Source organism: bacterium SCSIO 12643 (assembly GCA_024398135.1).
Taxonomy (GTDB): domain Bacteria; phylum Bacteroidota; class Bacteroidia; order Flavobacteriales_G; family Salibacteraceae; genus CAJXZP01.
In genome coordinates, this window is sequence record CP073750.1 from 1,845,485 (window position 1) to 1,903,155 (window position 57,671).

Sequence of the window (57,671 nt, forward strand, 5' to 3'; positions counted from 1 at the left end):
TCCATCATAAATTATGGAGTCCTGACCATTTACCTGAAATTCTCTTTGAACCATAGCATCCACTAAAAACGAATAAAAACCGGATAATTCAAACTTGTACTGTTTATCTGATCCAAAGGTCTTAGCTAACAAACCATCTACAGAATACAAATATTCGGGTTTTAAATCCGGATTTGGAACAATAACATTTCCAGGTTGTGAATCAAACACTTTAGCTATATCATCAATATTCGGAGCTTTAAATCCAGAGGAAAAATTCATATTCATCTGCCAGGATTCACCTGGTCGATGTGCCACACCTAAACTACCTGTTACCGCACCTGTATTCTGATCAATCTCATAATTACCCTGACTTTTATAAAAAGTAGTATCTAAAGTAGCATCTATCAATATTTGATTATAACGAAGTCCAAAAACAAACGTAGTTTTTCGGCTATGATTTACTTGAAAATTTACATACGCAGCGTTACTCATATATCTGGAATCATCAGGATATCTGGTCATAATTGGAATTTCTTCACCATTATCTTTGGATATAGCTTTTGATTTTACCTTGTTATAAATGAATTCCACCCCATAATAAAGCGTTGACCTTCCACTAATGGCATTATCAAAATCAAAATTGGCGGAATACATATCTACCTGCTCCGTTTGATTTTTCTCAGATGTTGAACCAAACCTTCTACTAATTCTACTTTCTTCAAAATTTTGAAATGCCAGGGTTACTTTTAAATTATCAAATGCTCCATTAGGTGCATTTAAATTCATAGATAGATTATTCATCATCCACTTTTGAGGACCATAATCCCACCTGGCAAATTTTAAAGTGTCTTCATTTTTACGTTGAATCAATCGATCATATCTAGGAATATCGGAAGTATTAGAATAAAGAAAACTATAATCGAAATTAATTCTATCGTTTAATTTATAACCGATTTTTTGCATTAATGCATATGAAGAATATCCTGTAAACTTTTGCTCTAACCCATCTCCATTCAATATCATTTTATCTGCTCCGTCTATCGTTTCTACGTAGTCTTTTCTGAGATATTCATCACGTCCATTGGTTCCCATTTTTAAATCTGAAAATTGACTATATGAAATCGATGTTACTGAGCTCCATTTTGATGAGCCTATTGAAAAATCAATATGAGGACTTAACTCATTATTCGCACTACTATATCGGACCATTGCATTTCCTTTGAAAAAGTTTCCCGAATCAGAATATGATGTGGATAAAGTTTGAAAATCCATCACACCTCCTAAGGCATCACTGCCATAAATCACTGACCCCGGGCCAAAAACTACTTCACTTTTCTCTACAATATTTGGATCAATAGATATCACATTTTGTAAATTTCCTCCTCTAAAAATCGCATTGTTCATTCTAACACCATCCACAACAATCAACACTTTATTTGCCGAAAACCCCCTAATCATTGGACTTCCTCCACCCATTTGGCTTTTCTGTACAAATACTTCTCCTGAAGATGCTATTAAATCAGCTGACGTTTGAGGATCGTTAAGCTTAATATCTTTTGCGGTAATTGAAACCAGTTTATTTGGAACTTCCTCACGCGCCTGAATTCTCTTATTTGCCGAAATCACAAACTCTTCGAGATTTAATATGGTTGGATGTAATTCTAACTTGTATCTGGAAGTATATAAATCTTGTTTTTTGAATAATACCTGTGTGTAAGATGTATGAGAAAAAACCATAAAGTCATTATTCTCAAATTCTGAAATATCACAAGTTCCCAGGGAATCCGTAGTCGTAGATTTTTTTTCATCGATCGTATAGATATGCACTCCTGAAATAGGTTCTTTTGTAGCATAATCTATAACCTCCAATTTTTGTGCAAATACATTTTGCATAAAAACTATCAATCCAAAAACCAATATAAAAAATGAAATTTTCATTAAACAAACAGCGTTTCCAAAACTCCTTGAGATTTCAGGTTTGTTAATCCGGGAATATGAATCTGATAATATCTTATCAGCGCATCCAGGATCACTTTTCTTTCAGAACTATTAAAATTCAGTGTATTACATGTATCAATTTTCGTGCCCAGCAACGATGCAAACATATCTTTTTTTTCTCCTTCCAGATATGCACTGCTACTCGGTAAAATATCAGTAAAAACACCTTCTTGCATATCGAAATAATAACCAGATTTTAAATGAGGTTGGAAGCCTAAATATCTACTCAACTCTTTTAAAAAAACCAGATGAAAATTTGCTATGCTGTCTTTTGTAATTTCCAAATACTTTAAAGCATTTTCAACAAATAAGAACATTTCTTTTTCTGGATGAGGTTCTTTGATACATCTATTCAACAATTCCGATAGAAATAAAACAATCATACGTTTTCCCATATTTGAACGAATATCAATATACGGAGTGTTTAACTTTATCTCTTTAGGACGGATTAACTTCTCAACATCTTTAAAGTTAGCTACAATATCCAGAATACTTAAGGGTTCAAATAGAGCAATACCAACTTTTGATTTTTTTCCTTTTACTCCGGAAACCAGAAAACTTATTTTTCCATAGTCCAGAGCTAAAGCCTGAACCACTATACTATTTTCAGAGTAATTGGTTTTGTGTAAAACAATAATTCGCGTTTTACTATACATAGCAATGTTTCATTCAGCTATTTGGTAAACAGAATTTTAGCAACCTGAGAATCATTACCTTGTGTATCTATTCCAAAAACCAAATACACCCCGGTAGCCACTCTATTTCCATTCATATCATTTCCATTCCAAACCGCCTGTGTTCCTTCAGCAATTGTTTCAAACACCATATTTCCAGCAACATCGGTAATTCTAACCGCAGAATTTGCCGTTAACCCTTTAATCGCAATTAATCCATAATAGTCTTCAGGTACGGGATTAGGGTATGCATACGTATCTTTCAATCTTGCCTCTGCATCTGTTGCTGTACCTTTAAAAGCTATGATGCCTTCATTGGTTCCAAATAAAACCTCTCCAGTTGATTCATTAATTTCTATTGTTCTAATAAAATTAGAGATTAAAGGACTATTCTCTGCGGTAAAGTGATGAATCTCTTCGGTTCCATCAGCTGACATTAAAAATACACCTGAGCCTCTCGTTCCAAACCATTTTCGATTCGCACCATCAACTGCAATTGCGGTAACCGTTTCTGTACCCAATAAATACTGGAAATAACCATCAACTGATACAATGATTTGCTGCGCATCTACATTTGCATTTTCGACAAAAACACTACTCGGTGAATGAAATACAGCAACACCCTCTGCAGTTCCAACCCAAATTTCACCATCTTTATCTTCAGCTATACTGTAGATGTCTCTAGAAGGTAATCCTCCGGTACCAGAATTATTATTAAGAATTCGTGATTGATCATCCGAAACATCATCCAGCGTTCCTCCATCATCAAAAACTAAAATTCCTTTCCCAGCATGAGGTAAAATCGTCCATTTATATCCGCTCTCAGCAACAATCATTGGTCCGGTAAGATCTTCCGAAATAAGCGAACCAAAACTATACGAATACCATTTTTTATCATATGTATATACTGCTACCGGAAATTCATTTCTTGAATTAGCCATCCATAAATTCCCTTGCGAATCAAAATCAAATCCAGTCACTCCGACCCAACCTTCAAGTCCTCCTGCTTCCTTCAAAGTACTGTTTTGTTCGTCAAAAATATTAGACGTTTTATAGTTTTTAAATTCAATTAATCCACCACCTAAAGATGCTCCATAAGCCAAATTTGGATCGTTAGGATGTGAAATCACATCGATGATATCATACACACTATCTAAAACAGGATCCTTGAATTTATTGATATTATCCCAGTTTAATGACTTATCGCGCCAATAAACACCATCATTACTAAATACATTGTTCCAATTATTTTCACGTCCTCCGGCAGCCACCCAAATTCTATTTTCTCTAATATCAATTGCATCCACCTTAGCATTATTCGGACTCTCTGGATGTACTACGGTATACCAAAACGGTCTTGGATTCTCAATTAAACCCAGTTCATTATCTCCAATCCAAATCACACTATCCTTGCCTAAAATAGCATCATTAGCGGAAGCGAATGTACCCTCTCCATAATTCACAATTCTATTCATTTCATTCCAATCATTATCATATGAAGAGATATATTGATAATGAGAAATTAATAAGTAATTATCATATGCAGAAACTGATTTATTTGATTTGCCAAATAATTCAATAATTGGAGTCCACAACTGTGAGGAATTCATTTCGTAAAGCGTATCCGAATCTGCAGTATCTCCTGGTAAATTTGCAAATACTCTATCACCAAAAGACTCCACAATATCATACGATTTATTCGGATATGGCAAATTCATATCCTTTTTCCAGGTTTCATAAAAGGTAATTTGCGGATCATTCATATAAGCTTTTCGGATTCCATCTACAGTAGCTGCATAAATGGTATCCGCATAAATGGTAATATCATTTACAAATATGTAACCTCCATTTTCATCAATCAGATAAGTCTCTGAAAATTCCTTACGCTCTACATCAAACTTAATAATCCCAAATCCGGTTGCAATAAAAGCATACTGCTTATACATATGGATTTTATTCAGCGATTTATTTCCGGCAATCGTTTTTCTATTTAGATCGGTAAGTGTGATAATTTCAAAAGGAGTAATTAAATCAATTTTACCATTCACATATCCAACTACAAATGTTTTTTCTTGCTGATTATAGCCAACACAAGTGACACCAATATCTGATAGTCCTTCAACTTTTGAAAATCTTAAAAAACTATTATCGTCTTTTATAAATTCAATTAAACCAGAATACGTTGCTCCATAAACTCGATCTTCACCTTCAGCTACCGAAAAAACTTTATGGTAAGGTAGATAATCTACCCACTCATTAACTTGCCCTCCTTGTCCATAAATTGATAAAGTTGTAAAGAGTGCAGTAAATATTGAAATATAAATTTCCTTTAGTTTCATGCTTTTAAATCTATACTGACAAACTTTCAAATCATTGAAATATTGCTAATTGTATAAAAAATCAGGTTATTCTTAATTATACATCTGATTATCAATTAAATATATTAAACCTTCTAAAATCTCACAACTCAAATAAACTTAATACTAGTATCATATTCTAACATTACTATTCAAAATAAGCCTTATTTCAAGTTTAAATTAAAAAATCTGTGTTTCACGTGAAACTATCTACCCAAATGAACTAGAATAACAGAAATATCTGCAGGTGAAACTCCACTTACCCTGGAAGCTTGTCCCAAATTCGTTGGTTTGATTTTACTCAATTTTTCTCTTGCCTCAAAAGAAAGTGATTTTAATTGATAATAATCCAGATCATGCTTCAACTTTATATGATCCAAATTTTTTAATCTATCAGCAAGTTTCTTTTCTCTTTCAATATAACCAGAATATTTTACAGAAATTTCTATTTGCTCTAATAACTCTCTTTCATCTGGTACACCATTACTCAGCTTTGACAATTCAGGAGAAAACTCTTGTAAATCCATAATACCAACCTGAGGTCGGGATAACACACTGACCATTTTAACCTTTTGCCTAATTGGGGTAGTTCCAAGTTTTTCTAAACTACTATTTATCGTATTAGGAACAGCGCTAAACTCTTTTAAATGCTTTACCAGAGCATCCGTTTTGGACAACTTTTCTTCAAGTTTATTTAATCTTCTTTCATCCGCTAAACCAATATCAAAAGACTTTTGAGTTAATCTTATATCAGCATTATCCTGTCTCAATAATATTCTATGTTCCGCTCTAGAAGTAAACATTCTATATGGTTCCTCGGTTCCCTTTGTTATCAAATCATCAATTAACACTCCAATATAAGCTTCATCACGGGACAAAATAAACGGATCATTTCCCTTTACACTCAATGCGGCATTCACCCCCGCAATTAAACCTTGACCAGCTGCCTCTTCATATCCAGTAGTTCCGTTAATCTGCCCAGCAAAATATAAAGAATCTATAACCTTAGTTTCCAATGTGTTCTTTAACTGAGTTGGTGGAAAATAGTCATATTCTATCGCATAGCCAGGCTTCATGATCTTTGCTTTTTCGAAACCCGGAATCAGCTTCATAGCTGATAACTGTACTTCTTTTGGAAGAGAAGTCGAAAAACCATTTACATATACTTCACTAGTATCCCAACCTTCTGGTTCAACAAAGATTTGATGTCTATCTTTATCAGCGAATCTATCAATTTTATCTTCTATTGAAGGACAATATCTCGGTCCCAATCCTTTGATTCTACCCGCATACATCGGAGAATCATCAAAACCAACCCTCAACTCATTATGCACATCATCGTTTGTATATGTAATCCAACAAGATCTCTGTTTACTCAAAATTTTTGAATCCAAATAAGAAAATTTCCACGCATCCTGATCACCAAACTGCTCTTCCATTTTAGAATAATCCAGAGATCTACCATCTACTCTTGGTGGTGTACCAGTTTTCATTCTTCCAGTTTCAAAACCAAGATTCATCAAATTCTCGGTTATTCCCAACGAAGATCTTTCTCCCATTCTACCTCCAGAAAATTGTTGCTTTCCCAAATGCAATACACCATTTAAAAAAGTTCCAGATGTCAAAATAACTTTCCTTCCCTCAATCTGAACACCCATCTGTGTATTAACACCAGTTACCCTTCCGTTCTTTACAATTAGAGACATTACAGTATCCTGCCAAAAATCCAAATTCTCAAGATTCTCTAATCTTTTCCTCCATTCGATAGAAAACAAAACACGATCATTCTGTGTACGTGGACTCCACATTGCAGGACCCTTCGATCTATTTAACATTCTAAACTGAATTGCACTTGCATCAGAAACCAATCCCGAATAACCTCCTAATGCATCAATCTCTCTTACAATTTGTCCTTTTGCTACACCACCCATAGCAGGATTACAAGACATTTGTCCAATCCGCGATAAATCCATGGTCACTAATAATACAGACACCCCAAGATTTGCAGCAGCTGCCGCTGCCTCAGCACCTGCATGACCTGCACCAACAACTATTACATCATAACTCTTTAACATCACCCAAATGTTTCACGTGAAACAATAGAATCTTCATCTATCCTATCAAGATAAAAACTCTCTTTTTTACGCATAATTTTAATATCCTCTTCCAACTTATCCTTATATCCACATAAATGCAACACACCATGAATAACAACTCTCAAAAATTCATTTAAATAGCCAACATTCATCGTTTTAGCATTATCATTTATACGATCCCAACTTATCAAAACATCACCACTAATTTCCTTACCATTGGAATCATCAAAAGTAATCACATCTGTATAGTAATCATGAGAAAGAAACTTCCTGTTATAATCTAATAAATCCTCATCACTCATAATCACAAACGTAAGAGTACCAACAGAAAATCCCTCATTCACAATACTCTCATCCAACCATTTTTTAATACAGCTATAATCGAATATATTTAAACTTTCAATATTTTCAATAAATTCTATACTCATTAATATTTCACTTCACCGTTATATATTTGAACTTGACCTTTATAATAGTTAGAAAGACCAGGATTAAATATTCTTAATAATTCCAATTCATATTTCTTCTCCAATTGGTATTTCTCCAATTCATCTTCATTTTTATAATCTATATCTCTTGACTCTTCAGATTCTCTTTTATGATCTAAATCTCTTTTCCTCTTCGCATTCTCAGCCTCTAACATACGAATCTCAATCTCCTTTTGTCGCATAAAAAATTCATTATCCAAATCAAAATTGATCATATCCTCTTCATTTTTTTCAAGCAATTCTTCCAATTTCTTTAACTCACCTGCACCACTCATATTTCCTTCTTTCTTTAGCTCATCAGCCATCTTTTGTATTTCTCTGCGAATCATCTCTTGTTGTGCAGCCATTTCTGCAATCTCTTTGCTCATACCCATACCCATCTTCCCCGGGTTCTTTTGACCAGGTTTGTTACCTTTCTCCAACTCTTTCTTCAACTGCTCCATCCTCTTTGCTAAATCTTGCTGCTTCATTTTAGATTTTTTCATAGATGGTTTTGGCTTACCCTGCCCCGGTTTAGAACAACTACCATTACTTTGATTTTGCTGGCTCTGTTGTTCTTGCATTTGCTGAATTATCTCATCAAGTAATACCGCCAAATTATTGATAGCAGTCAGAGATTTTTGCTGGTGCATTAAAGTTTCAGAAAACTTCCGTTCTTGTAACTCTTTCACGCTTAAATTCATTTCCCTGGATATTGTACTTACATCCTCCGTTATTACCTCATTTAATTGATAAACACGTGTAGCTAATGCCATTAAAGAATCTTTAACCATATTAGAATTTTCAATCATATTCTTTTGATCCTGATTAATACCCACCACCCTAGGGTCATTCTGATCAATAGCACGCAACTCCATCATCAAACCTTCCTGATCAAAAGATAATACCAATAAATTTTCAAGTATCTTTCTTAAAGACTCCAAATCCTCACCCTGCTGAGAATTCATTTGCATTTGCATATTCATTTGCATACGCTCAGCCATTTCTTTCATCTTTTTACCCGCTTTCTTCTGATCATTTGAAGACTTTTCAAACTCACTTTTTTCTAAATTATCTTTAGCACTTTCCTGATCAGAACTAATTTCATCAACAGAATTAGAATCAATATTCATTTCATTAGGATCATCCAACTCGTTATTCAATGAATCTAATTTCCGAAGGCTTTCTTCAATATTTTCAAATTCTTTATTCAAGCTATCTTGTTTGTCTAATAAGTCAGGATCATCACTTTTTTCCAATGTTTCCTCAGCCAATTTCAATTGCTCCTCAGCCAACTTCTCAAGATCATTCATCACTTCACTAAACTCTTGTTCAAACTCCATCTGTTTAAAGATTTCCAAATTCATATCCAACTCATCTTTAAGTTCTTCATTATTCATTTGCATCTTATCCAAATGTTCTTGAATCTTCTTCTTATCTAACTCATCTAATAATTTCTGTAATTCATCTAACAACTTTTTGGATTCTTCATCCATCAATTTATTAAACAAATCATTTAATTGCTTTTGTTTATCTAATAATTCCTCATCAATAACATTATTATCATTCTTATATGAATGATTATGTTTTTCCAAACGCTCACTCAATTCTTTAAGTTGCTCTTGATGCTTCGTACTCTTATCCAATAAGCTTTCTAACTCCTTTTTACTATCCCAATCCAACTGTTTTTTATCTAGTAGATCCTTTCTAAGTTTATCCATGTCACGATCCAGTAAGCTTTTATCTCTAACCAGATTATCCATATCGCTAATCAAATCATCTCTCTCCTGATCCAACTCATTCCTTTTTTCTTTGTCATTCAAAATTTTAATATCGAATAACTCAGATTCTCTCATCTTATAATTATGCAAAACATCATTATCTCGAACTTCAAAACTCAGCTTAATAGACTCATCATATTGATCCACATCCAATTGATAAGAAAACACATCCAATAAAACACCATCCCTAACATTGATTCGATCCCTGACCAGGCTATCACCTATTATAAGTTTAACAACTAAATCCTTAAACCCATAATCGTCTTCAATACTTCCCGTATATGAATAGATACCATTTTCGTAAACCTCCTTTACAACAATATCTGGATATTTATCCGCGATTACATTTACCTCACCACTAAACCCAATTACATTATCACTTAATACATTGTTTAATACAACATCATAATCAAAATCACTAAAAACTTCTTTTACAAACTCTGTCTCTAACTTCTTAGAAATATCCAATCGATTCGTATCATTATTAATAGCTAAATATGCGTTAGTTGAATTATTTAAATTTAAGTTCCAATGAACTCTCGATCCATATGGTACTTGAAGCAATGAAGGATGATCTATCAACTTATTCGGTAATTTCATATAATCCGGAAAAATAATTTCAGCCTTTATTCCTGTTATTTCAACATCTTTAAAAACCATAATATCATACGATCTACTCTCATATTTGCCAGCTAGAAAAATTAATCTGGTATCTTCATGAATATCTTCCAAATGATAATTAAATCTATTTCCAGACAAATGATTCATCCTAAAAACATTACCATTCACATCAATATTCACACTTTGAGGTAATTCATCTCCATTTAATTCCAATAATACCTCTACATTATCACCGGAAATTACACGATCTTCAAAACCCAATATTTTAAACTCAAAAGGAGCTATTCGCGCATAATTAACTTCATAGTTGATTAAACGATTAGAACCTTCCGTAATCACTTTGGAATTAAATACCAACAATCCAATAAAAAAACTCACTGGTATTAAAATGTAAAAAATCTTCTTATTAGTAGTCACAGGCGGAGCTGCTGAAACAAAATCAAAGCCCTGGAAACTACCAGCGTTTTGATTTAATGCAGCCAACATGAGTATATCCTCACTATTTTGGTTATAAAATTGTACGGTGTTTAATAACTTATCACCAATCTCCGAATAATATCCACCTATATATTTAGATGCTTCTTCTAAACTAAGACCTTTATTAATTCTTAATAATCTAAAAATTGGATCCAGAATCCAATAATAAATACCAGATAAAACAATAAGGATAAAACCATAAAAAATAATAAACCTCAGAAAATCAGATAAATCACCATAAAAGAAAATAGCATCAAATAGCAGAAAAAAGCTTAAAACAATAGAAAAAAAGAAAAATATTCCTCTAAATAACTTATTGATATAAAACCTTTTATAAAATTTTTCTATCTTAAAAAGTAAGTTTTCAACATTTATTTGGTGAAATTTCTCCATATTTGCATCTATGATCGTTGATAGACGGTTGAACCTAAACTAAAGCAGCTTGACAAATTAATTTTTGTTAATAACAATGAATCATATGATTACCAAGATCCCATCAATATCAACAACAAAGGTGTTAAAAAATTTGCTAGCCGTAGCATTATTGATTCTAATTCCTACAATTACATTTAGTCAATTACGCTCTCAGTACTGGAAACGTTTTAAAAATGAATTCTATTTTGGTGCTGGTGCTACAAACTATTTAGGTGATTTAGGTGGTGGTGTTGAATCTGGAAATCATTCTCTGAGTGATCTTAACATGAAAGCCACATCTTATGTTATTTCCACTGGATTAAGAACCAAATTAACTGAAATGGTTACTTTCAAGTTTGATTTATCTTTTGGAAATGCAACTGGAGCCGACAGTTTAACAAAAAATACAGGTAGAGCAAGTAGAAATTTATCATTTAGAACTAGATTTATTACACTTTCACCAATTATTGAAGTCTACGTTATTCCTGAAAGATTTGGAAGAGGTTCTTCACCATTTTCAGCATATTTAGCTTCTGGATTAAGATTGATGTACTTTAACCCTCAGGCCGAATATCAAGGTACTTGGTACGACTTACAACCACTTGGAACTGAAGGGCAATTATCAGCTGGTGCTGCGCCTTACTCAAGATTCACTATAGGTCTTCCATTAATTGTAGGGTTTAAATACGCTTTACCATCCCAACGTGGAGGAAAAACAGGTTCTTGGACTATAGGTGTTGAAGCATCTGCAAATTGGTTAATGACTGATTATTTTGATGATGTAAGTACTACATATTCCGATCCTGAAGGTATAAGAAAAGCAAGTGGTAATATAGCTGCTATACTTTCTGATAGAAGACTTTCCTCTTCTCAAGGAAGTGGAATAGGTGTAAGGGGTAATCCAACTTCGAATGACTGGTATGGTACAATTCAAATCATTGTTGGGAAGCAACTTTACACAAAATCTAGTAGAAGAAGAAGACCTTCTGGTAGAGGAACTTATTTCTAAAAACAAATTCTCGCTAATTTTCGTTTGAAAATTTAATATCTTCGCGCCCTTAATTTTTTGAGTATGAATACGCAAAATGTGAGGGTACGCTTTGCCCCTAGTCCAACTGGACCATTACATATTGGTGGTGTTAGAACCGCTTTATATAATTACTTATTTGCAAAAAAGAATAACGGAACTTTTGTTCTAAGAATAGAGGATACAGATCAAACCAGATTTGTAAATAAAGCTGAGGAGTATATTCAGGAATCTTTAGACTGGTGTGGAATTTCACCAGATGAATCTCCATGGAATCCTGGTGAATATGGTCCTTATAGACAATCAGAAAGAAAAGCAATGTATAAACAATATGCTGATCTTATGATTAAAAATGGAACGGCATATTATGCTTTTGATACTCCAGAAGAATTAGACGAAGTTAGAAATAGAGCTAAAGAAGCTAAGATGCCTAATTGGCAATACAATCATATTACACGTAATTCTATGCAAAACTCATTAACATTGTCTGAGGATGCTGTTAATGAGAAAATCGCTAACGGAGAACCATATGTAATTAGAATCAAAATTCCTAGAAATGAGGAGATAAGATTTGAAGATGAAATTAGAGGTTGGGTAACTGTAAATAGCTCAAATATAGACGATAAAGTTATATTTAAATCAGATGGCATGCCTACATATCATCTAGCCAATATCGTAGATGATCATACTATGGAGATTACTCATGTCATCCGTGGTGAAGAATGGTTACCATCTGCCCCATTACATGTCTTGTTATATAGATATTTAGGTTGGGAAGAAACTATGCCAAAACTAGCACACCTGCCGTTAATACTAAAACCAGATGGAAACGGTAAATTAAGTAAGAGAGATGGTGATCGTTTAGGTTTTCCCGTATTTCCTCTAAACTGGCTTGATGAAAAATCCGGTGAACAATCCAGTGGTTATAGAGAAAGAGGATATTTTCCTGAAGCATTCATTAACATGTTAGCATTCTTAGGATGGAATCCTGGAACGAATGAAGAATTATTCACACTGTCTGAATTAGTTGAAGCATTTACATTAGAACGTGTGGGTAAATCAGGTGCTAAATTTGATGCCCAAAAAGCTTTATGGTACCAACAACAATATCTAAGATCTAAATCAAATCAGGATATTGCTGAAATGATAGTTCATGAACTACCTAAAAATGAATATTCTCAAGAAAATATTCAGGAAATATGTGGTTTAATGAAGGAAAGAGCGACCTTCTTAATTGATATTATCTCAGAAGGTGAATACTTCTTTACTTCACCAACTTCTTATGATGCAAAGACCATTAAGAAAAAATGGAAAGAACAAACTCCAAAATTACTTAATGAACTCCTGGAAGACTTTACACACATTTCAAATTTCAAACATGATGAAATTGAAAATGTGTTTAGCGAATTCTTAAAAAAGAAAGAAATAGGATTTGGACAAATTGGACCAGCATTTAGACTTGCAGTGACCGGTAAAGGAATGGGTCCATCACTATTTTCTATCTGCGAAATACTTGGCAAAGAAGAAACGCTTCAAAGAATATCCATTGCTTTAGAAACAATAAAGTAACATGGGAGTTGTAGAAGTTAAAGGGATTTCCGTACGTGCTTTTCATGGATGTATTGATGAAGAAGCACTTGTGGGAGGTGATTTCTCTATTGATGTCCGTGTTCATGCTCCATTTACTGAAGCAGCCACTACGGACGATCTAAATAAAGCCATAGATTATGTGGTTATTACTGATTTGGTAAAAAAAGAAATGGCCATTAGGTCTAAGTTAATAGAAACTGTAGCATTACGCATAATCAGATCAATTCAAAGCTTTTACAATTTTGCAGATGAAATCGAAGTAACGGTAATAAAACATAGAGCACCAATCGAATCAGATGTAAAATCTGTAAGTGTATATTTAAATAGTAAAGAAATAGATTAATATCGTCCTATTTTATTACATTTGCCGCCCATAGGGTCTCGTGGCCGAGTGGCTTAGGCATCGGTCTGCAAAACCGAGTACAGCGGTTCGAATCCGCTCGAGACCTCCCAAAAACCTCAGCTAATTTTAGCTGGGGTTTTTTATTGGTTTAAAAATCAAAAAGTAACATTACCATTGAGTTTAAATAAAAATGCCCAGCTTCCCAGCCAGGCATTCTTCAATCAATCAATATAAACCAAATCAAGCTACCTCATTATCGGTAGATTTTGAAAAGAAGTAACTTCCTATCGATACACCTATTAAGGTGAGCAAAAACATTAGAAGATAGTAAAACCCAGTTCCAAAATCATTAAACATCCATGATTTCATAGGTCCTACTAAAGTTATCAGCCAAATTACTATTCCAATGATCTTATTTTTTCCCATTATTACTCGTATTATTATTTTGGCTTCTAAAGTAATAATTCTCTACAAATGAACATCATTATTACAATTAACCAACTGACAGATATCAAACTCTTAAATGACTATGATCATACTCAAATGCGATATAAGTATCTAATAAAGGTTAGTTTATTACAAAAGTGGATTAAATAAAATTTTGAATTAATTTAAGATAATACAATAATATTTTACATTAATTTTAATAATACAAATTATCTAAAACCAAATCACTCATAATACCATATTATACGGTAAATTAAATTTTAAGAGATTCTAATTCATATATTTACAAGAGTTTTCGAATCTATTAAAATTTATATTATGAGTCAAGAAGAAATTCTTCAACCCAAAACATTTACCGTTTGGAAGTATGTAATCGGTGGTTTTTTAGCTGGATTAATTACAGCGGCATTAAATAACATTATATTTTTCGTCATGCCATTAATACAAGAAATTGACTTTCCTCATAGTCTAGATGAAATGGCACTTACAATAGCATCATTCTTTCCGCCTATTTTAGCCTCAATATTTTACTTTATAGTATCATCAAAGAATTATTCTAAAGGAACGAAAGTATATCTGGCTATAATTGTAATAGCTTTTGCATTAAGTATAGTCGTACAATTTTTTCCCGAAAAATTAATAGAATTAGGATTACTGGAGGCTGGTGATATTCCAGAGAATCTAGCTTTACTTACTGTACCATTTCACATTACAACGGCATTAGTAGCTTTAATATTTATTCCAAAATTTGTTGGTTCTAAGGAAGATTAAATCAATCTTCCTCATTACCTAATATCTTTTTACCACTTAACCTTTCCGCTTTTCCATTTCGATACCTAACGGTGAGTAATATCAGACCCGTTTCATCATATCGTTTCCAATCACCTATTTTCATACCCAGCTCATACTTTCCTTCCAACATTTTCCTTCCCGAAGGATAATAGTATGTGTGCTTTCCATTAGGTTCATCTTCCAAATATTCACCTTCAAAAGCCTTTTTACCAGTACTTTTATAAGTTCCAAGCCAAGGCCCATGCATCATACCTTCTACATAATTACCTTTCTCAATATAATCACCGGTATTCACAACCCATTCACCTTCTTTTAATCCCTCAATATATTCACCTTGTTTTAAGATTTCTCCTTCTTCATCATATTCCACCAATTCTCCATCTTCCTTACCGTTGATATATGTTTCTTCTCTTTTAGTCGCACCATTTTCATAATACCACACCCATAAACCATGTGGTTTTCCACCCTTTCTATATTTACCTTTTTGTTCTAGTTTACCATTTGCATGATAAAACTTCCAGGGACCTATTCTTGCGCCATCTTTATACTCTCCCTCTCCGCGTAATTGACCATCGGTATAGTATTCCTTCCACTTACCTTGTTTTACGCCAGCAGAATCGATAATTCCCTCTCCAATTTTAATTCCGGCTTTATAGATAATAGTTTCTACAACAACCCCACCCGTATCATATTTTTTCCAAATACCATTTGGCTGAGATCCTAAATAGGTTTTCTCCCATTTAACACTGGCATTAGGATAAAATTCTCTGACGAGGTCTACTGCCATTAACTCAGCTGCATTTTCAACCACTTGTCCATTCACATATTTGATCGTACTCAGCTGTACTCCTTTTTTATCATACTCTCTGAAATAGCCATTCTTTAAACCATTTTTATATCTACCCTCAAGTTTCTTTATTTTGTCATCTGGTAGATCATCATAATACTCTATCCATAAACCAACTTTCTCATTTTTAGAATTATACTTATTAATAGCCTGACTACTTTTAATCACGCCCTTCTCATACGTCATAATAGCTACAATTCTTCCATCTCTTCCATACTGATATCCTCGACCTTCTAATACACCATCTTTATAAGGCTTTTCAAATTCTGGTCTGGCCAAATCCTGAAAATAATCAAATGACTTTCCTTGTAGTGTATCATTTATATAAGTTGACTGAGTGATTAAAAATCCCTCCTCAGAATAAATAAATGATTTTCCACTTTTTTTAGAGTTTTCATAATTAACCTTTTCTCTTAATAAACCATTTTCGTAATAGAAAAGCCAAATACTATCTAATTCATGAAATTTTCGATTTCCCTCTGATTTTAAAATTCCGCTTTCATAATAGTTTTTCCAGAATCCTTCTGGTTTACCATCTTTAAAATATCCTTCAGAGGATTTCTGTCCATTTGGATAATAAAAAACATTATATCCATTTGGATCAATTGAATTTTGAGAAAAGGAATTAGAGAAACTCAAAATAGATGTTATAAACAGTATTATATATTTATACATTCTTTTTTTAAAATTTTAAAACTAAACTACTATTATTATTAGCCTGTTGATAATGTGGATAGATTTTGATCGAATTATTTTTTTAAAAAATTATCAGTCTATTTTCATCAGTTATGAACACGAATTTAATATTAAATAAGTTGAAAATGAGTAAAAAAATAGGGTTGTTAACAATAGTGTTAATTTAATATTAACATGAAAACTTTTTGATTTTCTCTGTGTATGAAAATCAAAATTGTTGTTAGTAACTATCCCAAATAAAATCTTCAAATTATTTTTATTATTAAACTGATTTTCGAATTGAATATTTGATTTTAAAATGCAAATTATTTTTATCCAATCTTTACCAGCGTTATTAACATCCTACTCACGTTTTATTAACTTTTAATTAATATACACTCATTCACGAAGAAATAGGTGTTTATCATGGGTAAAATCATAAAGTGTAACATTAAACTTTTATACTTTTGAACGCATGGAAATAGATAAAAAAAATATTGCAATAGGTTGTGATCATGCAGGTTATGAACTTAAAAATAAAATCAAAAAAGATTTAATTAATAAAGGTTATTCAGTTAAGGACTTTGGAACAGATGGTCCGGAGTCCGTAGACTATCCGGATTATGTGCATCCATTAGCCTCAGCAATTGAAAATGGTGATCATGATTTAGGTATTGTAATATGCGGAAGTGGAAATGGTGTAAATTTAACTGTGAATAAGCACCAGGGAATTAGATCAGCTTTGTGTTGGGATGTGGAACTTGCTGAAATGGCTCGTTTACATAATGATGCAAATGTATTGGCTTTATCATCAAGATATGTAGACGAAGATGTTTCAATGAAGTGTGTAGATATCTTTTTGAATACGGAGTTTGAAGGAGGCCGTCACCAAAATAGGGTGAACAAAGTAGCATGTAGTTAATCTTAATAATATCAATATGAAAAAAGTTGTAGTAACACTTATTAGCCTACTATTACTCAATTTTGGATTTTCGCAAACCTTGATTGATTATACAGAATTAAAGAATATTTTACCTGAAGAGATAATGGGATATACTCTGAATGGTAAAAAAGAAGGTGCCACGATGAAAATGGAAGGGATGAGTATGTCAAACGCTTCAGCATCTTATATTAAAGATGATAATAGTATTGACATTGTTATCATGGATTATCTGAATTCGGATGAAATGTTTTCTAGTTCTGCAGCAATGGTAAAAGCGGGTATTAGTTATGAATCTGATGAAGGTTTTGCCCGAACTTTAACTCTAGATGGTAAAATGGGATATATTGCTGGTGATCATGGGTCAAAAAGCACTACACTTATTCTTATTTGGGATGAACGTTTCGTGTTAAATATTACAATAAGCGGAATGGTAGATGAAGATACGGTAAAGTCTATTTATTCTAAATTAGATTTAAGCACGCTTAAATAAGAAAACAACAAATGATATTTAAAGAGGAGTAATCACCAGATTACTCCTCTTTTTTATTTTATGCTAATGTGATATCAAATTGAACGAGATCAACAAATTGTTGAACTCTGGAATTGATTTCTTCATCAGATAGATTTTCAATTCGGATAGATCCAAATTTCTCAACACAGAACGAAGCCATTGCTGATCCATAGATAATTGCTCTTTTCATATTATCAAAAGAGATATTACCTGTTTGAGCCAAATAACCCACAAATCCTCCAGCAAAAGTGTCTCCTGCTCCTGTTGGATCAAAAACTTCTTCTAATGGTAGGGCAGGGGCAAAGAACACTTCATTTTCATTAAATAATAATGCACCGTGTTCGCCTTTTTTTATAATCAAAAAGCGTGGACCCATACTAATGATTTTTTGAGCTGCCTTCACTAAAGAATATTCACCTGAAAGTTGTCTGGCTTCTTCGTCATTTATAGTTAATACATCAATTTTTGATATCACATTATCTAAATCTTCACGGGCAATATCCATCCAGAAGTTCATAGTATCCAAAACAACTAATTTTGGTCTGGTAGGCATCTGATCAATTACACTTAATTGAACATCCGGAGATAGATTTCCCAACATTAGAATATCTACATTTTTAAATGATTCAGGTACTACCGGTTTAAAATGCTCCAAAACATTTAATTCGGTAACCAAGGTATCTCTGGAATTCATATCATTATGATATTTTCCGGACCAAAAGAAAGACTTTTCACCCTGTTTTATTTCTAAACCTTCCGTATCAATATTCTTTTTATGGAATAGATCAATATATTCCTGAGGAAAATCATCTCCAATTACAGATACAATTCCAAGGTCTTTTGTAAAGTAAGAAGAAGTCAAACTTATGTATGTTCCGGCACCTCCAACAATTTTATCACTTTTTCCAAATGGTGTTTCAATTTGGTCAAATGCAACAGAACCAACGACTAATAAACTCATCAAATTTTTATTTTAAATTTTTTTTACAAATGTATTGCATAGATTATAAAATATGCATAATATTGCCCCCCGATTTGAGAGAGATACTTTTTCAAATCCTGAGCATTCCTCCATAGCTCAGTTGGTTAGAGCACCTGACTGTTAATCAGGGTGTCCCTGGTTCAAGTCCAGGTGGGGGAGCAGGAAGCCTTCATAGCAATATGAAGGCTTTTTTTATGCTTTAAAATCTGAAGGTAAATTGCGCGCAGCGCAACCCACGGATTAGTTGAACAAAAGTAGTCCAATATTGGTATTTTGTTTAAAATGAGTGTTTTGTGGTCTTAACTATTGACTACTAATTATAACGGTACTTTTTACTTGATTTATAAATGCTAGGTTGTTAATCAGAACAAATGGCTAGAAAAGAGAGAGTGAATCAGATGAAATCAGATGTATTACCCACCTAAATTGGACATTTACCACAGCTAAAAGATAGATTTTCTATTCTTCGAGTTATTCTAGCTAGTTTTTGGTTATAAGAAGGTGTTTCAAATTCCAAATTAAAGACTTCAACAGGGATTAAACCATTTAAGCTACCATTGGGTCGGATGGTATTGATTTCGTTGATTATAGAAGGTAAAAGTTCATTAGGATCAGCTTTACCAGTTTTTCTAAGGATAGGTCTTAAGTAGTATTTTTTTATCGTTTGATTTGTAGCTTCCACCATAGAGTTGGAGAACCTGATATCTATCAATGATCTTAATTTAGATATGGATAATTGATTCATTTCAATGGCTTGTTGAATTTGATTTTCAGAACCACCATCTACTACTAATTTGATAGGTTGACTTAGTGGTGAAATTACATTTTTATAAGCGTTCATCAGGTTTTCAAACATTAATTCAGCAGATAGTTTTTCAGAGACTTTCCAGGAAAGGATCATTCTGGAAAAATTATCTATTACGAGGTAGATGTGATATCGTTTTCCATTGTTATCCCATTTAGTCACATCCGCATGCCAGTATTCATTAAGAAAAGAAGCTTTCAATCCTTCCTTTCTACGTTTCTTTTTGATCCATCTACGAGTTAAACCTAATAGTCGCGTATATTTATAAAATGTAGACTCAGAAAATTGAAAAGCACCTGTTCTAATTCCATAATAATAAATAGAGATGGCAGGCCAATGATTAAAATTAGGATTTAACATTAAAGATTTTAGTCGACCAATTTCGACATAAGAAAGTTGCAAAGGATTGGCTCGAAAACAAAATTGAGAAACAGATTCTAAGCATTCATATTTTACTTGATGGATATATCCTTGAAGTGTCGTTCTTTTTAAACCAAGTAATCGTGCAATTTTATTATGATTGATATACTGCTTAAGGTATAGCGTGAAATCGGCTACTTTTTCAAGGCTTTGTTTCATGATTTTAAAGTGCTGACCAGAGGAGATGTATTGAGAAATAAGAAATATATTTATTTTGAATAGCACCCGAAGACTTCTTTTTTGCTGTTGATTTTCGAGAGCAAGTTGAAGCATATCAGAGTGCTTTTCAACTTTATCACACCAATCGGAACCAATATATTTTTGATCTTTTTTATTACTCCAACGTTTTTTATTGCTGGGTGGAATCAAGCGATCAATTTCATTAGGGACATAAGCTTCTAAATGATATAGGTTTTTTAACCGGGTATCATAAGTATTGTAAAGATTCATTAATAAGGGTATCTTTGATTAGGTTTTAGATATATCTAAAGATAAAATTTAAGAAATTATGGATATTCAAGCAGCAAAGTTACTTTTAGTAGAGAAAATATTAAATGTTAGAACTGAAGAAGTCATAGAAAAGCTGAATAAGATTTTAGATAAAGAAATAATAGTAGGTTATACTACAGAAGGTAAGCCGTTAACCAAGAAAGCATATAATAAACGGTTAAAAAAAGCAGAAGCACAAATAGCGTCTGGGAATTATCTTACTCAAGAAGAATTAGAGAAAGAATCAGAAAACTGGTAATGGGAGAGCTTAAAATAATTTGGTCAAAACAAGCTCAAGAAGCTGTCAAAAGTATTTATGATTACTATAAAGACAAATCTTTGCAAGGAGCAAAGAATGTGAAAAGAGATATTTTACAAAGTCCCAAGAATATAAGTTACTCTAAACAATATCAAGTAGATGAAATCAACCCTAAATATCGCAGAATAGTAGTGCGTGATTACAAGGTTTTGTACAATGAAAATAACAATGTCATTGAAATAATGGATGTAATAAGTACGTTACAATCACCAGAAATCCTGAAGAATAAATAACTTAAAAAATTTTTGGATCCGTTTGGATACAATTTGGATATATCTAAAAACTAACAAAAGAGTGATGGAATAAGTTATAGTTTTATGGCAACCAAATGGGATGCCTTAAATTAACATATTACGAAGGGGAGGAGACTCTAGAAAAAAGTTCACTTTTTATAGAAAAGGGTCTGGAAAAGAATGCGCGCGAAGAAAAAAAATGCGTAAGGGGCTATCGTTATGGCTTCCAGGGTATGGAAAGGGATAATGAGTGGAAAGGAGATGGAAATAGCTATAATACAGAGTACCGAATTAATGATCCAAGATTAGGTAAGTGGCTGAGTGTTGATCTGTTAGTGTTTTCTTATCCGAATATGAGTCCATTCATTTATGCAGCAAATAGTCCAACATTATATATAGATGAGAATGGAGAAGGACCTGTTCATGCCATGCAAAAGATGTTGGCACAAATAATTAGTGGAACGGTTGCCATAGAGATCACTGGAGAGGTTTCAATTGGTAGAGCATATACTGGAGCTATTGGAAAGGCAGTTGATCAAAATGGAAATGTAATGTTATATTATTCACATACTACTCCATTTGGAATGTCTATTCCGGGGATGACGGCTGGAGCAAAATTCTCTTTGTATGGAGGTGTTGAAAAGGTTCAAGATTTGCAAGGTACAGCATTTAGTTTCGGACTTAGTGGTGGTGTCCCGTTGGGGCCAACACCATTTGGTATTGGAGGAGGAATTGATGCCGAATTTAACCCAGCAGATTTAGTTGGGGTTAGCTTTTCAGGTATGGTTGATATAGGAATTCCTGTTTGGGCTGGTTTTACTGCTGATGTTAATACTACTAAGTCATTTGCATTTTTTACAGCTGCAGAATATAAGGTGTTGTTAGAGTATGGAGATAAAGTTTGGAGTAAAGCTAAATCAGAGGCAGATAGATTGACAAAAGAAGTTAATGAAGGCTTACGAGGTAATCAAACTGTAGGAAGATGGGAAGCAGGAATGGGTGATTCTGATTATAAAATGGAGTTTAGCTTAATGGAGGATGGATCTTATCAAGCTATATTTATTGGTACTTTATATTTTAAAGGTCAGAATGGTTCTACTGATACAAGTACTCAAATTAGAATAGAAACTGGGTTATTTTTTAATAAAGATGAGAATGGGAATTTCGTTTCGAAAAATTAGTATTGTAACAGGTATCGTTTTAATTGGATTAATCGTTACGTGGATAATTGTTGAAGACATTTCTTTGACGAAAAAAGGGGCGTTAGAACGATTGAAAAATGATATTGAATCTAACGATACATACTACATGGATCTTGTGAAAAGCTTCTGTAAAATAAAAACAAATAAGGGGCATATCTATTTTAATTATTTTCACAAAACAGATGAAATTGAGTTTTTATTAGTTAATAATGAGACTACATTACGTTTGAATGAAGATTCCATTCTGTTAAATATTGGACAAAACAAAACTGGTTTAATAAGAAAAATGAGAATTCTGAATTTAGAGAATTGCTTTATATATTCTAATTATGTTTCATTTAATTTTTCCAATTCCCATGCGTTTATTTCTAATTCTAAGATAATTAGTGGATGCAGTATTGATAAAGAAGAACTAGATATAATACAAAATTCGGAGGGTTATAATTTTAATCTATATGTAATGGATTCTTACATTTCAATTAGTGATAAAGCGATTGACCCTGTTAATAGGTTATGATATCCCCCGTGCTGATTCTCATTTAAAAACCAAATAATGGTTACGAATATTGGTAATAAGGTGTAAAACAATGGTTTTGAGAGTAGTTATCGAAGAGTGTTGGAAAGTAGAGGTTTAGGAAATAAAACCGAATAGATTTTTAGAAATTATAATGAATGGGTGTATGGTTTAACAACCCCAAGTAGCTAGCCATATGAATAAAGGAATGAGTAACAAGTTGATCATTTTAGCTTTTCAAGCTGCTAGGCAGGTTAGAAAAGTTTAATGGCAACTGGTTAATGAAAGAAGAAATAGAGATTAAAGAGGAACCACTAGCTTGAGAGTTAGTGGTTTTTTTGTGATTTAAAGTTTATCATAAAACATAGAAAGAATAACGATAAACTGCTCCCAGCGCAACCCACGGATTAGGTAAATAAAATTAGACCAATATTGGTATTTTATTTATAATGAGTATTTTGTGATCTTATCTGTTGATTGCTACATCATAGTAGTACTTTTCAATTGGTTTATGCGTATTGGATATTTGTAATTTAGGCTTTTTATGAAGTAACTATGTAGCACAAAATAAAGCCAAACAATAGCTAGTAAAAAAAGAAGATAAAAAAATAGGGATAGTGATAGGAGTAGCTTTTTTGTTGTTAGCTATTTACTTAGCGTGGGGCTTTTCTGATAGATACTATTATTTTGGAAGTGATAATGCAAAAAGGAAGAAAAGAATAGCTGCGGTAGTGAAAATCAAGGTTGGGGGTAGGGTGTCTCCATCTTTCGAATATGAGTTTTATGTTAATAACATAAGTTATAAAAGTTCAGAGTCCTTACCAGATAATCTATCCATACAGACTAAATCAGAGCTTGAAAAATATGTAGGAAAAAGGTATTTTGTAATTTATAGTGTAGAAAAACCAAAATACAGTGAGTTATTAATTGAAAAAGGAGCGGTTAAAAATGCTTCTTTAATAGCTCCGGACACGGGTTGGTTAGAAAATGAAAGAATACCTAATTACCCTGTAAGGGTTGACGAGTAAAATATAAATGTATCAGAAGCCTCTGATTTATCAGGGGCTTTTTACGTTTAAATTGTAGCTATATTTTTAATTTTTACAGACTGGAGGAAACCATCAAGAACCGCAGCACAACCCACGGAATAGTTAAATTATACCGGTCTAGTATTGATTATTTCAGCACAGACTCAGGTTGTCATCCGTCATAGGACGGACAAGTCTTCCAGCGTAGCGATAATGGCAACCGATTAAGAACTGGCGTTACCATACCTCAAATCCATTCGAACCAAAATGGCTAAACTACCCCAGTATAAAACAGCCATTTTATCGTAGTCAGAAAAGGTGTTAAAAAGGCCATGAGTATAGAATGTAATCAAACCTAAAAGTATTGAGTAAATCAGCATTTTATGTTCAGGTTCGTTGATTTTATATAAAAGCTGAATCCCCAGATAGACGCTATATAAAACAAGTGCTGTAAAAAGTATAAATCCTATAATTCCATTTTCTGATAAATAGGTGAGATACTCTGAATGCGCATTGCCTTTATTGCCCTGATGAGAACTTATTCGGGTCATAAATTCCGGGGTTTGATATTGATCATATACAAACTGGTAGGTACCTGACCCGTGGCCTGCAATAGGACGATCTAAAAACATCCGATATGCACAGACCCAACGATTGATCCGTTCCAGATTAGACGCGTCATTTTGTAGGTTGGTCACCGATGTAATATGAGTAGAAACATCGTCATCATATTTTGCCTCATTTTGTCGCAGCTGATCATAAATTGGATTAAAGTTAACGATCAGATATCCGGCAATAATGGCAACCAATAGAATCAATTGCCAGAATCGTACTTTGAATAATGTAGCGATATAAAAGACGAACGCAATTGCAATACTAATCCATGCGGCACGGGAGTAAGAGAGAATAAATGCCGTTAGAAACAAAGCAGATAATAGAATGGATAAAATTCTAAATCGTTTTTGTGAAGTATTGAATATCTGCAGAATGAAAAATGGAATAATGAAAGCCAAACATGCTGCGTATATGGTGTGATCGTTATAGAATGGCTGGCATACATATACAGAAGATGATTGTAAGAAATCTAATAAATGGTGCTTGTAAAATGCATTCATTATGGGAATAATCATCCCAATCCCATAGAGCCAAAAAAGTCTTTTTTGATCTGATATTTTGAGCAGTAACTGGGTGGAAACAAAATAAAAAACACCAATAAAAAGTACTTTCAGTAAAATACGTTTAAAGGCAACATCCTGATACTCGCTAAAGACTAAAGAAACAAAGGACCATGCTAAATCTAAAATCAATAGAATGGAAATGGGGTGTTTCAAAATGGTTGAATGGATAGAAAGCCCGGATAACCACTTTATGATAAACAGGAATGCGAGTAAGACTATGGTTATTTCTGTAGGCGCAGAAATTTTGAAACCACCGGAAATTAGAATATCAAGAGATAGCGGAGTAAACAAGAAGACGAATAACAGGATTCTATTCAGTTTAGAAACGAAAAGTGTTATTGAAACAATAGCTACAATGCTACCCAGAATAATCCATAAGGATTCGAGTTCCTCATGAAATAAAAACCAGGATACCAGACATAATGCAACTGCTAAAAAGGAGATTAAATATTTATTTTGCTTCCATAGCACCATATTTAATCATCTTTCAAAATAGTTTGAATTTCGCGAAGCTTTATTTGAAAAATAAAAAACATAAGGCTAAAGATCAACCCGGCAGTGCCACCAATAATTCCATTTTTTAAAGTGGATGGAGAAGTCTTTTTGCCATCCGGTACTGCATGCGTTACTTCATAGATACCGGGGAAAGGAAGACTGATTTTTTCATGAGCTACCTTAAGATCATTTTTTAACGAATTCAATATTCCCAGCTCATGGTAGTAGTCGTTAATTAGTTTCTCTACTGTAATGGAATAATTGTTTTTTAAGCTATTTAATACCGTTTCATCACCCAATTGTTGAATCGCCTTATTCTTTCTTTCCTGAATCACGATTTCATTGTTTTGAGAAAGAGCATTACGTTCTTCAGATGGTACGCTATTGAAGATTTGAGTCAGCAAATGGGTTACTTTTTCTTCTTGTTGTGAGATTTGTTTTTCAAGATTTTGTACCAAAATAGTGGTGTTGGCTAAAAACATATCTCTACGTATGGTATCGACATAACTGATCATACCGTTCACCATATCTGCAGATCTTTGAGGATCTTTACTACTTACTTCTATCTCTACCGACAAATATTTGTTTCGAGAAAAAGAAATATCATGATGGTACTTTTTATCCAGACTGTGTATCCATTCAGCGCTTGAAGTATCGATTTCGTAGTAATCGATCAAATCAAAAGTTTCAACTACCCAATCTTGCATGATTCGGGATTGAAAGAGCTGTATCAATCTATCCGAATGAATTTCATATCCAAAATCAGGGTGAGCAACCACATCTTTGATAGAATTGGATGCTGTGGGATATACAATGCCTAAGGCCGTATACTTTTTAGGAATAAAAAAAGTAAGTCCCATAGCAAGCAGTGCAAAAACTACCGTTACCAGTGCTATTTTTTTTCTTTGAGTATATAAGCCTTTTAGAAGTATAGTATTGGTTTGATTTTCGTTCACGAAATAAAATTGAATTGATAATGACTCTCACAAATTTAAGTTCATATTTAGAACGTACAAGTTTTTATAATCTGATCAAAAAGTGCATTGGAGTAATAATCATTTTCGTATTTTTCAACCAAAATACTTTTGATGGAGAACCTACCACGACAAAACGATCAAAAACCATCTAGAATTACCTGGGCTGCAATATGGACAGATTTTTTATCTGTCATGAACTTTGAGAGAGGAGTATTGTATACGCTTAGAGGATTGTTGCAAAACCCCAAACAAACCATTGATGAGTATTTATATGAATCTCGGTGGAATCATGCCAATCCCATGCGCTTGTTGATTTTTTCAACTGCTTTGTTGACCCTGTTAAATTATTATTTCATTTTGGTACCTAATATGAATCAGGGAAATTTTAATTTCCAGAATGTTGGATCATATGAAATGGGAGAAAGTTTGGGTAAAGGGCTTTCAGAATTAGAGGAAGATATGGGTTTAGATATTAAAAAGAAACCTAAGTTCAGTAAAGAGGAAATGGAAAAGAAGAAACAAGAAATGGTCAAATTGGTTATGGATAGAGTGTTTCAGTATATGGATAAGTTTACATTTTCTTTAGTTCCCATTTTCGCTTTCTTCACCTTCTTCTTTTTTCGTAAATCGGGTTATAATTATACTGAAAATCTAGTGATTAATGCATTTATGATATCAGAGATTAATGTGATGAACTTATTGACGGTTGCACCTACGGTATGGTATCCAATAATAACTTCATTAATCGGAAGTATAGCGATGATGGTGTTCACGATGTATTATATTATGAACGTGTTTGGTGCAAGTGGAATATGGGGCTTTATCAAGGCGATTTTTGCCATGACGTTTTCTTATATTGTTTATGCCTTAGTGATTATGTCCGTAATGTTATTCATGGTTCAGGATATGATTTTGACGTAAATGAAGTGTTAATACACAATCATTATTGGGTTAAGAATACGGTCATTTCTATTAAATATTTTTTCATTTGATTAAGTTTGCTACGTTTACAAAATGAAAACTTTGTCAATATGAAACTAATACTTACTAAATTAACTCTAATTTGTTGTCTGTTTATTTCCCTTCCTTCATGGGGGCAGACCGTATTCTATTCAGAAGATTTTTCAGGTGATGTGGGAAAAGGAGTACAGGGCCCATCTCCATATACATACGATACTACAGGTATGACCTGGACCATTGATGTAAGTGCAACAACTTTAAGTGCTTCTTCCGATTTTTTCAAAGTTGATGGATTGGGTGAATTTAAAGGAAGAGACTTAGATGGTGAAGCAGTTTGGATGTCACCGGTAGTGACCATTTCAAGTGCTTCTTCAGTAGATTTAAGTGTAGATGTGGCAGATTCTGGGACTTTGGCTGGTACAGAATATATCCGTGTATACTATAAATTGGATGGTGGATCAGAAACTCTATTTGCCAATAATGGAGATAACACAGATGATTTTACCTCTGCAACTGCTACTCAGGATTCTCTGATCGGAACAACTGTTCAAATTGTAATTAGAACATATAATAATGCAGGTACAAAAGCACACAAGTTTGATAATGTGACGATAACGGAAAACATTACAAATGTTCAAAGTTTATATGATTTACCGGATGCCAGCGACATAGATTTAAAATGGAGCGATCCGGCATCACCATTTGATGAAATTTTAGTAGTAGCAAATCAGGGGAGTGCAATTACAGCTGGCTTACCTACAGGAGATGGATCTTCTTATACGGCAAATTCTACTTTAGGATCAGGAACCAGTTTATTGGGCGGAACTGTGGTATATAAAGGTTCTGCAACTACCTGTAATTTTACAGGAGTATCAGGTCCAAACACTTATTATGTAAAGGTATTTACCAGAAAGGGAACTTCATGGAGTAATGGATCCGAACTAACCATTTCTTATAATCCCCCGGGAGTTGGAGAGGTGTTGATTACAGAATATGCACGTCATGCGACTATTTCAGATTACAGCTATATTGAATTATACAATACTACCGGAAACGATATCAATTTGGCGGGTGCCAAAATGATTGTAAACAATGCGGGGTCGACTAGTCAGATTGTAGATTTAAGAACAGATATTGGTGGGCCTATTATTGTTCCTGCCAATGGATTTTTAATCTTAAATCGAAACCGAGCACAATCTAATTTTGAATCTACCTGGGGCGTGGATTTATCCAACACCGGATATACGGTTAATTACAACCGAACAGCAATTAACAATTTTGGAAACAACAAGTTATTTGTTTTAAAACTAGGTGGAACCGAAGGTGTGGATGATGGTACTTTGATTGATGAAACAAAAGAGTTTACCGCTTCATTAGGAAAACGTGTATATCAGGTACCTTTAGGATATTGGTCAGATAATATTGATGATTCAGCTGATAATGCAACTCCGGGAGCTTTTGATTCGTATGGAGATATTACAGATATCAATTTATCCTATTCTAATGGAGCATGGCATAATGCAACAGGTTATGCACATTCTCAACCATCTTCTTCAACAGGAGCAGCAAATGCAGTGATTATTGGTGGAGATGCGACTTTCAATGATGGAAGTGCACTAAGCAAATTGAGAATTTGTGCTGGCGCAGGTACGAGTATCACCACAGAGGATATTTCCGTATCATCTGAAATTCTGATCGAGCATAATGGATCATTGACTGTTACGTCCACAGGATCTGTAACTTGTTCGGGAGATATCATTATTGAAAAAGAAGGGTATAATGCAGCCACAGATTACAATGCATGGGGATCACCATTTTCTACATTGTTAAGAATGGATAGCGTGTTTACTTCTCATAACAATTGTGACTTTTACGGATTTCAAGCATCAAATCAATCCTGGAAACATGATTATACTGTTGGCGAAACGATTAGTTGTGCAGGTTTTTCTTATACAGTAACCAGTGGAAATGTCATTTCCAGTCCGGAAGGAAATCCTGATGGGAAATTTGATCCTGCACGTGGATATTTTATTGTAGGAAATTCCAGCAATAAATACAGTTTTAAGGTTAACGGTGGAGCTATGAATAATGGTGATTTAACAGCTAATATTTATGGAAGTAGCACAGCGGTATTGACGGGTTCAAATGATTGGAATTTGATAAGTAATCCATACCCATCAGCATTATCCATAAATAGTTTCCTTTCTACGAATAGCGGTACCATTTCGAATGCAGTGTATTTATACAATCCCGGTTCAGGAATGAATACTTCCTCATCCTACACAACATACAATAGTACAGATGGAAAATACGTAGCATCTTGTCAGGGGTTTTATGTAGATGCAAGTACTTCAACAGATGGATTGGTGGGAACCGTATCATTTAGCAATTCTATGCGTTCAAATACCAATGATGATTTTAGATCCATCCTATCCTATTTCGGAGTGTATTTAAAAGCGTCAAATGCCAATCAGGTAGAAGATCAAACCAGAGTTTATTTTGACTTGGATGCGCAAGAAGGACTGGATTCAAAGTTTGATGCGGTTAAACTCGAAAATTCTGGATTTAACCTAAGTTCTAAATCTGGCGGAAAGCATTTGGTGTTTAACGGACTACCAGCGTTAACGACAGAGACTACTGTGGTTCCATTACATTTTCAAACAAGCGAGGCATCTGTATTCACTATAAGCTTAGATTCATTAATTGGTTCATTTTCGAATAAGGATGTTTTATTGGAAGATCGCTACATGCGTAAGTTTTATGATTTAAAATATCAGGAATGTCAATTTGCTTCTCAGCCAAAAGAGTGGGCCAATAGATTTTACTTACATATCATCCATAAAAAAGATGGAGCCAATTCAGGGTCTGGACCTGATATTACTACGGGAATAGAAGAGTTAAATGAGGATGAGGTAAAAGTATTTGCAACACAAGAAGAAATTGTTGTATCATTATTAAGTGAGAACAGCGAGATCACTCAAATAGATGTGATTGGGCTGAAAGGAGAGGTATTGGTAAATCAAAAAACATCAGGAACTACCTGGAGATTAAATAGCTCTGCTTATTCCAAAGGTGTGTACGTTGTAAGAGTTCATACAGCAAATGGTGAATTGTTTATCAAACGTATCATCATTCAATAAGAGAGGAATTCATAAAAAATGGAAAAAGGCCGCGATTTCTCGCGGCCTTTTTTGTGTAAAACTAACAGCATATTAACAAGTTAATGGAATTTGGAAATATTGAAATTCTGCTACATTTGTCAGATGCAGAAGAGAATCATACTTTCCTTTTTAATCAGTTTCATTTTATTTCAGGCAAATGCACAGCAAATTACACCAATAAATGGAGTGTATACACCTGAGCATACGACTTATGCTTTTATACATGCGCATTTGATTGTATCTCCCGAAGAAGAGTATTCAGATGGGACATTAATCATCCGCGATGGTAAGGTCGTTTCCAGCGGAACCGGAATTGAAGTCCCACATAATGCAGTGGTATTCGACTTGAAAGGAAAATATATCTACCCTTCATTTATAGAACTGCGAAGCAATTACGGCATGCCGGAGGTGGAGAAAAAGAAAAAGCCATTAAAGCCCCAATATATCGCTAAGAATAATGGAACACTCTACTGGAATGATGCGATTCACCCTCAAGTGGATTATGTGAATTTGTTTAATGCAAATGCCAAACAATCAGAGAAATTAAGACGTCTTGGATTTGGTACGGTATTAACACATCAATACAATGGAATTATGCGTGGAAATGCAGCCATAGTTTCATTAGGTGAAAACAAGCTAGGGCAAGCGGTATTAAAACCAAAAGGTGCTGCTTATTACGGTTTTGGAAGAGGTAATTCTACACAATTATATCCCACCTCATTAATGGGGTCCATAGCACTATTCAGACAGACCATGTATGATGCCGACTGGTATTCTAATGGAAATCAATCTCCAGTGAATTATTCTCTTCAGGCTATTGCGGATAATAAAGAAATCCCACAATTTTTTGATGCTCGTAATTATCAGGCTGTTTTGAGAGCAGCACGTTTAGGAGAAGAATTTGGCAGATCAATGATCGCTACCGGAGGAGGAGATGCTTACAAGCATATTGAAGAAATTAAAGCGAGTAACATTAAATTAATTGTACCATTAAACTTTCCAAAACCTTATGATGTAAGCGATCCCTTGGATGCACAGTATATCAGCCTGGCAGATTTGAAACATTGGGAATTGGCACCGTCTAACCCTGCTGTTGTAAGTCAATCAGGTGTGGAGTTTGCCTTATCTGCTTCAGATAACCCAAAAATGTTTTGGAAGAACTTAAGAAAGGCGATCCGATACGGTTTAGCTCCGGAAGATGCATTAAAAGCATTAACGACTACTCCGGCAACTATGTTACAATCGGAAAATCTGGGAACATTAAAATCAGGAATGTATGCCAACTTCTTTATCACTGCCGAAGATGTATTTTTAACAGATGCGAAAGTCCTGGAAAATTGGACACTGGGTCAACGAAATATCATTAAGGATGCCACTACCATTGACCCAACAGGAAACTACAATCTAAACTTTGGAGGAGTGCTTTATCAAATGGATGTGGTTCAAACCGAAAAGGGTTATGCGGTGTCTACGACTATGGGTGGTACCAAAGAAAAACCCCAGAAAGGGGAAATTTCCATTGAGAACAATTTGATGACGATTCAGTTTCAAAACGGAAACCATCAACATGAAGGACCTGTAAGATTGGTAGGGAAAACCAATTACAAAGGCAAGATCATAGATGGTAAGCTTCAGGACGCAAAAGGAAATTGGTCAGATTGGACAGCGATTAAGCAAAAAGCAATTTCTCTGACCCCATATGGAGATAGTTTGAAACCTATTTTGCAGACCGGGAAAGTGTTCTATCCCAATATGTCGTACGGAGATACTGCAGTGCCACAACAACAAAACTATTTCATCAAAAATGTACGTGTATGGACCTGCGATTCCACGGGTAACTACAGAGGGTATGTGATGGTTTCCAATGGTAAGATAGAAGCCGTTGGAGAAAGAGCTTCAACACCTGAAGGTTATATTGAAATTGATGGTACAGGATTACATATTACTCCGGGCATTGTGGACGAACATTCACATATTGCTATTAAAAATGGAGTAAATGAAGCTGGTCAAAATAACTCTGCGGAAGTACGAATTGGAGATGTAATTAATCCGGATGATATTAATATTTACCGTCAATTGGCCGGAGGAGTTACCAGTGCACAACTATTACATGGGTCAGCCAATCCCATTGGAGGGCAATCTCAGGTGATTAAGTTGAGGTGGGGATCAGCTCCTGAACAAATGAAATTAGGAGATATCAAGTTTATCAAATTTGCTTTGGGAGAAAATGTAAAACAATCCAATTCAGATTGGAGATATACGTCTAGATTCCCACAAACCAGAATGGGAGTAGAACAAGTTTATATCGATGCATTTACCCGTGCAAAAGCATATTCTGAACAGTGGGATGCATTTAATGGCGCAACTAAAAAAGAATTGAAAAACGGATTGCAATCTCCAAGAAGAGATTTGGAATTGGAAACACTGGCTGAAATTTTAAAAGGTCAACGTTACATTACATGTCATTCATATATTCAATCTGAAATTACCATGTTAATGAATGTAGCGGATAGTATGGGTTTTAGAATTAATACATTTACACATATCCTGGAAGGGTATAAAGTCGCAGATAAGCTAAAAGCTCATGGCGCGAATGCATCTACTTTTTCTGATTGGTGGGCCTATAAGTTTGAAGTCAATGATGCAATTCCGTATAATGCGGCTATACTTTCCAAACAAGGTATTAACACAGCTATCAATTCAGATGATGCTGAAATGGGAAGGCGTTTAAATCAGGAGGCTGCAAAAACCGTTAAATATGGAGGAGTAAGCGAAACAGAAGCATTAAAAATGATCACGATTAATCCGGCTAAAATGCTCCATATTGATGATCGAGTGGGTAGTATTACTGTTGGAAAGGATGCAGATTTGGTATTGTGGTCCGGACATCCGTTATCTGTGTATTCTCATCCATTATTTACCATGATTGATGGAACCATTTATTACAGCCAGGAAAGAGATCAGCAGTTGCAGGAATTGATCAGGAAAGAACGTCAAAGAATCATTTTAGCAATGATGCAGGCACAAAAGAATGGAGAAAAAACACAAAAGGTAAAGCATCAGGAACAACACGAGTATCACTGCGATAGCTTTGATTCTGAAACTGACTTTTAATAATTTGAAGAAGATGAAAAAGACAATTGATATTAAAAGGCAGGTGAATAAAATGATGTTTGTGATGGTGTTGTGGAGTTTCACCACTGTTTTGGTCGCACAAGTTCCGGCTCCTATGATGAACTATCCAAACAAAGTCTTGATTTTGGGTGGAGTGGCGCATATTGGAAATGGAGAAGTGATTCAAAATTCGGTAATTGCTATTGAGAACGGCCGTTTTGTGTTTGTAAAAGACCAAATGCGTAAACGTGTGGAAACCTCAAATTATGATACCGTAATTTATTTAAATGGTGCACATGTATATCCGGGTTTAATCTCTACCGATAATACTTTAGGAATTACGGAAGTAGATGCTTTAAGACAGTCCAGAGATTTCGATGATGTGGGTTTATTTAACCCTAATTTGCGAACAGCGATTGCTTATAATCCCGAATCTAAAATTGTGTATACTGTTCGAAATAATGGCATTTTAACAACCCAGGTAACGCCAAGAGGTGGTATTGTTTCAGGAGCATCATCTGTGATGCGTTTGGATGCGTGGAATTATGAAGATGCGGCCATTAGAATGGTGGATGGGTATCATCTCAATTGGCCAAAGAGATTTAGTCAAAGTGGCCCGTGGTACTCGGCTCAACCGATTAAAAAGAACACCAATACTGAAGAGCGAATACAACAAATTACGGAATATTTCCAATCGGCTAAAGCGTATTCTCAGAGCAACAATGAAGAGTTAAATGTACAGTTTGAAAGTTTAAGGCCGCTTTTTAGAGGACAAAAAACTTTGTACGTACATTGCAACATGTCCAAAGAAATTATGCAGGTAATCCAGTTTAAAAAGAAGCTGGGCATAGAAAAAGTCGTGATTGTTGGTGGTTATGATAGTGGATTACTTACCAATGAGTTAAAGGAAAATAATATCAGTGTCATTTTAAGAAGAGTCCATTCTTTACCGGTTCGACCGGGTGATGATCCGTATTATCCTTACAAGTTGCCGGCTATTTTACAAAAAGCGGGAGTATTATACTGTTTAGGTACTGCGGGAGATATGGAGGCTATGAACTCCAGAAACCTTCCGTTTTTGGCTGGAGAAGCTGTTGGATATGGCTTATCTAAAGAAGAAGCTTTACAAAGCATCACATGGAATGCAGCGAAGATTCTGGGAATAGATGAAGATTTGGGAACTTTACAAGCGGGTAAGCAAGCGACATTTTTCGTATCTACTGGAGATGCTTTGGATATGCGAACCAATAATGTGTTTTTAGCCTGGATTATGGGACGTCCGTTAAATCTGGATGATACACAGAAACAATTGTATCGGAAGTATACTTCGAAGTATAATGCGCAGTAAATTATTGTAAGACATACAATAGGGTAAAACTAAAACCGAAATTATGTGCAGCATTAGGTAGTTGGTATGGGCCATATCGATAAAATGCACCAAATCCAATACCTGATGTGTTTAAAATAAGCAGGTTATCTATAAGTATTCCGGATTCATAAAAACCTTTTTCCATAGTGGAATAGACCATTTGATGTTCTTCGGGATGATCAAGCGTACCCCATCCGAGAGATGTCAACACTGAGATCTCGGGAGCAGAATATGTGGTCCGATACAATGCGCCAAATCGGTGGTGGATGTGAGCAGAAAAATAATGTTGAGAAAGGAACTCATTAGGACGCATGGTGTTAAATGCGTTTTCGATATACAGGTTAAACCCGTCAATCCGCATTCCTCTTTGATAATGATACAATGAAGCCGGAGCTTCTCCAATATTGGTTCCCCCATCCAATTGGAAACCAAATCTGCCCAAGCCTTTAATCAAAAAGGATTTTGTAATTCGTGCATCTATTTTGGTGTAAGTAAAATCATTTCCGAATAAAGTGTTTCCATGGGTTATTCTCGCCCATACATAAGGAAATTTGGTGCCTAATGAGATATTTTGTCCGAATGAACGCACGTACTTTTCTCTAAAACCAAATCTAAATGACCAGCCAATTTCATTTCTTTGGAATGCCTGGTTTGAGGTTAAAACAGTATCGTTGGAATTCACATATGAATAGGGGTAATTGAAAGATTGAGAATAAGAATTAAAGAATACTTTGTTTTGAAAATCTTTAAACGATCTAAAAGTAAAATACGCCTGATAACCTTCAATTTGATCCATTCTGGATAAATATAAATCACTGTATGATCGTAGATTAAATACATCCTTTTTGAAATACTCAATTTGCCCGGAACCCGTTACGTCATTTTGATATTGAATACCTGCCGTAATATCATTTTTAGGGTCTAATTTGAATTGAATATCTGCACCATATTTCCATTCTTGATCATTAAATCCATAGGCTGTATATCCACCTACTGAAAAGAATTTGGAGATTTTATCATTGGTTCTTAATCCTGCACCTAATCTTATGCCTTCGTATTCATTGTAATCTAATATCCGATTTAGTTCTAAAGAAACCGGACCAACTGGGAGTAGACCGGTGGTCAATGATTGTAGGAAAATCATTTTCCGATCCAGATGAATCTTTTGACCAATACTATCTACAATAGTGTATGTGTTTTTTTCGATCGATGTGAGTTTTTCTTTTCGGTATTGACTCCAAAATAAGCTATCTCTTTGATTGGCTTCTTCATCTAGTTCTAGTTCCACATTTTTAAAATCTTTTGAAGTGAATTCTGAATCCAATTGAATGTTGTTGATATACGTCCTTCCATTGGCATTGATGAGGTCAATGGCTTGAGGGTCGGTATGATCAATCTTGAAAATGATATGTGAATTAAATTGTACAGGAAACCATTGAGAACTGTCCACAAAAGCATTGAGTTGTTCAAAGTCTATTTCAAATGAACTATTCGGATTGGCCTGTTTAAATTGAATATTTTGAATGGCAAATTGATTAGAGTTGATGGCTAATGTGCCAATTAGACCAGAAAAAGTAGATCCTTTTCGGGGTTGGAAATAAATGGAATACACTGTGTCATTTTGCAGAATAACAGAGTCACGCAATTCGAAAACATAATTTTTGAAACTGTTTTTAGCTAAAGGACTGAGATAATTTAAACCCACGATATTGACATAATCAGAAGAAAAGGAAAAGGGTTGAAAAGAACTGGCGATTAATGTGAAATTAGGATTAGACAATCCGGAAACTCTATTGGCGATTACATTTTCGTAACTGTGATGAGGTGGAGCGAAAATCCTTTTTGTAACTGTTTCGGTGATGAATAGATGGTGTGGTTTTTTGGTGTTATTAGAATCTGAATTTTCGTAAAACGAATCAGAAGATTGATTTTGAGAATTGGGGCCAAAAACCATTTTACTATAAGTTTCATATGAAAATGAACGACTTTTTTCCGGGTTATTGATATCCCTGTTGTCAATAGCATTTTGAATAATGCGAATCGCAGGATTCTCACTGGATGTGATCACTGCAGCCTTTAATTCCCGGACTTTTTCTTTTAGGTAGATGGTTTGATTTTCGGGTTGGTTGATTTGGATCAAAGTATCATGATAACCCAAAGAATGAATATGAATTTGAACCGGAAATTGCCTGATATTTAGTTTAAAATAACCGTCAATATCACTTGTGGTTCCCTTAGTGGTTTCGTGAATTCTAATGTTGACAAATGGAATAGGTTGATGACTGGCTACATCATAAATATATCCGGAAATGGTTTGGGCGGAAATGGTTCCTGAAAATGTGTATATGAGTAATACCTGAAGTATTAGAATAAACCTAAACATGCATTGAACTTATGATCCGTTTTGTAAACGATCTAAATCATCTCTTTTGATATGAACATCGCGCTGAGGAAACGGAATCTCAATTCCATTCGTATTGAATTGGTTATAAATTTCTATGGAAATTTCACTTTTCGAGGTGTATCCGTACTCTACAGGAACCCAATATAATAGTCTAAAATCCAAAGAGCTATCTCCAAATTGATCAAACAGCGCAGAAGGTTCAGGGTGTTTTAAAACATGTTGATGATTTTTAGCCACATCATTTAAAATATCAACCACCTTTTGCAAGTCTGAACCATATGCCGCACCGATTCTAATTTCGATTCGTTTTATGTTATCAGATAAAGTCCAGTTAATAACCTCATTGGTAATTAGGTTGCTATTCGGCACAACGACCTCGGCACCATCGAATGTGCGAATGCTGGAAGACCTTACGCCAATCTTACGAACTTCACCTAATAAAGTGCCGACCTCAACTACGTCTTCTGTTTGAATTGGACGTTCAAAAATTAGAATCAGTCCGGAAATGAAATTTGAAATGATATTTTGCAATCCAAATCCAATACCTAAACCCAAAGCTCCAGCCATCAGATTAAACTGGCTTAGATTAATCCCAATGGATGACATGGCGATGATGAATGCAAATGCGATAAGAAAATAGCGAATCAATACTGAAATGATAGATGGAACACCTTTGGGTAGTTTTAGGAAATCCAGAACACCTCCATCGATTATTTTGGAGATAAAAGATGTGATGATAAATGAACCAATCAGAATAGTCAGGAAGCTTAAAATACTACCTAACGTAAAAGAAATAACACCGATTTCAATAGGTTGAGAAATGAAGTCTTTAATCCATAGCGTTACGATATCATAGACATCAATGATTTGCAGTAGATATATGATCAGGAACCCGTATGCAAAAATGGTGATGAATTGCGTAGCTCTTTTTTCAATGAAGTTTTTGTACTGGAAGTCTACCTTTTCTAGTTTGGAGAAATAGTAGTGGATTGATCCGGTGGTCAACCCTCCTAAAATCATCAGAATACCATACAATACAACAAATAGTGAACTTCCTTTGATAACTACTTTGAGCATTAGATCCGTTAAATTGGTATATCCCAATATGTTGGAAGCCAAAGAAGTCGCAAGAAGTATATAGAGAACCGGAACCAGTCTAACCAGGAGAATAGACAGATTGCTGAGTTTTAATCTTCTGGTAGTTAGGTATGGATAAGTCATCTTTAGAATCACCAGAAAAGCCAAAATGGTTTCTGTAAAAAGATACACCCGGTAAAACCATGAAGAATACCACACATAAGATTTGAGGGTATCTAATACAAAAAGAAGAATAATAAAATAAATAAGGCCTTTGAAGTTCTTATGTAATTCTGGTTTTATCAGAGGTAGTGTAGTGGATAGTGCTGTGAGGAAGATGAGTTCTGATAGTAGATTTGGAGTATGCGAAAAATAGATGATGGATATAATAGTAGCCGTAAAAATGATGGAAGGAGTCAAGTGATTGACGATTACATTTTTAGACTTAATAAGTCTTTGCTCAGAATCACTAAAATTTAAAGTTTTAAATGAAGCTTTAAGTCTCCATAACCAAATGGACATAATTACTACGATCAAAAGGTGATAGATCACATTGTTTTCCGGATTACTGACAAATTTTCCAATAGCAAATATGTTTTCATTAAATGATGCCCATGGATCAAAACTTTCATGTTTGGATAAATGTTCATCGGTTGAAATTTTCCATACCGGAGGATGTCTGGGATATGTCAACGAAAATTCTTCAGAGGCTTTCCAATGATCTAAATCATCCATCACCGATGCAATGGCTTCTTTTTGGAGCAGGATTTTATTTTCCAGACTGAGGTAATGATTGTTTTGTCTTTCAATTTTTCGGATCAATCGTTTTACCGAATTGTGTGTGTTTTCTACATTTTTCTTTACCGTATAAGGCGCTTTGAGTTTGATTTTATCGTAAGTCAGGCTCCACTCTGTTTCTTCTTTTTTAAGTTGATCCAGCCAAACCAGATTTTTGTCCAAATATTTATTTACTGTGCTTTGCCAAATATCCAAGTGGGCATTAAAGCTTCCCCATTTATTTATGATATTGATTACTTTTTGTTTGTTGGGATGCGATTTTTTAAAGTTCTGATAACTCTTGGTTTGCTCTTTAATGAATCGATTGTATTCAGGTATGAGTGTATCAATTTTGGCAACTTCCGGTTGGGTTTTAACCTTTTTATTGATGTTCTTTAATTGTTCCTTGGCCAACTCAATTTTGACATTTAAGTCAATAAGTGAAATAGCAGTAGGTTCTGATGAAGAAACGGTATCTATTAAAGTGATTTGTGCATGGGCCGGTGAAAAAATCAGGACCAGAAGAATACCAATAAAGTAAGAGGAAAGATTAGTATAAGATGCTTTCATAGCGAACAATATCTCACGAAGATAAAAATTAGGAGAAACAGTTGAGATTGCAATCAGGAAATAACTTGTTCCAACGATAATAATTTTAGCATTAATTGCAGGATTGAATGGAATTTCAAGCTAAATTTGGGACTGCATTTTTAAAAACTAGAGTATATGAAATACCATCAAATAGATGCTGCACTTTTTGTAGCAAACCGAAAAGATTATATCGCGCATTTAAAACCAAAATCATTAGCGATTTTCAACTCTAATGATATTTACCCAATTAGTGCAGATAGTACGATTCCTTTTAAGCAACATAGAGATATTTTTTATTTATCAGGTGTAGACCAGGAAGAGAGTATACTGGTAATTTTTCCGGATGCGAGTGAAGAAGCACATCGTGAAATTTTATTCTTGAAAGAAACCAATGAAACTATTGCGATTTGGGAAGGTGAGAAATTAACCGCAGATCGTGCATTTGAAGTTTCCGGGATTAAAACGGTGTATTGGTTAGATCAGTTTGACACGATCATGAAAAAGTTGATGAGTGAGGCGGAAAATGTGTATCTGAATACCAATGAGCATTTAAGAGCAAATACTGAGGTTGAAACACGCGAAGATCGTTTTATCAAAAACTTCAAACCGTTATATCCTGCGCATATTTACCAGAGAAGTGCGCCAATTATGCACGCTATTCGTTCTGTAAAAAAGGATATTGAAATTGCTTTGATGCAAGATGCTTGTAATATTACAGAAAAAGGGATCAGACGTGTATTAGATTTTGTAAAACCTGGTGTTTGGGAATATGAAATTGAAGCGGAATTGTGGCATGAGTTTATCCGAAATAGAGCAAATGGGTATGCGTATACACCAATTATTGCTTCGGGCTATAATGCATGTGTGTTACACTATATCGAAAACAATCAACAGTGTCATGATGGGGATGTAATCCTGATGGATATTGGTGCAGAATACGCTAATTACTCTTCAGATTTGACCAGATGTATTCCGGTGAATGGTCGATTTACAGAGAGACAAAGAGCGGTTTATGATGCGGTCTTACATGTGAAAAATGAAGCAACTAAAATTCTAAGTCCTGGAGTTACGTTAAATGATTACCATAAGGAAGTGGGGAAATTGATGGAAGAACAATTACTAAAGTTGAAATTGATCGACCAGACTGATATTAAAAATCAAAATCCGGATTGGCCGGCATATAAGAAATACTTTATGCATGGAACTTCTCATTACATTGGTTTAGATACACACGATGTAGGTTCCTGGATAGAGCCGATTAAAGAAAATATGGTGTTTACTGTGGAACCTGGAATCTATATTCCGGAAGAAAATCTGGGAATTAGATTGGAAGATGATATTGTGATTAAAAGCGGGGAAAACTTTAATTTAATGCGCAATATTCCAATCCTTGCAGATGAGATTGAAAGCATTATGAACTCGTAATTAGACGGTCATTATTAATATGAAAAAGCAGCTCGTGGAGTTGCTTTTTTTATTTAATTGATTATCAAATTGATAAAAGGTAAATAAGTGTTTTTGTTAATATTACCTTAACACTAGATTGTCAAAAAGTAAAACTCTGTAAAATAGATTTGCCCATCTTATATAGTCAATAAAAAATGGAATATTCATTAGGTGATTTTTTTAAGCTTTTAGGCTCATTGGCATTGTTTCTCTATGGAATGAAATTAATGAGTGAAGGGATTCAAAAAGCGGCAGGCGAAGGACTGCAAAATATCCTAAGTAGTATGACTCGAAATAGAGTTTTCGGAGTACTTACAGGTTTTTTGATCACTTTTATCATACAATCATCTTCTGCAACCTCTGTAATGACCGTAAGTTTTGTAAACGCGGGATTATTGACTTTGACAGAATCAGTTGGAATTATGATGGGAGCTAATGTGGGAACAACAGTTACTGCATGGTTTATTTCATATTTCGGTTTTAAAGTAGATCTGGGTGCGATTGCCATTCCGGTTTTAGCAGTGGGAGTTCCATTACTTTTTGTCAATAAAGGGAAAGTACGTTTCTGGGGAGAAACTGTTGTAGGTTTTTCACTTCTGTTTTACGGATTAATGTTAATGAAAGGCGCAGTTCCGGATATTAAACACAACCCGGAAATGCTATCATTCGTGCAGAATGTAACAGATTTAGGATATCTATCTTACATCATATTTGTGGTATTTGGAACGATTTTAACTGTAGTGATTCAGTCGTCTTCAGCTACCATGGCGATTACTTTAGTAATGACGGCACAAGGCTGGATTGGTTTTGATATAGCCGCTTCTATGGTTTTAGGAGAAAATATTGGAACAACCATTACTGCGCAATTGGCGGCATTAGCGGCAAATGTTTACGCGAAAAGGTCGGCTATGATTCACACCATGTTTAATGTTTTTGGTGTAACATGGATGTTATTGATTTTCCCATTTTTCTTAAAGGGAGTTGCATTTATGTACGGGCATGATGAGCCAAGCGAGTTTTTGGAGAATCCTGCGCAAACCACATTTGCATTAGCTACATTTCATACCTTATTCAATGTGTTGAATGTGATCATTATGATCAATTTCGTTCCACAATTGGCTGATTTAGCGATCAAGATGGTAAAATCTAAAGGCCAGGAAGATGAGGTGTTTAGATTAGAGTATATTAAATCTAATATAGTTACACCTCAAATGTCAGCATTAGAAGCGCAGAAAGAGATTACCCGTATGGGAGTTCATGTTTCTAAAATGATGAAGCAGTTTGAAAAACTGATGGCTGAAAAAGATGCGACTAAGCGCGAGAAACAATACAAGAAACTTTTGAGATACGAAGAAGTATCAGATAGATTGGAGGAAGAAATTTCAGATTTCCTGGCACGTATGAGTAAGTTGGAGCAATCACGTCAATCATCTAACAATGTTCAGAAAATGTTGGGTATTACCCATGATTTGGAAAACATTGCGGATATTATCGTTCAGCTTGGAAACTCTATTATGAATAAGAATAAGAAGAAGATTTGGTTTAGTCCTGAGCAAAGAACCAAATTGGAAGACTTATTGGCTCTTGTAGATTTAGCTTTAAAGAAAATGAATGAGAATCTGGAGAAATGGGATATCACTTCTGAAGATTTGGAAGAAGCTAAAGAGATTGAGAATAAAGTAGACAAAATGCGTAAAAAGCTGAGAAAAAATTACTTGTCTAAAATTGAAGAAGGAGAGTATAACGTTAGAAGTGGTATTCTTTATTCTGAGCTTTTTAATAGTGTTGAAAGATTGGCTGATTATGCGGAGAGTGTAAGCAATGGATTAGCCGAGAACGAGTAATCTCATTTCATTAAATTATTAAGTATTTAGCCTTTATCTATATTCAAATAGATAGAATTGGTATCATGCGGGAACAAGGCATATTCCTGGGATACTGAATTACATTTCGATTACTTCAAAAACTTTATCGTAAGAAAGCATTTGTAAGATGGTAAGGTGAATTTCACGATTTAAAGAGTAAGGTTCAATTTGCTTACCAGATGTAGTTTTAGGACATAAAAAAACTCCGTTCCTCTAAAGAAACGGAGCTCTTGTTTCTATATTTATCTAACTAGAAGTTCAATTTCAAGGCGAAGTTGAAGTTTCTTCCCCATCCCCAGAATCCTACGAAGTTATCTCTACCGTGGTTACGGTCTCCATTAGCATCTGAAATAGCGTTATCCCATCCTTCTTGCGCATAGTGAACATCGAAGATGTTGTTTGCGTTTAAGGTGAAAGTACCTGTAGAAGTTCCTACAGGGAAAGCAAACCTTACAAATCCGTTAGTCATTCCAAACCCATCTAATTTATAAGATTGAGCTCTATCATTTGGGTCTTGACGTGTAGCAGGATCAAATGAAGCGTATAATTCTTCGTTTCTTACATAAGAACCACCTAAAGTTACATTTCTCATGATCGTATATTGAAATTTAGCTCCAAATTGTTGTTGAGGTGCATCACCAACTTTTAAATCCTTGCTATAGATTACACCTTCACCAATTGGGTTTCTTTCATCATCAAAGATGGTTACGTTCGCATCTTTTGTATACGTCCAGTTTCCAACAGAACCAAATACACCAATTTCTAAATCTTTAGTAGCTTTATAAGTAGCTTCTAATTCACCACCAACGTGTAATTCATCTAACCCCTGAAAGTAAATCGTAGAACGATCTCCGGTGTTTACATCGGTAATGTTTGCTCTGGTCCATTTATCTGCCCAGTTTGTATAGTACCCGTTAATTTTCACATTGATTTTGTTATGCGTATATCCGTAGCCAAATTCAGCTGCTGTAATGTTCTCATTTGAGATTTCAGGGTTAACTGTATTTGAATAATTGATGTAAACAAAGTTGTGGAAAGGTGCTCTGGAATAAATACCTCCACTTGCAAATACATTGTGATGTTTGTTGATGTTGTAGTTCAATCCGGCTTTTGCATTGTAACCTATTTGGTTCACTTTTTCAGCTTCTAATTCACCTCTTCCACGCGCATAGTTATAACGATCTGTACGACCATATTGTGTATTCGCTCCAGATGCAGCGATGTAAGCAGAGATATCATCGTTTGTATACTCTAGCTGTCCGAATAAACCGGTGTAGAATACAGTTCCATCATTATCATAGGCAATACGATCACCTACTTTAGCCTCTGGAGTTACACTATCTTCCCAGTAATCTGCACCAAGTAAATCTCTGACCTCTCTATAGTGCTCACCTTTATAGTAACGACCATCGATACCCGCAATTAATTTTAAGTTGCTCGACAATTCATGTTTGAATGTAGAAAGGAGACCTGTCCAAAAGTGGTTGTTTACGGAGTTTCTCATAATTAGGTATGCGCCAGCAGAAGAAGTATCGTTGATCGCAATAGCTCTATCCCAGTCACGTTGTCCCATTTCATTTTGTCCTGGACCATATTTAATTGGATCACGACCTAAGATACCGGACCCTCCACCTTTACCGGTAGAAATGTAAGCAGAAGTATTTAAGTATGATTTTTCGTTAATGTTCCAGTACCAGTTTAAAGCGGTTTGTGGTTTATGGTAATAGTTATTTCTTTCGTTTAAGAATTCCCCTTTCGCATAACCCCAGTTTGGATTGTATTTTCTTCCTACCTGATCAATTTGCTCAAAAGATTGTGCTGAGAATTGAGAATCATCTCTTTGACCATGTTTTTGAGGTGCGCCAATGATGGTCAATTGTAACATGTGGTTTTCGTTGATTTCTTTAGCGATAGAGCCGAAGTAAGACCACGCATCGATGTAGGTTCCATCCACGTAACTTTGACCTTCTGTGCGAGAACCCACAAAAGAGAATGCCCATCCGTTATCTAATTTACCTGAAGAAAGACTCAATAAAGCTTTTCTTTTACCATAGTCAGTAGCAGACAATTCAAAAGATCCACCCTTTTGTGCATCCGTAGTTTTAGTGATAATGTTCATGGTACCCCCAACAGAGTTAATCGCAAGTTTAGAAGCTCCCAGACCTCTTTGAACCTGAATAGTAGATATCGCATCACCAATACCAGCCCAGTTTGACCAGTATACCCAACCGTTTTCCATATCGTTTACCGGAACCCCGTTGATTAATACCGCAACGTTTCTTTGATCGAAACCACGAATGCTGATACGAGAATCACCAAAACCACCTCCACTTTTTGTAGCGTAAACAGCTGGAGTAGTATTTAATGCTTCAGGGAGTTCGTTACCGTTATTTGAAAGGGCTAATTCCTCAGCGTTTACAGTAGACATAGCTACAGGCGTTTCACGGTCTTTACCTATAGAAGCAATAACGGTCATTTCTTCCATACCAATTGCGTTAGATTCAAGTTGAACCTGTCCCAGGTCAATTGCGGTACTATTTAAAGTAACGTCCTTTTTAATGTCGATGTAGCCGATGTAAGAAATAATTAGGGTGTGGTTTCCATTTTGATCTGTGATAAACTCAAAGTTTCCGTTAATATCGGTTTGAGTTCCTGAAGTAGTTCCTTCAATATAAATTGAAGCGCCAACTAAAGGTCCTTGATTGTCTTTCACAGAACCTTTAATGGTAGTTTGAGCCACAATTGAGCTAAACGCAAAAAATGCGGCCATAAATGCAGTTAAACGTAGAATGTTTTTCATTGTAAAAATAGTATATGTTTGAAAAGCAAAATTACTCGTCAAGCCTACTAACAATGTGGCTAAATGGTTAGCTTTTAGTTAAGTATGTTTTGATTTTGGAAACCTAAAAACAATCGTTTTTTAAGATTATTTTAATATTGGAGCTGAGGAAAGTATAGTGCCATCGATTTGATTTTGATCAAATTCAAGATTTAGAATTTTGGCCACCAGGGGATATACATCCACATTATATAGTGAATCTAATTCCAGATTCTTTTGAAATGCTGGTCCTTTTGCGTAGAAAATAGCTCCCATTTCTGGACAGGCTAAAGGATCATAACCATGGGTGCTGGATCCGGGATGTATTGGTTTTCCTTTTTTACCAAAAGTATAGGGTGGTTTAGGCATAATGATGAGGTCTCCAACTCTTGGGTCTTGAGTATCATAATAGAAATGTTCTGGGGTATTTGATTTTAAGTAAACATTAAATCGGGTAGTGTCTTGTTTTAAGTTAACATAAAGAGAATCTAAAAAAATAGAGTCTTCAGAATACACCATAAAAGGGAAACTGTTAGATGTTATGGTTCCTGAGGGAATAAATTCTTCAGGATAAATAACGTTTTCAAGATCCACTTCCAACATCCCATGATCGGAAACGACAATAATATTTACAGGGAGATTTAATTTTTGTGTTTCAGTAACCAAATATCCAATAGTGCTATCAATGTGTTGAACAGCCATTCTCATTTCTTCAGATTCAGGTCCGTATTTATGTCCAACATCATCCGTGATGGAGAAATATAAAGTAATAAAATGTGGGCGTATCTTTTGGGGTAGATCCAACCATTTAATGGTTTGATTCACTCGTTGTTGATCAGTGACTTTTCCATTGTATTTGAAATAATAAGTTGGGTATGTATCTGAAATAGGAGCCTCTGAACCTACCCAAAACATACTGGCTGAAACCATTTTGTTTTGAGATGCTAAGACCCATATTGGCAACCCTTTATAGTAAGACGGATTTTCTACCGCTTTTCTATTTGAAATGGTATAATGCTCTTTTTTTTCACGATCATAAAATGAATTACTAACCAAACCATTATGTCCGGGATGAAGACCTGTAACTAAAGCATAATGATTCGGAAAGGTTTTACTTGGAAATGATGGAATGAGTTTTTTGGCTGAAACGTCAAATTTAAGAAGATTGGTCGCATTGTATTTTTTAGCGTAGTCGTAGCGAAAACCATCAATGGAAACCAAAATGACATACGGTTTTTGCATGGATTCAGCGCTGTTATTTTCGGTACGAATAATTTCGTTTTCAGGGAGGTCAGTATAAATTGCTGAAGTTTTTTGATCTTTTTGTGTGGAACAAGAAATAAGGAATACAGAAAAAACAACGAAAAGTAAATACCTGAAATACATAGCAGCTCTATTTATGAAATTCAAAAGTAGAAGCATAATATGAATACAATGTGAATCCATTTTTATGAAATTGTATGAAATCTAACCAAGTTTTCTTTGATGATACTTCACAAGTCCATCAATAGGTTTTTGAATGATTTGACCGATTGGAATTTGTAGCTTCTCGGCTTCCCGACATAAAATATCCTGAAAATAATAGGCAATTGATCCCACAAAATTGGTTTGAACGTTTTTGGCTTCCGGATAGCATAAAACATGATGTGTTAAAAATGAATTCATGCCTTTAGCAACAATGTTTTGAAGAGTAGCATCTTTCAGGTGCTTATGAATAAAAGGTGTTAAACCCGCTAAAAAAACATTTGGAGACGGTTGACGATACACCTTGTCTATGATCTGGTCGAGATTCATTTGATAGGTTTTGATAAAATCAGCATGAACCTCTTCCGATAACTGATGATATAAAAATGTCTTTACCAGTTCTTTTCCAAAATAGGCGCCACTAGCTTCATCTCCTAAAATAAACCCCAAAGCAGGTGTATTTTCGATACATGTAGCACCATCATAATAACAAGAATTTGAACCGGTCCCTAAAATGCATGCAATATGAGGCTCGTTGTGATATGTTGAGATGGCAGCTGCTTCGAGATCATGCCCGATATAATGGTTTGAATTCTCAAAATATTCTTCAAGTGGATTTTTTATGATGGACTTTTTTGCAGGTGAAGAACAACCCGCTCCGTAAAAAAACACTTGCACTACATCCTTTCGGATTTTATTTAAATCATCGTTTTTGTTTAGATGTTTAAGAATAAATTCTGAAGAATGAAAAACAGGATTAAAACCAATCGTAGAGGTTTGATGAAAAACCTTACCCGATGTGTTTAAAATAACCCAATCCGTTTTGGTAGATCCACTATCCGCAATGACAATCATAATTATATAGATGCGATTTGAGCGACATTTAATAACTCCGGATTCAAGCTTGGATGTTGTTTGATGGCATCTTTTAAAGATGTGGTTACAATATGATTGTTTTCGATTCCAACCATCACATTACTTCTCCCGAGCATCAATACTTCAATGGCCTTAACACCCATTCTGGTAGCAATCACGCGATCAAAATAAGAAGGTGCGCCACCTCTTTGAATATGGCCAAGTACCGTTACTTTTACATCATATTCAGGAAACACCTTTTTCGTTTTTTCTGCTATTTCATATGCACCACCTTCTTGTTCACCTTCTGCAACAATCACAATATTGGAGGTTTTTTTACTGGCATGACTTTCTTTTAAAGTCTCTACAAGTGATTCAAATTCCCCCTCCAATTCCGGGATAAGGACTTTCTCCGCACCACATGCAATACCAGAATACATCGCGATATATCCTGAATCGCGCCCCATAACTTCTATAAAGAAGAATCTATTGTGAGAAGAAGCCGTGTCTCTAATTTTATCTGCGGCTTCAACTACAGTATTCACAGCAGTATCAAACCCTATGGTGTAATCCGTACCATAAATATCATTATCAATGGTTCCTGGGATTCCAATACAAGGGATATTGAATTCCGATTCAAAAATACTGGCACCGGTAAAAGACCCATCCCCACCGATAACAACTAGGGCCTCAATCCCATTTTTTTGAATATTCTGATACGCTTTTTTTCTACCTTCCGGAGTTTTAAATTCTTCTGATCTTGCCGTTTTAAGTATGGTTCCACCCTTATTAATAATGTTGCTGACAGAACGTTTATCAAAGGGTTGAATCTCATTATTGATGAGGCCATTAAATCCCTGGATGATTCCAACGACTTCAATTTTATAATATACACATGATCTAACCACTGCGCGAATGGCAGCATTCATTCCAGGAGCATCACCACCGGAGGTTAGAACACCTATTTTTTTGATTTTTGACATAACTCGTAATTCGGACCGAAAATTAATGTGTTTTTTTTAGGTGTAGGCCACTCTATTAAAGAAGTTAAAAGGATAACATATTAATATCTTCAAAATAATATGCATAAAACAGTTTACTCCAAAACAAAAACTATTTTTGATTCGTTATGGTGAAACAGTGGATTCGAATTGCAATTTTAGGGATTGCGATATTTCTAACGAGCAATATAAACGCACAGTTTTCAGACGATTTTTCTGATGGAGATTTTACAAATAACCCGACCTGGACTGGAATGACATCACATTTTCAAGTGAATGGTTCCAATGAATTATGGTTAAATGCACCGGCTGTAACATCAACTTCAAGATTGGTGACTGCGAGTCAGGCAATAGGAAATGCACAATATGACTTTAGAGTTAGAATGGATTTTAATCCTTCCACTTCGAATTACGCTAAAGTATATTTAACTTCAACGGATAGTAATTTATCCGGGAGTTTAGATGGTTATTATGTAAGAATTGGAGGCGCATCCGGATCGGTAGATGATGTAAGCTTATATTATCAGTCGGGAACGAATTCAACTAAGATTATTGATGGAACTGATGGTACCGTAGCCTTAACTCCAGAATTAGATGTCCGTGTGACCAGAGATATGGCCGGGAATTGGGAATTGTTCATTGATACGGCTTTGAATGGCACATTTGTATCTGAAGGAACGGTGTTTAACAATCAAGCAACCACGTCCGATTATTTTGGAGTATATTGTAAATATACGTCTACCCGAAGCGATAAATTTTTCTTCGATAATTTTAATGTAACGGGTGGTCCAATAATGGATGTTGATCCTCCGGTATTGGATAGTGCCAAAGCAACTTCTCTTACTCAGGTTGATGTTTATTTTAATGAGAAACTGGACCTGGTAACCGCTCAAACCGTATCAAATTACACTGTGAATTTAGGTGTTGGGAATCCGCAAACTGCTACAATTGATTCGCAAGATAGTTCTATCGTGCATTTGACTTTATCATCTCCATTATCCAACAATACGACTTATAATTTAACCGTAGTGAATGTGGAAGATCTAAGTGGGAATGCAATAACGAATCAAAGTACCTCATTCACTACGAATGTTTCCGTTTCATATGATTATGGCGATGTTGTGATCAATGAGATAATGGCAGATCCAGCTCCGGTTGTAGGATTACCTGATGCAGAGTTTATAGAACTTTATAATAATACCAATGGGACAGTTAATCTGGCTAATTGGTCGTATAAAGATGGAGGGTCATCTGTTGCACAATTACCAACTTTCAATTTGAATGCTGGAGCATATGTGATTTTATGCGATGAAGACGATACGACATTATTTAATGGTTTTGGAGATGTATTAGGATTATCTACCTGGCCCGCATTGAATAATAGTGGAGATCAATTGGGATTAAGGGATGCGAATAACCATCTGATTGATTCAGTAAATTATACGGACACCTGGTATCAGGATGCATCCAAATCATCAGGAGGGTGGACTTTAGAAAGAATCAACCCTATGGACCCATGTAGCGATGCCAATAACTGGAAAGCTTCACTGAATGCTAATGGAGGTACGCCTGGAATACAAAATAGTGTGTATAATAACCAACCGAATAATGCATTACCGGAAATAAGTTCTTTTTCCATTGTGTCAAATGATCAGGTCGAATTGCATTTTTCAAAATCTTTAGATACGAGCTTAGTTGCAGTTTCAAACTTTTCTATCGATAATGGCTTAAGTATAAGCTCAGTTCATATAGTAGGGTTAGATCAATTGATTGTGGAAGTGAATCCAATGATGACGGCCACAGATATTTACAATTTAGCTGTAACAGGTTTAGAGGATTGTTTTGGAAATGTGATGATCGATACGACCCTAAAAATTGCCATTGGTAGAGCTGCAGTAGCCTACGATCTAATTTTTACAGAAATATATCCAAATCCCAATCCGGTAAATATTGCTATCCCGGATGCAGAGTTTGTTGAAGTATATAACAGATCGCAAGATCCAATTACTTTGGGAGGGCTTACATTTAGTGACCGTAGTACTACCGTAAATTTACCAAATGAAGTTATTTTTCCTGGAGAGTATGTGGTGTTAACCGAGGATATTCATGCTGTAGATTTTGAAAAATTTGGTAGGGTGGTAGCTTTAACTTCCTGGCCATCGTTAAATAATTCGGGAGACCTGATTACATTGGCTGGTGTAAACGATACTATAGATATTGTACTATATAGTGATACCTGGTATGATGATTCTGATAAGAAGTCAAATGGATGGTCTTTAGAATTAATTAATCCGGATGTTTTGTGTTTGGGAGCCAATAATTGGACGGGATCACAAGCCAATGATCAAGCTACTCCAGCGCAAGAAAACAGTGTGTTTGATCCTACGTTTGTAATGGACTTTAATCTGGAGTCTGCATCAGTTTTAGGGTTAAATAAAGTCGAATTGGTGTTTTCTAAAAATCTGGATATAAATACAGTTATTCCTAACAATTTTATATTCGATCAAGGTGTGTTGGTGAGCTCAATAAACATGGATCCTGAAATATTGAATATTGTAGAGTTAACGATTACCCCACAATTAGAAGTTGGAACAGTCTATAAAGTAACAGTCAATGGAGTTTTGGATTGTGCAGGTGAAGTTTTAACTAATAATGTGGCAGAGGTAAAACTACCGGATTATCAGGATGCATTGATCAATGAGGTTTTATTTAATCCGAATACGGGAGGAAGCGATTTTGTGGAATTGTACAATAGAACTGCTCAGGATATAGATTTAAAAGATTGGAGCTTGCTGTATTTCAATAGTGCTGGAGACTCTGCATACAAGGTGATCACTACGACTTCATATGTATTAAAGCCAGGTGCATTTGTAGTATTAACAGAAGACAGCGCGAATATCAAATTTGAATATCCAAACAGTAAAGAGGGAACGTTCTTATATATGGATTTACCCACCTATTCGAATGCTGAAGGAGATGTCGTTGTGTTAAATCAAATGGGGCTTTTAAATGATAGGTTCCAGTATAATGAGAATATGCATTTTGAATTATTAAATACGGTTAAAGGTGTTTCATTAGAAAGAATCAATTATTTACCTGGAGAAAACACAGGTAACAATTGGCATTCTGCAGCCTCAACATCGGGGTTTGCGACACCTGGGTTTAAGAATTCTCAGTATCTAACATCAAATACAACCGGGTCCAATGTGACCATTTCCCCAAAGACCTTTACTCCAAATAATGATGGCTATAAAGATGTTCTTTCAATTGCATATAGCTTTAATTCTGAGGGTAATGTGGTGACACTGACTGTTCATAATGCAGATGGACAATTGATCCGTACTTTGGTGAATAATCAATCTGTCGGCACAGAAGGTACATTTCAGTGGGACGGAATGAATGATAACAGAGAGTTAATGCCTACCGGAATGTATATCATTTTGATGCGTGTATTTGATTTGGACAATAATCAACAAGTAATTAAGAATGTGGCAGTTTTAGCAATTCCTTAACCCGAAAAAAGCTACTTCACAATTTCTTAATGTTAAAACGCTGTACGCATAATAATTATCTCTATCGGTTGCGTAAATTTGCGGTCTATTTAAAATCTAAAAAATTAGACTATGAAGAGAATATTTACACTCGTATTGGTTTCAATACTTTTTACTGGGCTCACTGCCAATGCACAGTGGCTCATTTCAACTTCTGGAGCTACATCAGACACAGTAACGTTTGATGCTTCTTTTACGGGAGTTAACGAGGGTGTTTTTGCCGGAGCAGGAATCGAAGCAATTCCAACGGTAGGACAACTTAACTCCAATGCATGGATGTTTACAGGGTTTAGCAATGGAAATACCATGTTTGGAGGATCATATAATTCAGGTGATTATGCAAAAGGTACATCTGCCGGAGGTGAGTTTTCGGGTGGTTTATATGCTTTTGAAGTGGCTGCTGGAGATACAGCGATGGGAATTCAACCAACAGGTAGTGATTTTACTCCTGGAGATTTAGATTTAAAAGTAGTAAATACTACAGGGTCATCAGTTGACAGTGTGTTCATTTCCTATGAACTATGGGTAAACAATGATGCAGATAGAGCGAATTCTTTTGATTTATCTTACTCCATAAATGGAGGTGCCTATGTACCTGTTTCAGCATTAAATTATACTTCTACAGAGACCTCACAAGGTTCTGTAATATGGGTTATGAATTCTAGAAGTACCGGATTAAATATAAATCTAGCAAATAACGACACTTTACTATTTAGATGGTCAAGTGCTGATATTTCAGGATCTGGTGGTAGAGATGAATTTGCTTTAGATGATATTCATGTAACGTTCACCGCATCTGCCCCAGTGAGTTCAGATACGACAAAACCAGAAATAGTTGATGCTGAATTCTTATCAGCTTCTTCTATTGTATTGGCATTTTCAGAGCCAGTAACTGCGACTTCAGCACAAAATGTTGCAAATTATTCTTTTTCTCCTTTATCTGCTGTGACCAATGCGGTATTGAATAGTACTTTGGATTCTGTAACTTTAACATTGACACCTGCGTTGGTATCAGGTACCTTGTATACGGTGAATATTATGAATATTGTGGATACATCATTAAACGCTAACATGATGGACCCTGTAAGTGGAAATTTCTATTTTAATTCATATACAGGAACGGATTTAATGATTACAGAAATCTACCATAGTCAACCTTCAGGTGGAATTCAAGATATCGATTATTTTGAGTTATACAATTCATCTTCATCTCCAATTAGTTTAGCTGGTATGGAAATAACAAGTGGTGTTGAATTTTCGATAGATTCTAACTTGATTATTCCAGGTAATGGATATTTGGTATTTGTAGAAAATATTGACTCTTTCAATCTGGCTTTTCCTTCGGTTACTAATGTAATTGAATATGATTTTGGATCTTTATCAGGTGGTGGAGAAACTATTACTTTATCAAACACTCTTGGTGATGAAGTAGCATCTGTGGATTATGAGACTTCTGCTCCTTGGCCTGCATATTCAAATGTTGAAGCAATTGAGTTATGTGATTTAACAACTGATTATACTGACGGAATGAATTGGTATGTTGCTGGAACGGTTTCTTCTACTGTAGCCGAGACTTTATATGGTACTCCTGGTTCAGCTAATTCATGTGCTGCACCTCCAGTGATCGCGACATATGATATTGAAGTTCTAAGAACTGTTGATATGAATGGAGAGCCAGATTCATTAGATGTTTATTGTGCGATTGAAGGTATTGTTCATGGTAAAGATATGGATGGAAATGCTGGATATACTTTTGCTTTAATTGATGATACTAGAGGTATTACTGTTCATAGCTTTGTTGATGTAGACAACTATGTAGTGAATGAAGGTGATGAGTTACGTGCAGTAGGATCTGTGAAGTTCTACAATGGTTTAACGCAGTTTAGAGTAGATTCAATCACTGTATTATCTACCGGAAACTGTATTGACTACCCGGAAGTAGTGTTTGAATTAAATGAAGAGACGGAGTCTGAAGCAATCTATATAATGCAAGTAAAATTAGAAGATCCTTCAGCTTGGCCTGCTCCAGGTTCAAATGCAAACTTGAACATCATTACTATGGATGATGATACTTTATTAATGAGAATTGATAAAGACACTAAAATTGCGGATACGATTACTTCTGCTCCTTCAGGATACTTTAACGTAAGTGGTATCGGAAGTCAATTTACTTTCTCATCACCTTATGATGATGGATACCAAATCATGCCTCAGTTTGTTGCTGATATTGATACAGTACCAACGGATGCTTCAGGAATCTTTGTAAATGAAGCAATGGTAGATAATCAAACTGCAATTGCAGATCCACAAGGTGATTATGATTCTTGGATTGAAATCTATAACAGTACTTCAAATCCATTTGATTTAACCGGACACTTCTTCGGTAATGATGATACAATTTACCGTTTTGAAAGATGTATTCCTTCAGTTGTGGTTCCTGCAAATGGATACTTATTACTTTGGGCAGATGATGAAATGCAAGATGGGCCAGAGCACTTACCAATGATGTTAAATAATACTGATTACATTGGTTTAGTTACTAAAGATGCTGCTATCGTAGATACATTAGAGTGGGATTCTGCTCTTGCTGATGTTTCTTTTGGACACGATACAGACGGTTCTGGTACCTGGGTAAGCTTTGAGGAGTCAACTCCAAATGCGACTAACTCCGGAGGTGTGATTTTATCTGTAATTTCTGTTGATCCGGTAAATGCACTTAGTGCTTATCCAAACCCGGTTTCAAATGGAAATGTAAACTTCAATAAAGTAATATCTTTTAATATGTACAGTGTTACAGGTCAATTAATGATGCAAAGAAAAAATGTAAATCAATTGAATGTTTCTGATTTAGAAAAAGGTATTTATATCATTGAAACTACTGACGGTGAAATCTTAAAAATGATTGTAAAATAATCAGTTAAGATCATAAATTTTGAAGCCCGGTGTTCTTCTTGAATACCGGGCTTTTTTATGCTTTTTAGTTTAGCTTTTTTTTGGCACGATTTTATAATCGTTTTTAGCGAATTCAATTAACTTCGTAAACCAGGTAAAAAGAACCGCTATATGCTAAGTCAAAAATTACAGCTTAAACTTCAGCAAAAATTATCCCCACAGCAGATTCAGTTGATGAAATTGTTGCAGGTACCTACTGCAGCAATTGAGCAGAGAATTAAAGAAGAGTTGGAGGAGAACCCTGCATTGGATGAAGGTAGAGAAGGAGAAGAAAAAATAGAGCAGGAAGATGAATATAGTGATGTGTATGATGAGGTAAATGAAGCAGAGCAGGAGTTTGATTTCTCTGATTACGTAGATGATGATGAAACCCCATCATATAAATTGAATGTATCTAATCACAGCAAAGACGATGAAGAAAAAAGTACGCCTTTGACTGTAGGAGCTTCTTTCACCGATTTATTATTGACTCAGATGAATCTAAGGAGCCTCACCGAAAAGGAACGTGTCATTGGTGAGAATCTAATCGGTAACCTGGATGAGTCTGGTTACTTAAGAAGAGATATTGAAGCTATTGTAGATGATTTGGCATTTACGCAAAATGTCATGGTGGAAGTAGAGGATATTGAGGCCATGTTAGATGTGATACAAGATTTAGATCCGGCTGGAGTAGGTGCAAGATCATTACAGGAATGTTTGTTGTTGCAGCTTAAAAGAAAACCTCAGGATGACGATGCCATTATTAATGCAGTGCGTATTCTGGAAAATGGATTCGATCAGTTTACTAAAAAGCACTACAGCAAATTAATACAGAAGTTAGATTTGACTGACGAGGAGCTGAAAGAAGCTATTGATGAAATTACAAAACTGAATCCCAAACCAGGAAGTACCGGAAATTTAGGCGGAGCTGGTGCAACTGTTGTTGTAGCTGATTTTCAGATTTCAGTAGATAATGGACAGGTAAATGTATTGCTTAATGGTAGAAATGCGCCTGAATTGCGCGTAAGTAAGCAATATGCAAACATGATTGATGATTATCAACGTAAAAAGGGAAAGGTTACAAAAGCCGAAAAAGATGCGATGGTTTTTGTAAAGCAAAAATTAGATTCTGCAAAGTGGTTTATTGATGCCATTGTACAAAGACAGAATACTTTGCTAAATACCATGAATGCCATCGTGGAATATCAAAAGCCTTATTTCTTATCAGGAGATGAGACCGATCTCAAACCAATGATCTTAAAAAATATTGCGGATATGGTGGAGATGGATATATCTACCATTTCAAGGGTGGCGAATAGTAAATATGCCCAAACACCATATGGAACATTCCCTTTAAAGTATTATTTCTCGGAATCTTTAACCACGCAAGATGGTGAGGAAGTTTCAACCAGAGAAGTAAAGAATATATTGAGTCAGGTCATTGAAGCGGAGGACAAAAAGAAGCCTTTAACAGATCAAAAGTTGATGGATATTTTGAGAGAGAAAGGGTATAATATCGCGCGTAGAACAGTGGCGAAATATAGAGAACAATTAAATATACCAGTCGCTCGTTTACGTAAAGAATTATAAGTATGTTGATATC

General features: G+C 35.0%; 38 protein-coding genes and 2 tRNA genes (2 of these 40 running past the window's edge). 23 read left to right on the forward strand and 17 right to left on the reverse strand.

Translation table 11 applies throughout. The features are described 5' to 3' along the window. The 6 genes from KFE94_07865 to KFE94_07890 all read right to left on the reverse strand — a co-directional run. Positions 1 to 1,875 carry the 5' portion of a TonB-dependent receptor gene (locus KFE94_07865; protein ID UTW68019.1) on the reverse strand. 486 nt of this gene lie to the left of the window's left edge, so the window shows 1,875 of its 2,361 coding nt (coding positions 1-1,875); the start codon lies at positions 1,873 to 1,875; the stop codon falls past the left edge of the window. Between the two features lie 44 nt (positions 1,876 to 1,919). Then, positions 1,920 to 2,636: a DNA repair protein RecO gene (gene recO, locus KFE94_07870; protein ID UTW68020.1), complete on the reverse strand. Its 717-nt coding sequence runs from the start codon at positions 2,634 to 2,636 to the stop codon at positions 1,920 to 1,922. Between the two features lie 17 nt (positions 2,637 to 2,653). After that, complete coding sequence (locus tag KFE94_07875) at positions 2,654 to 4,993, reverse strand: hypothetical protein (GenBank protein UTW68021.1); 2,340 nt, start codon at positions 4,991 to 4,993, stop codon at positions 2,654 to 2,656. Between the two features lie 224 nt (positions 4,994 to 5,217). Further along, the gene (mnmG, locus tag KFE94_07880) at positions 5,218 to 7,086 is read right to left on the reverse strand and encodes a tRNA uridine-5-carboxymethylaminomethyl(34) synthesis enzyme MnmG (protein UTW68022.1); all 1,869 of its coding nucleotides are present in this window, start codon (positions 7,084 to 7,086) and stop codon (positions 5,218 to 5,220) included. Continuing rightward, the gene (gene ybeY / locus KFE94_07885; protein ID UTW68023.1) at positions 7,086 to 7,535 is read right to left on the reverse strand and encodes an rRNA maturation RNase YbeY; all 450 of its coding nucleotides are present in this window, start codon (positions 7,533 to 7,535) and stop codon (positions 7,086 to 7,088) included. The genes mnmG and ybeY overlap by 1 nt, the downstream gene beginning before the upstream one ends. Further along, the gene (locus KFE94_07890) at positions 7,535 to 10,846 is read right to left on the reverse strand and encodes a hypothetical protein (GenBank protein ID UTW68024.1); all 3,312 of its coding nucleotides are present in this window, start codon (positions 10,844 to 10,846) and stop codon (positions 7,535 to 7,537) included. The genes ybeY and KFE94_07890 overlap by 1 nt, the downstream gene beginning before the upstream one ends. Before the next feature lie 85 nt (positions 10,847 to 10,931). On the opposite strand from KFE94_07890, the gene KFE94_07895 reads away from it, so the two are divergent. The 5 genes from KFE94_07895 to KFE94_07915 all read left to right on the forward strand — a co-directional run bounded on the left by KFE94_07895 (position 10,932) and on the right by KFE94_07915 (position 15,045). Next, entirely contained in the window at positions 10,932 to 11,876 is a 945-nt protein-coding gene (locus KFE94_07895; GenBank protein UTW68025.1) for a hypothetical protein, read from the forward strand. A gap of 63 nt (positions 11,877 to 11,939) precedes the next feature. Continuing rightward, entirely contained in the window at positions 11,940 to 13,463 is a 1,524-nt protein-coding gene (locus KFE94_07900; protein ID UTW68026.1) for a glutamate--tRNA ligase, read from the forward strand. 1 nt (position 13,464) lies between these two features. Next, positions 13,465 to 13,827 (forward strand): dihydroneopterin aldolase, encoded by a 363-nt coding sequence (gene folB, locus KFE94_07905; protein UTW68027.1) that lies wholly within the window; start codon positions 13,465 to 13,467, stop codon positions 13,825 to 13,827. A 34-nt stretch (positions 13,828 to 13,861) separates the two neighbouring features. After that, positions 13,862 to 13,933, forward strand: a tRNA-Cys gene (locus KFE94_07910). Positions 13,934 to 14,592: 659 nt separating this feature from the next. Then, entirely contained in the window at positions 14,593 to 15,045 is a 453-nt protein-coding gene (locus KFE94_07915; protein ID UTW68028.1) for a hypothetical protein, read from the forward strand. Between the two features lies 1 nt (position 15,046). On the opposite strand, the gene KFE94_07920 is transcribed toward KFE94_07915, so the two are convergent. Continuing rightward, positions 15,047 to 16,588, reverse strand: a complete 1,542-nt coding sequence (locus tag KFE94_07920; GenBank protein ID UTW68029.1) for a hypothetical protein — start codon at positions 16,586 to 16,588, stop codon at positions 15,047 to 15,049. Positions 16,589 to 17,063: 475 nt separating this feature from the next. Here KFE94_07920 and rpiB point away from each other — a divergent pair, with 475 nt between their 5' ends. Beyond that, entirely contained in the window at positions 17,064 to 17,510 is a 447-nt protein-coding gene (gene rpiB / locus KFE94_07925; protein UTW68030.1) for a ribose 5-phosphate isomerase B, read from the forward strand. A gap of 16 nt (positions 17,511 to 17,526) precedes the next feature. Continuing rightward, entirely contained in the window at positions 17,527 to 18,021 is a 495-nt protein-coding gene (locus tag KFE94_07930; GenBank protein UTW68031.1) for a hypothetical protein, read from the forward strand. Between the two features lie 58 nt (positions 18,022 to 18,079). Here KFE94_07930 and KFE94_07935 read toward each other — a convergent pair whose 3' ends face one another. Then, the gene (locus KFE94_07935; protein ID UTW68032.1) at positions 18,080 to 19,003 is read right to left on the reverse strand and encodes a sugar kinase; all 924 of its coding nucleotides are present in this window, start codon (positions 19,001 to 19,003) and stop codon (positions 18,080 to 18,082) included. Between the two features lie 106 nt (positions 19,004 to 19,109). Between KFE94_07935 and KFE94_07940 the strand changes: the two genes are divergently transcribed. Continuing rightward, positions 19,110 to 19,183: transfer RNA gene (locus KFE94_07940), tRNA-Asn, on the forward strand. Between the two features lie 262 nt (positions 19,184 to 19,445). Here the strand turns inward: KFE94_07940 and KFE94_07945 are convergent. Further along, positions 19,446 to 20,699 carry a transposase family protein gene (locus KFE94_07945; GenBank protein UTW68033.1) on the reverse strand — a complete coding sequence of 418 codons (1,254 nt, stop codon included), beginning with the start codon at positions 20,697 to 20,699 and terminating at the stop codon, positions 19,446 to 19,448. A gap of 58 nt (positions 20,700 to 20,757) precedes the next feature. Between KFE94_07945 and KFE94_07950 the strand changes: the two genes are divergently transcribed. The 5 genes from KFE94_07950 (at position 20,758) to KFE94_07970 (ending at position 24,034) form a co-directional block, all read left to right on the forward strand. Further along, the gene (locus KFE94_07950; protein UTW68034.1) at positions 20,758 to 20,997 is read left to right on the forward strand and encodes a hypothetical protein; all 240 of its coding nucleotides are present in this window, start codon (positions 20,758 to 20,760) and stop codon (positions 20,995 to 20,997) included. Next, complete coding sequence (locus KFE94_07955) at positions 20,997 to 21,290, forward strand: type II toxin-antitoxin system RelE/ParE family toxin (protein UTW68035.1); 294 nt, start codon at positions 20,997 to 20,999, stop codon at positions 21,288 to 21,290. Before KFE94_07950 ends, KFE94_07955 begins: the two co-directional genes overlap by 1 nt. Positions 21,291 to 21,523: 233 nt before the next feature. Beyond that, positions 21,524 to 22,471 (forward strand): hypothetical protein, encoded by a 948-nt coding sequence (locus KFE94_07960; protein ID UTW68036.1) that lies wholly within the window; start codon positions 21,524 to 21,526, stop codon positions 22,469 to 22,471. Next, a complete protein-coding gene (locus KFE94_07965) occupies positions 22,446 to 23,009 on the forward strand; it encodes a hypothetical protein (protein ID UTW68037.1) in 564 nt (187 codons plus the stop codon). The genes KFE94_07960 and KFE94_07965 overlap by 26 nt, the downstream gene beginning before the upstream one ends. Positions 23,010 to 23,623: 614 nt before the next feature. Beyond that, positions 23,624 to 24,034 carry a hypothetical protein gene (locus tag KFE94_07970; protein ID UTW68038.1) on the forward strand — a complete coding sequence of 137 codons (411 nt, stop codon included), beginning with the start codon at positions 23,624 to 23,626 and terminating at the stop codon, positions 24,032 to 24,034. 224 nt (positions 24,035 to 24,258) lie between these two features. Here the strand turns inward: KFE94_07970 and KFE94_07975 are convergent, their stop codons facing one another. Further along, a complete protein-coding gene (locus KFE94_07975) occupies positions 24,259 to 25,686 on the reverse strand; it encodes an O-antigen ligase family protein (protein UTW68039.1) in 1,428 nt (475 codons plus the stop codon). A gap of 2 nt (positions 25,687 to 25,688) precedes the next feature. After that, on the reverse strand, positions 25,689 to 26,663 hold the full coding sequence (locus tag KFE94_07980; protein ID UTW68040.1) for a hypothetical protein: 975 nt from the start codon (positions 26,661 to 26,663) through the stop codon (positions 25,689 to 25,691). A gap of 132 nt (positions 26,664 to 26,795) precedes the next feature. Here KFE94_07980 and KFE94_07985 point away from each other — a divergent pair, with 132 nt between their 5' ends. The 4 genes from KFE94_07985 (at position 26,796) to KFE94_08000 (ending at position 35,267) form a co-directional block, all read left to right on the forward strand. After that, a complete protein-coding gene (locus tag KFE94_07985) occupies positions 26,796 to 27,605 on the forward strand; it encodes a DUF3667 domain-containing protein (protein ID UTW68041.1) in 810 nt (269 codons plus the stop codon). A gap of 110 nt (positions 27,606 to 27,715) precedes the next feature. Next, positions 27,716 to 30,784, forward strand: a complete 3,069-nt coding sequence (locus KFE94_07990) for a T9SS type A sorting domain-containing protein (GenBank protein ID UTW68042.1) — start codon at positions 27,716 to 27,718, stop codon at positions 30,782 to 30,784. A gap of 123 nt (positions 30,785 to 30,907) precedes the next feature. Beyond that, the gene (locus tag KFE94_07995) at positions 30,908 to 33,919 is read left to right on the forward strand and encodes an amidohydrolase family protein (GenBank protein UTW68043.1); all 3,012 of its coding nucleotides are present in this window, start codon (positions 30,908 to 30,910) and stop codon (positions 33,917 to 33,919) included. A gap of 13 nt (positions 33,920 to 33,932) precedes the next feature. Beyond that, positions 33,933 to 35,267 carry an amidohydrolase family protein gene (locus KFE94_08000; protein UTW68044.1) on the forward strand — a complete coding sequence of 445 codons (1,335 nt, stop codon included), beginning with the start codon at positions 33,933 to 33,935 and terminating at the stop codon, positions 35,265 to 35,267. 1 nt (position 35,268) lies between these two features. On the opposite strand, the gene KFE94_08005 is transcribed toward KFE94_08000, so the two are convergent. Both KFE94_08005 and KFE94_08010 read right to left on the reverse strand, forming a co-directional pair. Continuing rightward, positions 35,269 to 37,671 (reverse strand): carboxypeptidase-like regulatory domain-containing protein, encoded by a 2,403-nt coding sequence (locus KFE94_08005; protein UTW68045.1) that lies wholly within the window; start codon positions 37,669 to 37,671, stop codon positions 35,269 to 35,271. Between the two features lie 9 nt (positions 37,672 to 37,680). Beyond that, complete coding sequence (locus KFE94_08010) at positions 37,681 to 40,116, reverse strand: mechanosensitive ion channel family protein (GenBank protein UTW68046.1); 2,436 nt, start codon at positions 40,114 to 40,116, stop codon at positions 37,681 to 37,683. 156 nt (positions 40,117 to 40,272) lie between these two features. Here KFE94_08010 and KFE94_08015 point away from each other — a divergent pair, with 156 nt between their 5' ends. Together KFE94_08015 and KFE94_08020 are read left to right on the forward strand one after the other, a co-directional pair. Then, on the forward strand, positions 40,273 to 41,562 hold the full coding sequence (locus tag KFE94_08015; protein ID UTW68047.1) for an aminopeptidase P family protein: 1,290 nt from the start codon (positions 40,273 to 40,275) through the stop codon (positions 41,560 to 41,562). 176 nt (positions 41,563 to 41,738) lie between these two features. After that, on the forward strand, positions 41,739 to 43,427 hold the full coding sequence (locus tag KFE94_08020) for a Na/Pi cotransporter family protein (GenBank protein ID UTW68048.1): 1,689 nt from the start codon (positions 41,739 to 41,741) through the stop codon (positions 43,425 to 43,427). A 271-nt stretch (positions 43,428 to 43,698) separates the two neighbouring features. On the opposite strand, the gene KFE94_08025 is transcribed toward KFE94_08020, so the two are convergent. From KFE94_08025 to pfkA, 4 genes are all read right to left on the reverse strand, one after another. Beyond that, entirely contained in the window at positions 43,699 to 46,248 is a 2,550-nt protein-coding gene (locus KFE94_08025) for a TonB-dependent receptor (GenBank protein ID UTW68049.1), read from the reverse strand. A gap of 126 nt (positions 46,249 to 46,374) precedes the next feature. Further along, positions 46,375 to 47,652: an alkaline phosphatase family protein gene (locus KFE94_08030; protein ID UTW68050.1), complete on the reverse strand. Its 1,278-nt coding sequence runs from the start codon at positions 47,650 to 47,652 to the stop codon at positions 46,375 to 46,377. Between the two features lie 81 nt (positions 47,653 to 47,733). Further along, entirely contained in the window at positions 47,734 to 48,585 is an 852-nt protein-coding gene (locus KFE94_08035) for an ATPase (protein UTW68051.1), read from the reverse strand. A gap of 2 nt (positions 48,586 to 48,587) precedes the next feature. Then, positions 48,588 to 49,568: a 6-phosphofructokinase gene (gene pfkA / locus KFE94_08040; GenBank protein ID UTW68052.1), complete on the reverse strand. Its 981-nt coding sequence runs from the start codon at positions 49,566 to 49,568 to the stop codon at positions 48,588 to 48,590. A gap of 146 nt (positions 49,569 to 49,714) precedes the next feature. Here pfkA and KFE94_08045 point away from each other — a divergent pair, with 146 nt between their 5' ends. The 4 genes from KFE94_08045 to KFE94_08060 all read left to right on the forward strand — a co-directional run. Then, entirely contained in the window at positions 49,715 to 53,098 is a 3,384-nt protein-coding gene (locus KFE94_08045) for a lamin tail domain-containing protein (GenBank protein UTW68053.1), read from the forward strand. Positions 53,099 to 53,209: 111 nt separating this feature from the next. Next, on the forward strand, positions 53,210 to 56,050 hold the full coding sequence (locus KFE94_08050; GenBank protein UTW68054.1) for a lamin tail domain-containing protein: 2,841 nt from the start codon (positions 53,210 to 53,212) through the stop codon (positions 56,048 to 56,050). Positions 56,051 to 56,200: 150 nt separating this feature from the next. Continuing rightward, on the forward strand, positions 56,201 to 57,658 hold the full coding sequence (rpoN, locus tag KFE94_08055) for an RNA polymerase factor sigma-54 (protein ID UTW68055.1): 1,458 nt from the start codon (positions 56,201 to 56,203) through the stop codon (positions 57,656 to 57,658). Positions 57,659 to 57,660: 2 nt separating this feature from the next. After that, positions 57,661 to 57,671, forward strand: the beginning of a protein-coding gene (locus KFE94_08060) for a hypothetical protein (protein ID UTW68056.1). 616 nt of this gene lie beyond the right edge of the window; the window shows 11 of its 627 coding nt (coding positions 1-11); its start codon is at positions 57,661 to 57,663; the stop codon falls past the right edge of the window.

Bases quoted from the DNA above. Each gene is read 5' to 3' on its own strand.
- recO (UTW68020.1), bottom strand. From the start codon at position 2,636: ATGTATAGTAAAACGCGAATTATTGTTTTACACAAAACCAATTACTCT.
- KFE94_07875 (UTW68021.1), bottom strand. From the start codon at position 4,993: ATGAAACTAAAGGAAATTTATATTTCAATATTTACTGCACTCTTTACA.
- mnmG (UTW68022.1), bottom strand. From the start codon at position 7,086: ATGTTAAAGAGTTATGATGTAATAGTTGTTGGTGCAGGTCATGCAGGT.
- ybeY (UTW68023.1), bottom strand. From the start codon at position 7,535: ATGAGTATAGAATTTATTGAAAATATTGAAAGTTTAAATATATTCGAT.
- KFE94_07890 (UTW68024.1), bottom strand. From the start codon at position 10,846: ATGGAGAAATTTCACCAAATAAATGTTGAAAACTTACTTTTTAAGATA.
- KFE94_07895 (UTW68025.1), top strand. From the start codon at position 10,932: ATGATTACCAAGATCCCATCAATATCAACAACAAAGGTGTTAAAAAAT.
- KFE94_07900 (UTW68026.1), top strand. From the start codon at position 11,940: ATGAATACGCAAAATGTGAGGGTACGCTTTGCCCCTAGTCCAACTGGA.
- folB (UTW68027.1), top strand. From the start codon at position 13,465: ATGGGAGTTGTAGAAGTTAAAGGGATTTCCGTACGTGCTTTTCATGGA.
- KFE94_07915 (UTW68028.1), top strand. From the start codon at position 14,593: ATGAGTCAAGAAGAAATTCTTCAACCCAAAACATTTACCGTTTGGAAG.
- KFE94_07920 (UTW68029.1), bottom strand. From the start codon at position 16,588: ATGTATAAATATATAATACTGTTTATAACATCTATTTTGAGTTTCTCT.
- rpiB (UTW68030.1), top strand. From the start codon at position 17,064: ATGGAAATAGATAAAAAAAATATTGCAATAGGTTGTGATCATGCAGGT.
- KFE94_07930 (UTW68031.1), top strand. From the start codon at position 17,527: ATGAAAAAAGTTGTAGTAACACTTATTAGCCTACTATTACTCAATTTT.
- KFE94_07935 (UTW68032.1), bottom strand. From the start codon at position 19,003: ATGAGTTTATTAGTCGTTGGTTCTGTTGCATTTGACCAAATTGAAACA.
- KFE94_07945 (UTW68033.1), bottom strand. From the start codon at position 20,699: ATGAATCTTTACAATACTTATGATACCCGGTTAAAAAACCTATATCAT.
- KFE94_07950 (UTW68034.1), top strand. From the start codon at position 20,758: ATGGATATTCAAGCAGCAAAGTTACTTTTAGTAGAGAAAATATTAAAT.
- KFE94_07955 (UTW68035.1), top strand. From the start codon at position 20,997: ATGGGAGAGCTTAAAATAATTTGGTCAAAACAAGCTCAAGAAGCTGTC.
- KFE94_07960 (UTW68036.1), top strand. From the start codon at position 21,524: ATGGAAAGGGATAATGAGTGGAAAGGAGATGGAAATAGCTATAATACA.
- KFE94_07965 (UTW68037.1), top strand. From the start codon at position 22,446: ATGGGAATTTCGTTTCGAAAAATTAGTATTGTAACAGGTATCGTTTTA.
- KFE94_07975 (UTW68039.1), bottom strand. From the start codon at position 25,686: ATGGTGCTATGGAAGCAAAATAAATATTTAATCTCCTTTTTAGCAGTT.
- KFE94_07985 (UTW68041.1), top strand. From the start codon at position 26,796: ATGGAGAACCTACCACGACAAAACGATCAAAAACCATCTAGAATTACC.
- KFE94_07990 (UTW68042.1), top strand. From the start codon at position 27,716: ATGAAACTAATACTTACTAAATTAACTCTAATTTGTTGTCTGTTTATT.
- KFE94_07995 (UTW68043.1), top strand. From the start codon at position 30,908: ATGCAGAAGAGAATCATACTTTCCTTTTTAATCAGTTTCATTTTATTT.
- KFE94_08000 (UTW68044.1), top strand. From the start codon at position 33,933: ATGAAAAAGACAATTGATATTAAAAGGCAGGTGAATAAAATGATGTTT.
- KFE94_08005 (UTW68045.1), bottom strand. From the start codon at position 37,671: ATGTTTAGGTTTATTCTAATACTTCAGGTATTACTCATATACACATTT.
- KFE94_08010 (UTW68046.1), bottom strand. From the start codon at position 40,116: ATGAAAGCATCTTATACTAATCTTTCCTCTTACTTTATTGGTATTCTT.
- KFE94_08015 (UTW68047.1), top strand. From the start codon at position 40,273: ATGAAATACCATCAAATAGATGCTGCACTTTTTGTAGCAAACCGAAAA.
- KFE94_08020 (UTW68048.1), top strand. From the start codon at position 41,739: ATGGAATATTCATTAGGTGATTTTTTTAAGCTTTTAGGCTCATTGGCA.
- KFE94_08025 (UTW68049.1), bottom strand. From the start codon at position 46,248: ATGAAAAACATTCTACGTTTAACTGCATTTATGGCCGCATTTTTTGCG.
- KFE94_08030 (UTW68050.1), bottom strand. From the start codon at position 47,652: ATGTATTTCAGGTATTTACTTTTCGTTGTTTTTTCTGTATTCCTTATT.
- KFE94_08035 (UTW68051.1), bottom strand. From the start codon at position 48,585: ATGATTGTCATTGCGGATAGTGGATCTACCAAAACGGATTGGGTTATT.
- pfkA (UTW68052.1), bottom strand. From the start codon at position 49,568: ATGTCAAAAATCAAAAAAATAGGTGTTCTAACCTCCGGTGGTGATGCT.
- KFE94_08045 (UTW68053.1), top strand. From the start codon at position 49,715: ATGGTGAAACAGTGGATTCGAATTGCAATTTTAGGGATTGCGATATTT.
- KFE94_08050 (UTW68054.1), top strand. From the start codon at position 53,210: ATGAAGAGAATATTTACACTCGTATTGGTTTCAATACTTTTTACTGGG.
- rpoN (UTW68055.1), top strand. From the start codon at position 56,201: ATGCTAAGTCAAAAATTACAGCTTAAACTTCAGCAAAAATTATCCCCA.